Source organism: Bacillus cereus group sp. BfR-BA-01310 (assembly GCF_022664325.1).
GTDB lineage: Bacteria > Bacillota > Bacilli > Bacillales > Bacillaceae_G > Bacillus_A > Bacillus_A paramycoides.
Genome location: NZ_JAKUHD010000005.1, coordinates 1 through 56,997 on the forward strand (window position 1 = coordinate 1; position 56,997 = coordinate 56,997).

Genomic DNA, 56,997 nt, shown 5'->3' on the forward strand with positions numbered 1-56,997 from the left:
AACTAAAAGGCATGAGCCCGGTACAATACCGGACCCATGCCCAAAAGGTTGCCTAATGAAATAATCTGTCTAACTTTATGGGGTCACTTCATTGCAGTAAAAAATGTTTTTTCGGCTTTTGTCGTTCAATGAATAGAAAAGACTGGAATTGATATCATAAAAGAGTTATAGTGTATTATTCGAAGGGAACATTGTAAAGTAAGGAGAATGAAATATGTCATATGAATTTTTATTCAAATTAGGTTTAGCACTCTTTTTAGGATTATTCATCGGAATAGATAGACAGCTAAAGAATAAACCGCTTGGAGTGAAAACAAGTATGGTTATTTCTGTAGCGAGTTGTTTAATTACGATGGTTTCAATTGAATCAGTGAATGTATATTCTGTTCCAGGACATACGAATATGGATCCAATGCGATTAGCTGCTCAAATTGTAAGTGGTATCGGTTTTCTTGGGGCAGGTGTAATTTTAAGACGAAGTAACGATGTTATTTCGGGATTAACGACAGCTTCTATGGTATGGGCCGCTTCAGCGCTAGGTATTGCGATTGGGGCCGGTTTCTATATACAGGCGATAGTTGCCATGATTTTAATTATATTAGCAATCAATGTACTACCACAGCTTGTGAAAATTGCAGGCCCGTATTCATTGAGACAAAAGGACTTGTCTATAAAAATTACCGTAAATAAGCATCGAGAGTTAGATGGGATTTTTAAGCAAATTAAAAATTTAAATATGCAAGTGAAGCGAGTGAAAATTAAAGATATTGATAATGGAGCATCTCAGCAATTAGAAATGGTAATTTTAGCTCCGGAAGATTTATATACAACTGAGTTATATAGTTCTCTAAAAGAAATCGATCATGTTGTATCTGTTGAAGTGGAAAGTAGATAAAAAAGATTGAAAAGGGTGATGAAAATTCACTCTTTTTTTTTATACATCAAAAAGCATTTTGCTATAATTATTTACATAGGGGGATGCAAATGTTGGAGATACATATTCGAAGGGCAACGAAAAATGATATTGCAAGTATAGCAAAAGTGCATGTGGAAAGCTGGAAAACAACGTATAAAGGGATATTTGCTAACGAAATTTTAGAAAATATAACGTATGAACAACGAGAAAAGCTATGGGAAAGTATCTTTCAAAAAGAAGACGGGCATCAATATAGGTTTGTGGCAGAGACGTTAAATGGGAAAATTATCGGATTTATCGATGGTGGAGCTGAAAGAACGGGTACATATAATTGTGATGGGGAGTTATATGCAATATACATTTTACAAGAGTATCAAGGGATGAAGATAGGACAGCGTTTATTTCAAGCTTTACTATCAGATTGTAAAAAAAATAATATACAATCTCTTTTAGTTTGGGTTGTCTCTAATAATCCTTCTAAAAAATTTTATGAAAAATATAATCCTGAAAAAATTGATACAAAATTTTTAGCAAGACTAAATATAGAAGAAATAGCATATGTGTGGCGAGATATGGATTGTTTATATAAAACATTATCAATTTAGGTTTAAATAATTATATTATGTAAACTAAACTTACGGCTATTAAAAAATACGGATTTAATGTTGTAAAAAGACGAAAAGTTTAGTAATGAAGGTATTAACAAATAGAAAATTAGAAGTAGTAACTTCATAATGTGAAATGATGTAAGAGTCTCATTGCGGAGACTCTTTTTTTAAAAAATGAATAACCAAAAATTACCAGGTATTTAATATCGGTTTTGATACAATTTAATATATATAAGGAGGTGATCGGTAATGGCTAGAAATCGTAACACTAATCAATTAGCATCAAATGGAGCACAAGCAGCTCTAGATCAAATGAAATATGAAATTGCACAAGAGTTTGGTGTACAACTTGGAGCTGATACTTCTTCACGTGCAAACGGTTCTGTAGGCGGTGAAATTACAAAACGCCTTGTAGCGATGGCAGAACAACAGCTTGGTGGCGGATATACTCGCTAAATGTAGAAGGTTATAGGAGAAAGGAAGGATTCTTCCTTTCTTTTTTATTTTCAATTAATTGGTATGGATATATTGTGAACTGGATTCAAAGAATAGAAGTAACGCTATGTTTTACCCAATTTCTTTTGTTGTGAATGGAAAGTAGTAAAGATGTAATAGCCCTGGTGGAATGTAAAATTAAGTTCCAGCAGGGCTATTATATGGTAAGAAATATATGATGAAAGGTTCCGAAATCAACATGTTAAAAAAAGAAAACTGTTGTTTAATTGCGCTTGCATCAGTTCCACTCGTTATGACATTAGGTAATTCAATGCTTATTCCAATTCTGCCAACCATTGAAAAAAAATTACATATTTCATCTTTCCAAGTATCCATGATTATTACAATTTATTCTATCATTGCGATTTTGCTTATACCAATTGCTGGTTATTTATCAGATAGATGGGGACGAAAGATAGTAATGGTTCCAAGTTTAGTAATTGCAGCTATTGGAGGAGCGATTACGGGCTGGGTATCATGGAAAGTTGATAATCCCTATGTTTGGATTCTTATCGGAAGGGCAATTCAAGGGATAGGAGCTGCCGGAGCTATGCCAGTTGTTATACCATGCGTTGGTGATTTGTACAAAGATGAAAAACAGGTTAGTGCCGGCTTAGGTATTATTGAGACGTCAAATACATTTGGAAAAGTATTGAGTCCTATTTTAGGATCTGCTCTTGCGGCCATTGTATGGTTCTTACCATTTTGGGCGATTCCAGTTTTATGTGTAATATCGATTGTTTTATTATTGGTGTTAGTAAAGGCGAAGAAACAAGAAGAACAAGCGCCTCCACTGAAAGAATTTGTTAAATCTATTATCTCTACGTTTCGAGAAAAGGGAAGATGGTTAATTGCCATTTTTATACTAGGTGCAATTATTATGCTTATTTTATTCGGAATCCTTTTTTATCTGTCGACTATACTGGAGTCGAAGTACGACATTCATGGTATATGGAAAGGGTGTGTACTTGCTATTCCTTTACTTGTACTATCACTTAGCTCATATATGGCTGGTAAGAAAATTGGAGATAAACAGGATGTTATGAAAAAGTGTATTTATATTGGGTTTTTATTGGCTGCTGCCTCTGTCGTATTACCTTTATTTATAAAAGGGATCTATTTGCTACTTCTTTGTCTTGTTATTATGGGGGTAGGTATTGGTATTGCGTTACCATGTTTAGATGCTCTTATTACTCAAGGAATTGAAAAAGAGCAGAGGGGCACAGTTACTTCATTTTATAGTTCAATGCGATTTATCGGTGTAGCAGCTGGACCACCCCTTTATTCTTTTTTTATGAAAGGGGCGGACCATGAAGTGTTTTATTTAACAAGTATCTTCGCTGCTATTGGTGCTGTCATAGCAATTATTTGGATTAAACCAGCAAAAGATAACATGGTGCAAAAACAAAAACCGGAACCAACTTCATAATTGGAAAGAGAATTGCATGATTTGTAATTAGCATGCAATTCTCTTTATCAGGCTATTTTCGGGCTGTCCATAAAGCCAGATTGGTGTGAGCTAATAATCAGTAGGACTGAGAAAAAACCCACTGAATAAAGTTTCACTTTATTCAGTTAGGAAAAAGCACTTGTTTTAACATATAAAGTGCGACGCCCCAGATGATTAGCCCTGAAAATTTATTTAATACTATAATCGTTTTTCCTGTTGAGTCTAGTCTTTTTAGAAATTTTCCAGCCATAGCTAAGCTTATAAACCAAATCCAAGAAACGATAATTGTTGCAAAAGTGAAAGCCCATTTCTCACTTCCTATGTACTGGATAGAGTTTGTTCCGATTACACCAATTGTATCTAAAATTGCGTGTGGATTTAGTAATGAAACCGATGCGGCGAAAAGCACTTGATTTTTTAAAGGCATGCTTTTTTCTTGTTGTACATCATTTGAAGGATTACTTTTCCAAATAACCCAGCCCATATACATAAGAAAGAAAAATCCAATCATATACAAGGTAGTTGTTAACCAAGAAAAAGTAAGGAGTACAAGGGATACACCCTGTACAGCAATTAAAATTAATAATGTATCACATATAGATGCAGTCAAGACTACAGGAGCAGCGCGCCAAATATTTGGTTGACTGGCGCCTTGGTTAAAGACGAAAACATTTTGGACACCTAATGGGATGATAAGACCAAATGCAAGGATGATACCGTGAATAATTGCTTCACTCATTATATTACCTCCTACTTAGTGTAATTAATTATGATAGTGTATATTGTATAGAGGAACTGAGAAATTGTATCCATCCATATGGTTGGATAGTCGACCAACCAAAATGAATGTGGGGTGATAGGATGGAAAGATTAGAATGGAAACCTAATATGTCTTCGTCTATTCCACTATATAAACAAATAGAAACATACATAAAGGGAAGAATTGTTAATGGGGAATGGACAATTGGAACGAAATTACCTTCACAAAGAGCTTTGGCACAAACATTTGAAGTGAATCGAAGTACAATTGTAATGGCGTTCGATGAATTAGTAGCAAAAGGCTATATTGAGGGGAACGGCCGGAAGGGAACAATTGTTGTAAATAATAGCGAGAATACTTCAACATATGCCCCGCCACCTAACTGGCAGTCTTATGTAGAAACAGGACTTCATTATCCGAATCTTCCTGCTATACAAGAGATTAATCAAGCTGAATTTTATCCCAATGTGATTCGATTAGGAACTGGCGAGCTTTCACCGAGTCTTTTACCTGAGGAAAAAATGAAGAGAATTATTAATAAGTTTATAAAGACAAATGTTCCACTTGGGTATGAAGAACCGAAAGGAAATCGCCATCTAAGAGAAAAAATTGCGGAATATTTAAAAGGGCATGGTGTTTATGTATCCCCTAACTCTATTTTAATTGTTTCAGGGGCAATTCAAGCACTGCAGCTTATTTCCATGGGGCTACTTCCAAAAGGAGCATCAATTCTATTAGAAAAACCATCATATTTATATTCTATTAATGTTTTTCAATCAGCAGGGATGCGCTTGATAGGAATGCCAATGAATGAGAATGGTATAAACACTTCATATATTACACAATATAAGAAACAATTTAATGCATCAATTTTATATACAATTCCGTCTTTTCATAATCCGACGAACTTTAGTATGAATGCTAAAAAGAGGAAAGAAGTGATGGGTATATGTAATGAAATTGGATTACCTATTATTGAGGATGCAGTCTATCAAGATTTATGGTTCGATGCACCAGTTCCAAAGCCTTTAAAGGCATATGATAAAAACGGGATAGTATTACATATCGGGAGCATGTCCAAAGTTATAAGTCCTGGTTTAAGAATTGGCTGGATTGTTGGGGCTGAACCAGTTATTCAAAGATTAGCAGATATAAAAATGCAAACAGATTATGGTTCAAGTTCTATATCCCAGCAAATTGCAGCAGAGTGGTTTACAGATGGTTTGTATGATGAACATTTACAGTTAATCAGAAGTGAATTAAAAAAACGTAGAGATTTTATGATAAGTATGTTAGAAAAGTATTGCAGTGAAATTGCAACTTGGCATGAGCCAGCAGGGAGCTTTTATATTTGGTTACATATGAATCTACCTTTTTCGAATCGTAGTGTATTTGAAAAAGCTTTGCAAGAAAAGGTGTTATTAAACCCAGGTACTTTGTATGATAGAAGTGCGAACCAATTTTTACGACTTTCGTATTCTTATGCAACTTTAGAAGAAATTGAAATTGGAATAAAAAAGGTAGCGCAATTAATAAAGTGAAACTTTAATCAGTATGATTTTTGATCATCCACATTGGTTATTAGCCCGCAAATAGCGGGATAAAAAGGTAAAAGGAGAATAGAATGAAACAATATGTGATTTGTCAAATTATTGACGGAGATAAATATTTAGCAGCTTATGCAGAGACGAAGCAGGACGCGATTGAAAAAGCTGAATTGTTAGGATTAAGAACGGGAAATCGTTACGTAGTAATTACCGCGGAAGAAGCAAAAGGGTTAACTTATCCTTAAACGATGTGTGGAAGTATGCAGAAAGTAAATAAGCCTAATAACATACTAAATTATTAGGCTTATTTATATTTAGAGTATCGATCTCTCTTTAATGAAAAAAATAATACTATGAGTCGAGCTGACGGAAAAATCGATTTGTTTTTCGATCCTGATTTCCGTTTCTATATTTATCAACATATTGCCTGAAATTCCAAGATTGTAAAAAATTATTAGCGGCGTTATAACCAGAGTTATAGAGCCATTCTTTCTCTTCTTTAGTTAATTGAAAATTAGTACTTGTAATGGTTCCTGTTGGAATTGTAATAGTTCTTGCCTTTGCTTCTTTATCTAAATGACGTAAATCATGAGCTTGCATCATCGTTTTAAATAATCCTTTGAACATGGAGATAGGATCTTCATAGTGGGCGGGATCAGCTTGAATTTCATCTTTCACGAAATGAAATCCAAAGGTAGGCCAGCGAGGCGAGGAAGGTGAATCGAAAATCCAAATTGGATAATTACTTAAAATACCTCCGTCAACCATATAACAAGGCTGTTTCCATTTTGGTGTTCGCCATTTCACTGGTTCGAAGAGGAACGGAATAGTTCCACTCATTCGTACTGCTTTAGCGATAGAGAAGCGATAATTCGAAAATCCGTAGCTTGGTAAATCATCAGGGAAGACAACCATTTTACCATTGCTTATATCTGAAGCGATAATTTTGAGTTTATTCAAATCAGGTAAGTCTGTAAATAGATGAATTCCTTTTTTTTTAAGCAGGTCTTCGAGCCATTCTTCGAGAAATGCATTTGAATAAATACCTAGAGTAGACCATGCATTTAATCCTTTACCGATAAAGGGAATTCTATCAAGAAAAGTCTTCTTAGTAAATTTGTTATAATCAATGTCAGTTATAATCGTTTTTAATTCGGAACAGGAGTATCCTGCTGCTAGAAGTGCTGCGATAATAGCACCAGCTGATGTCCCTGCTAAACGTTCCCACTCATAACCTTTTTCGGCTAACGCACAAATTGCTCCTACATGTGCAATTCCGCGTACACCGCCTCCTTCGAAAACACCATCAATCTTCATAAACATACTCCCTTTCGGATAATAAAGTGAAACTTTAATCAGTGGGGGTATTCCACGCTGATTATTAGCCCTCACCAATCGAGCTTTTATGGGCAGCCCGACTCCCACCTAACTTCTTTTTTTACAGCCGAATTTTGAGGTGGGAGTCTTACTGCCCGCAAATAGCGGGATAAATTCTGAAATGGCAAAAAAGCACGTATTGTACGTGCTTTTTTACAATAGTTTTTAAGTTTACTAGCAGCCTACAAAGCCGCCCCAACAGCTAGCTCCGATGATGATTAGAAGGATAAATAAAACGATTAATAAAGCGAAACCTCCATAACCACATCCACCGCAACTACCGCCGTAACCGCCGCCGTAACCGCCACAACTACCGCCGTAACCGTAACCACCGTAACCCATGTGGAATTCCTCCTTATATTAAAAGTGAAAATGAACGAGGGAAAGTATACTGTAAGAAATTATGAGATATCATGTTTGTAGGAACAATGTATACTATGCTCTTTTAAACTTGTTCGCGTACGAGGGATGAGCCCGTTTTTTTGAGAGCTTGTTGAATTTACAATGAATGGATTATAATCTTTGTGCTATGATACAAATAAGTATGTAAATGTAAGGAGAATTTATGAAGCAGAAAATTGAAGTATTAATTGATAAATATGAACTAGCGCATTTGAAACAGGAGCTTGTAAATACTATATTTCCTTGTATAAAAGTTGTGCCAAATCAGCAGGAAACAATTGCGATAGGTAGTTCGAAGCTGGGCGGAGTTCCTGATTTGCCGGATGCATTTGAATATCCAACATACAAAGGGAATCCATTACGCTTTATCGCACAATTTAATTTAAGTGATTTACAAAACGTTGGCATGGATCATAATCTTCCTAAGACAGGGATGTTATATTTCTTTAGTATTGAAAATTATTTTGAAGAAGCTGTGAATCCAAGTGAAGCTGGGCGTGTACTTTATTATGATATTCCCGCAGAGCAATTACGAAGAGCAGATGAAGATCAGGTGCAATTTACTCAATGTACAATTTCATTTGAACTTACGTATAAATTACCGGAGCTTTTCATTGAAGATGAGGCGGATTCAGATCGTTTCTTGCAATTACTTGAAGAGCTAATCCCAGACAACTATGATAATCATCAAATGTTTGGAGAACCATTCTCCGTACAAGAAGAAGTATTGTACGAGACCGGACAATATATGGGGATAGATCCGCAGCATATGACGCTTTTATTCCAAATTGATTCTGATTATAAAAATTGTAATATGGTTTGGGGAGAATTAGGAATGCTTTATTTCTGTATTGGAAATGAAGATTTGAAGAATCGACGTTTTGAAAATACATGTTGTGTGTTACAAACTTGCTAAAGAAGGGGTTGTTCTTTTTCTAAAAGAACAACTTTTTTCATAATGTTTATTAATAAATATGCATAATCTCATATGACCTTTTCTGAAAAGTATTGTATACTCTGAAAATATACGATGCTTTTTTTCGTATATTTATAGAATGTAAGGAGTGACGAGATGAGAAAGACAAATAAGTATGTGACGGCTGTCGCACTTTGTTCAACAATTGTAATGGGTGGCTTACATGCGTCGTCTGTATCTTACGCAGCTACTACATCGACTGTAGTGACTACACAATCAGATGCTAAATTATTGGATAATTTTCGAAAAGAATTAAAAAAACACATTGATAATCGAGATGAAAATATTACAATTGCATATAAAACGAAAGATAGAAATGCTAGAGATGTTATGGATCAATTATATAAAGAGTATAGTAAAATTGTAGATGCTGATGAATATGTAAAATATAATGTAGCGTCTACTAAATATTCTATAAAAGGGATGCCAGGGAATTATACGTTCACATTACAAGTGGAGTATCGTGAATCAAAAGAGCAAACACAATATGTAAAGTCTCAGTCGAAAGCAATTGTGAATTCTATCATTAAACAAGGCATGGATGAACATGAAAAAGTGAAAGCTATTCATGATTATGTTGTGAAACATGTATCCTATGATACGTCTTATCAAGCATATACAGCATATGAAGCGTTAGCGAATCGTTCTGCAGTTTGCCAAGGATATACATTGTTAACATATCAATTACTAAAAGAAGCAGGTATTCAATCTCATATTGTAACTGGAAAAGGAAATGGACAAGCTCACGCATGGAATTTAGTAAACATTGATAACAAGTGGTACCACCTTGATACTACGTTTGATGATCCTGTGCCTGATAAAGCTGGGCGTGTAACATATTCATATTTTAATATGTCTGATGACCAATTAAGCAAAGACCATGAATGGGATCGAAGTAAATACCCAGCAGCAACTACAAGTTACTTCAACGAATTAACAAACAAAATAAAAGCCGGTAGTTCAAAAACTGCTGTATATGAACAGATGTTAAAAGAAACAAATTTAAAGTACTTGTCTGCACAATATGGAGCAGAAAATTACAATGAATTTAAGAAAAAATTACAGCAACAATTTGCTTCCAAGCCAGAAAAAGTAGAAGTGCGATATAAACAGTCAATGGATGGAACAATGCAAGATATAAAAAAAGTACTAGATGAAATAACTTGGCCAAAAGGTGCAAAGCGTGTATCTTATCAAGTGGCACCATATAGTGCAATGGCGGGTTATTCATTAGCGACAATTACATTTACGTATTAATTAATGAAGAAGAGCATCTGTAAAAGGTGCTCTTTTTATATTTATTGATTATTCTAGAAAGATTTAGAATTATGTGATAAAATCGAAAAGGAGAGGATGTGAAGGCTGAATGAACTTGTTCGAAAGTAATATATTTACATTGATATATACTTGTCTAGTAATCGGACTTATCGTTTTGTTTTTCATATCATTTACTTTGTTTATCAAAAAAATATTGCAAAATACCGCTGTAAAAAAACAGCATGTTATCAATATGAATCAGAAGCTAGATCGAATTATTGAATTGCTAGAAACAAATAAGAAATAACGATAGAAGAAGTATGAAAAGGGGAAGAGAATGGCCGATTATATAAAAGAATTACGTGAAAAAGTAGGGCATGATTATGTTTTCTTAAACTTTGCGGGTGGTTGTGTATTTAATAAAGAGGGAGAAGTATTACTGCAAAAAAGAGGAGACTTTAATGCTTGGGGCTTTCCAGGTGGCGCAATGGAGATAGGAGAGTCGGCTGCGGAAACTGCGATTCGAGAAATTAAAGAAGAAACCGGGTATGATGTAGAAATAAATGAGCTTATTGGAGTGTACACGAAATATTTTCAAACATATCCGAATGGTGATCAAGCCCAGTCAATTGTGATATTCTTTAAGTTCTCAATCGTTGGAGGGAGCAAAAAAATAGACGGAAATGAAACGTTAGATTTGAAGTTTTTCCCGTTAGACGAAATGCCGCCATTATTTAATAAGCAACATGAAGATTGCTTACAGGATTTATTAGAGAAAAGAGTAGGTGTATATCGTTAACATATAAAAAAGAAGCTAAATGAGATTAGCTTCTTTTTTATGTTCTATTTCCACCAATCATCAAACATTGACGCTGGTACTTGTCTTTTATGCTCACTCACTGTGTAACGTTTTTCAATTTTCTCTGCAACGTCAGCTGGAACTGATTTACCTTCTAAATAATCATCTAATTGATCGTAAGTAATGCCTAATTCTGTTTCATCAGCTTGACCTGGTTTTTCATCTAATAAATCAGCTGTTGGCATTTTTAAATAAAGTCGCTCGTCTGCACCTAATTCTTGTAGTAAAGCACGTCCTTGGCGTTTCGTTAATCCCGTTAATGGTAATAAGTCTGCACCACCATCTCCGAATTTTGTAAAGAATCCTGTTACAGCTTCTGCAGCGTGATCAGTTCCGATAACAAGTAATCCTTGTTGTCCGCCGATAGCATATTGTGTAACCATGCGAATACGTGCTTTTACATTACCTTTATTGAAATCTGTTAATGAATCTCCTAATAAGTTTTCGTACTGATTTGAAAAAGCATCAACAGTTGAAGCGATATCAAAAGCAACAGATTGATCAGCTTGAATAAATTGTAATGCTAATTGTGCGTCATCTTCATCCTTTTGTACTTTGTACGGAAGACGTACGGAGCTAAACGTTGCGTTTCCACCTTCCTTACGAATTTCTTCAACTGCAAGCTGAGCTAAACGTCCTGCTAATGTAGAGTCTTGTCCGCCGCTAATTCCAAGTACAAATCCTTTTGCACCTGTTTTTCTTACATAATCTTTTAAGAAATCAATTCGTTTACGAATTTCTACTTTCGGATCAATTACAGGCTGAACGTGTAATGCTTTCATAATTTGTTCTTGTAATGTCATTATGTTTTCCTCCTATTCATATTAAAACGGTTAATAAGTTTATATGTATATTGGTACATACTTCTATCCTTTATTATTTCGCAAAACTAACGAATATACAATAGGATGCGTGTATGAATATGAATGTAGTAATTATAAGTAAACTTTTTTGTATAAGCAATTTTTTTAAACCTTTCAATAATGTAAGGTTTTTGTCATTTGAATCGATGGAAGATATTTCCGAACCTTACTAATATAAAAACATAGTTAGTAGAAGGGCGGAGAAGTAGTATGAATATTAGAGAACTCGCATTTCGAAATGTGACACGAAATAGACGGACATACTCGGCTTATTTTTTGAGTAGTGCATTTGCAATTATGGCTTTTTTTGTTTATTCATTTTTTGCATTTCATCCAGCATTAAGTGCAGGGACATTAGGACAATATGTATTTGTAAGTATGTCTTTTGCACAGTCTATTATTTACTTATTTACATTTTTCTTTATTTTATATTCTATGGGAATGTTTTTAAAAACGAGAAAGCGTGAGCTAGGGATATTAATGATGCTTGGAATGACGAAATATCAATTAAAGCGACTTATCTTTTTTGAAAATATCATGATTGGCATCGGGGCAATTATTATAGGTATTCTTTCAGGTATGTTGTTTTCAGGTATATTAATTTTTGTAGCTCCATTGTTATTAAAATTAGATATTTCTTTATCTTATTACATACCGAAATCAGCGATTGCTGTAACGAGTGTTATGTTTTTCGTATTATTTATTATCATTTCATTGTTTAGTGCAGGAATGGTTCGTAAAAATAAAATTATGCAATTGTTTAGAGGATCAGCAGAGGCGAAGCCAGAACCGAAAGCATCTATTATTTCTTCTATATTAGCGGTAGTACTACTGGGCGCAGGGTATGTAGGAGCTCTTATGTCACATGGTGCAATGGTATTTATTATGATGATACCTGTCACAACGGTAGTCATTATTGGTACGTATTTACTGTATAAGCAGTTAAGCGTTTTTATTATTCGATTATGTAAAAAAAGTAAACGTTTCTACTGGACAAGAACAAATATTATTACTTTATCAGATTTAGCATACCGTATGAGAGATAACGCGAGAATGTTCTTTATTGTAACGATTATTTCAACTGTAGCATTTTCAGCAATTGGTACATTGGTTGGATTTGCTTCAATGACGAAAGAAATTATGAACAGACCAATTTCGTTTCACTATCATTCTAAGCAAGGAAATAGTAATGAATCACAGCATCTGAAAATCATTGACGAAGGATTAAAGAAACATAATATAGCAGCTTCAAAAATAAATATTTCATCGAAGAAAACTGAGGAGCAGTCGTTAAGAAGCGCCATTTTTATAAAAGAAGCTGATTATAAGGAATATGCGAAGTTAACTGGAGAACCTTTCAATACATTATCAGGTAAAGAAGCTTTATTTTTATCAACAGAAATACCAGGACCACCGATAAAAGAAAGAAAAGAAATTTCTTTATCAAATATTAATGAGACTTTAAAAGTGAAAAAAATTAATACTTCTTCACTAAGTAAAATACTTATGGGTAATGTGTATGTGATTTCTAACAATCAATATGATTTATTACAAGATGGATTTACAGAAGTAAAAGATTATATGTATAAAACGAAAGGAACGAAAGATGAAATTGAGATTGGTAAAGAGCTTACGCATCAGCTTAAGCCTTATCAAGAATATTCAACGTTTAGTGCAGAAGAGTACGATCAAAATCAAAGTTTACAAATTGCGGGGCCAATTTTATTTGTAGGTTTCTTTATTGGTATTGTATTTTTCGTTTGTGCGGGAAGTTTTCTATACTTCCGATTATTTTCTGATTTAGAAGATGATGCTCGTTTATTTGAAATGATTCGAAAAGTTGGATTAACAAGAGGAGAATTATCGAAAGTGGTCACAATCCGCTTAGCGCTTTTATTCTTCGTTCCAATTGGGGTTGCAACATTACATGGGGCAGTAGCATTAACGGCATTAGGACAAATGTTTGAGTACTCACTTTTTAAAGAGAATATGGTTGTATTAAGTATTTTCATAGGTATCCAAGCTCTATACTTCATACTTATACGATCTCGTTATTTAAAACAATTGAAAGAAAGATTGAATATTCGTTGAATGTGTTTTTTTAACTTTCGTACTATATTTTCTAAAAAGAGGCAACCATTACCAAATATATAGTGATAAAATGAAAATAGCGAGGTGAAAAAATTAATAGAGAGTAAGGGGGGAGTAACATGAAAGCAACAGGAATTATTCGAAAAGTAGATGAATTGGGACGGATAGTTATTCCTAAAGAATTACGAGATGTATTAGGAATACAAATTAAATCACCACTTGAAATTTTCGTAGAAGAAGACAAAGTCATCTTACAAAAATATCAACCTTACAATGCTTGTCAAATAACAGGTGATGTTTCAGAACAAAATATTTCATTAGCAAATGGAAACATTACTGTTAGTATAGAAGGAGCAAAACATGTAATAAAAGAAATTGAGCAGTTTTTGAACAAGAGTGAGATTTAGTTTTAATTTATATTATTCTTTTGAAAAACTGAAAAATAAAAGGACCATTTAATAGGTCCTTTTATTTTGTTTATTGAGAAATATTTGAAAGGAAGGAAAATGGAGCGAATAAAACGAATCTTAAATCTAAAGTAGTGGTCTGAAATGAAAATAATACATTTTCAGGAGGGATTACGATGAACAGTAGTACAGCAAATAAACAAAAAGGTATTAAATTAATTCCGTTTACCGTAAATAAAGTGGTTGAACAAGTAAACGAAATTCCACCAGGCGTACAACTGATTCACGCTCCGGAAGTATGGGAAAAGAGTGCAAAAGGGAAAGACATTGTCGTTGCCGTTTTAGATACAGGTTGTGATATAAATCATATAGATTTAAAGGATCGTATTATTGGTGGAAGAAATTTCACAAAAGATTATGAAGGGGATCAAAATACTTATCTTGATAATAATGGGCATGGTACTCATGTAGCGGGTACAATTGCAGCCACTGAAAATGGAGTAGGTGTTTTAGGTGTAGCACCACTTGCTAAATTGTTAGTATTAAAAGTATTAGCAGGAGACGGTTCTGGAAGTTATGAGCAAATTATTGAGGCAATTCATTATGCAGTGAATTGGAGGGGACCGAATAAAGAGAAAGTGAGAATTATTTCAATGTCCCTTGGTGGTCCACAAGATGTACCAGAGTTACATGAAGCTATTCAAAATGCAGTAAAGCAGGACGTACTTGTCGTATGCGCTGCAGGAAATGATGGAGATTGTAATGATGATACTGAAGAATTAGATTTTCCAGGTGCTTATTCTGAAGTAATTGAAGTAGGTGCTGTTAATTTAGAGCGGAAAATTTCATGCTTTAGTAATTCAAATCAAGAAATTGATTTAGTAGCGCCAGGTGATGAAATACTATCTACGTATCCAGAGGGGAAATATGCGGTATTAAGTGGTACTTCAATGGCGACACCGCATGTCGCTGGGGCATTAGCACTTCTTATTAAGCAGTGCGAGAGAGAATATGGTAGAAAGCTATCAGAGCCGGAAATATATGCGCAACTTATTAAAAGAACCGTACCTTTAGGATATGAGCGTACATCTGAAGGAAATGGATTAATAGATTTGTCCCGCATTAACGGGTAGTAAGACTCCTACCTCAGAATGTGGCTGTAAAGCAAAGAAGTTAGTTGGGAGATCAACTGCCCGTAAAAGCCCGATTGGTTCAACTAATAATCAGTGGGGGATGAATAAAACCCCCCACTGATTAAAGTTTCACTTTATTAAAAGAATAGGAATTACTAAAAAACATCTCATACGCATATGAGATGTTTTTTAGTATGGTTCTGTCGCGTTTAATACGACATTTAATAAGCCCGGAAATCTAGCATTCAAGTCTTCTTCTCGAATTGAAATAAAACGCTGTGGAGAATAGTTTAAGAAGATTACAGACAGAGTATATTGATTTATATTATTTACATTTTACAAACTCTGAAACAAGTTACATAGATTCAATTGGAGAGCTTATCCGTTTAAAAGAAGAGGGGAAAATTCGTTCAATTGGGATATCAAATGTAAATGTAGAACAATTAAAAGAAGCGAATCGATATGGAGATATAGATGTTAATCGCCTTACAATATGCTAGATCGTAATGCAGAGGAAGAACTTTTACCGTATTGTATTGAAGCGGGTATTTCATTTATTCCATATGGGCCACTTGCTTTTGGAATATTAGGCGGTAAATATACAGAAGATTTTAAAGTGAATGAAAAAGATTGGCGCAATGGCGTAAATCTTTTTGAGGAAAATACATATAAGAAAAACTTTAAGAGAGTTGAAAAGTTAAAAGGTTTAGCCAAAGAAAATAATATAGCAGTGTCTCACTTAGCGTTAGCATGGCTATTAAATAAACCAGGAATCGATGCTGTTATTCCTGGTGGAAAGCGTGCAGAACAAATAAGAGAAAGTGTAAAAACAGTGGACGTTTCATTGAATGAGAAGGATATGAAAAAATTGAATCTATATTAGAGGATTGATAGGAAAGAGGGATATCACCCTTTTTCCATATATAAGGAGATGGCATAAATGAAAAGAGTAGTAGGATTAGGGAATTTAACAGGTAATATTTTGGGGCCTAGAATCTTGAATAAAATCGGCTTTAGCATGTCTTTCTATGGTGGAATTGTATTTACAGCACTTCTATATGTATTACTGCCATACTTAAATAACATAATTTTTGTTGAATTATTCTTTTTCATTTTATTTTTTGTAGCAGGTATATTATTTGTATTAATGATGGGACGTTTACAAAACTTGTCGAGTACAGCAAGGGGAACAGGTGCAGCACTTGCCAATGCCTCTATGTATATTGGACAAATGATTGGAGCGGTAGTAGCTGGTGGATTATTTACTGTTTCCCATAATTTTATGTTTATAGGATGTTTTACGGCACTATTATATATAATCTCTTTACTTTTGTTTAGGAAAAGTGAAAAACTTTCTGTAAAAAATGAGAAGGGAATTGCATCATAGAAGCGTTATAAAGAAAAAGCACTGTTTTAGTTATGTACTAAAACAGTGCTTTTCGTTTAGATTGAATAGTTGCTGCATTTTCATCATGTATTCCTGCTTCTTCAATAATTCGCTTTTTTACTTTATTTAATAGATGGTCTACTGCTTCACCAAAATAGTTAGCTTCGCTTTTTGTGCGGGCTTCTCGTAAACATTTATAGTTTTCTAGCAGTTCCTCTTTTTCGGTGTTTGTTAAGAAATCTTCTATTTTCTTTTTTGTCATACGAAACACCCTTTCTTCTGACAAACGACGCAATAGAAAATATTTATTTTTTATTATAACAATAATTTTTAAAGAAAGTATAGATTAACGTCGTAATAGTTTGTCAATTTCTTGAATTTTCTCATCAGCTTTCCCAATTTGCGTGTTTTTAGCCTGTTCACCACCTAAAGCTTGATGAAGTAAAAATGTTTGACCTGAAATGGCAGTTACAATAGATACTTTTATAATTTCTTTTATTGTGGTGACATCGAATAAAACGAGTCCAAGAAGTGCAGCTAGGCAACCGGTCAATATATCGGTTAAAAACCCAAAGTGGAAAAACGTTTTTAAACGGCGTGGAAGCAATAACTTGCCTTGGTTATTGATCAGATGGGAAACGAAGCCAGTAATGCCACCAACTAGAACAGCAGTTAGCCATTGATACATTTCCATCGAATCCACTCCTTTTAGTGAATAAGATTCGATTTTTTCATATTGATTCCTTTTAATATTTCATATAAGCATATTGAGAAAGTTTGTTTGGGTATATTCCTTATTCAATTTAATTATAACAGAAAATTTCGATATATTTCAGTCTATTATATGAACAACTTTTACAATAATATGAATGCAGAAAGGGGTGCGTGATATGAATATAGATTATCGAATAAGAGGTGTAGATGGTTATACAAAAAATATAGGGGAACTAGTAAGTATGATGGAGCACACGCGGGCAGTAACATTACAGGAAATAAATGATTTAGCAGTGGAGCGATTGGATTTAATAATGCCAAGTGGTGAGAATTCAATTGGTGCTTTACTAAAGCATATAGCGGCTATAGAAAAAGTCCATCAGCTTATTTCTTTTCAAAATCGTGATTTTACAAAAGAAGAATTAGAAATATGGGAAGATGCACTGTATTTAGGGGAAGCGGGGAGAACTATTCGTGGTTATGAAATACAGTATTATGTACAACTTTTACAGAAAGTCCGAGAGGAAACATTAGAGTGTTTGAGACAACAGGATGATGAATGGCTAATTTCAGAAAGAAAGTGGCCTAATGGTGTAGCGTATAATCAGCACTACCTTTGGTTTCACGTGCTAGAAGATGAAATTAGTCATCGTGGACAAATTAGAATGCTAAAAAATAAGTTATTTGAAAATTACGTTAAATAAGGTAGCTTTTTAAAGAGATATTCCATATAATGAGAGTAATTAAAATGAGAACGGGGTGATGTATTATGGCAAAATTAACTTATATGAATAATAAACCAAATACAAAGGTGGATGGAAAGGGCGATACTATATAAGTGAGCGCACTATCCTTCCACTTAGCTTAAACTAGGGAGGATATCAATTTGAATCAAAATATTTTAGAATCGTTCGGCTGGGATTCTTTTTTTGAAGAACAAGCTGTGGAGAACTATGAAGTAGGGCGTATTTTACTTGAGCATAAGCATATATATCGGATTATTTGTAATGATGGTGAATATGTAGCGGAACTGTCTGGAAAATTTCGTCATGAAGCGTTAACGAAGGGCGATTATCCGGCAGTTGGTGATTGGGTGTATATAAAGAAAATAGAAGGAGAGAGAAAGGCGATTATTCATCGCGTTTTTCCAAGGAGAAGCTCTTTTTCTAGACAAGAGGCTGGCTACCGAACTGAGGAACAAATTATAGCTACGAATGTGGATTATCTATTTTTAGTAAATGCTCTTAACCATGATTTCAACGTAAGAAGGATGGAACGTTATTTGCTATTGGCTTATGAAAGTGGTGCAATGCCTGTTATTGTTTTAACGAAGAGCAGCTTATGTGAAGATGTGGAACAGAAAATTACAGAAACTGAAGCAGTAGCAATCGGTGTTCCAATCTTCGTTGTTGATAGCTTAGCGTACGTTGGAATCGAATCATTACAACAATTTGTAGCTCCAGGTAAAACAATTGCTTTAGTTGGATCTTCAGGGGTAGGGAAATCCACTTTGTTAAATGCATTAATAGGAACAGATGTAGCTAAGACCGGAGATATACGTGAAGAAGATAGTAAAGGGAGACATACGACAACTCATCGTGAGTTGTTCCAACTACCGAGTGGCGGTTTAGTAATTGATACTCCTGGTATGAGGGAACTTCAACTTTGGGAAGGAAGTGCGGCAATTCAAACCACATTTTCTGATATTGAAGATCTTGCAAAAACATGCCGCTTTCGAGATTGTAAACATGAAGGTGAACCAGGATGTGGAGTACGCAGTGCTATAGATAATGGACTTATAGCGGTAGAGCGCTTGCTAAGCTATAAAAAGCTGCAAAGAGAACTGGCATATGTTATGAGAAAACAAAACATTACTCTAGCAAGAGCAGAACGAGATAGATGGAAAAAGATTTCTAAACAACATAAAAAAATGTAAAAAACCAAAGGGTATATTCCTTTGGTTTTTTATATTTGTAAATTTTATAATAATATTATTCATATATATAGACAAAAAGAATTTATTTGTTTAAACTTTACAAAGTGTTCATCAAACAAAATTGTAAAAATAGAACTAGGGAATGGAATATATTCATAACTAACTCTATATTATCTTTAAAACTTAATATTGAAATGCAGGAGGTTTATAATGAGTAAACTATTAAGTTGGTTTCGAGATATGAAAGTAGCAAAGAAGTTATTAACTTCATTTTTTGTTATTTTAATTGCGGCTGTCTCTGTTATTGGGGGCATGTCTTATCAAACAGCTAAAAAGAATTTTGAGTCACAAATTATGAGTAGCGCTCAGGATAATATAAAAATATTGGATAATTTAATTAATCAAATGATTGAAGCGAAATTCAACGATGTAAATAATTTTGCACGATTGATTCATAGTGATATGTATCAAGGCGATAATCAAGATGAATTAAGGAAAATGTTATCTCAATATATCAACTTAAATAAAGATGTTGAACAAGTATATGTTGCAGGAAATGATAAGAAATTTATGCAAGAACCAAATATACAAATGGCAGCAGATTACGATCCAACGACACGTTCTTGGTATAAAGATGCAGTGAATAAGCAAGGTGGAATTGTTGTCACTGAACCATATAAGGCACAAGGAAATGGACATATTGTCGTAACAATTGCAAAACAAACAGAAGATAAAAATGGTGTTGTTGCAGTAGATTTAAGCTTAGATAATTTATTAAAAACAACAAAGTTAATCAATATTGGTAAAAAAGGCTATGCTTTCATTTTAGATGGGAAGCATAAAGTAATTGCCCACCCTCAAGAGAAATCGGGTGACAAAGCAGATGATGCTTGGGCTAAGAAAATTTATGAAGATAATCATGGGACTTTTTCATACTCTTATGGTGGTAGTGAGAAGAAAATGGTATTCGCTACAAATTTAAAAACAGGTTGGAAAATCGGTGGGACGATGTACTCAAATGAAGTAGTTGAAGCTGCTCAACCTGTTTTTTATAATATGTTAATTGTTATGCTGATTTCATTAGTTGTAGGAGGAGCGCTTATTTATTTCGTGACACTTTCAATTACGAAACCGTTAAAGAAATTAGTTGTCACTTCTAAAGAAATAAGTGAAGGGGACTTAACTCAAACGATTCAAATACATTCAAATGATGAAATTGGTCAACTTGCTAAAGGGTTTAATGAGATGACCCATTCATTACGTACATTAATTGGAAGGATTAATACTTCAGCAGGGCATGTTGCTGCTGCATCTGAAGAGTTAACAGCAAGCGTCAGACAAGCAAGTGAAGCGACTGAACAAATTACAATGGCAATGGATGAAATATCAAGTGGGGCAACGACGCAAACATCAAGTGTTGAAAATGGTGCCATGTTACTGTTTGATGTAACAGAAGGGATTCAGCATGTAGCAAATAGTTCATTATCTATTAATGCTGCTTCTGCTCATACTCGTGAAAAAGCAGAAGATGGCGGAAAACTAGTCGGAAAAACAGTAAATCAAATGCAGTCTATTGCGGAATCTGTTTCACAATCAGATGCTGTTATTCAGTTGTTGAATAACAAATCAAAGCAAATTGGTGATATTTTAGAAGTAATTCAAAATATTGCAGATCAAACCAATCTTCTAGCTTTAAATGCAGCAATTGAGGCTGCAAGAGCTGGTGAGCATGGAAGAGGCTTTGCAATTGTTGCTGATGAAGTACGAAAGTTAGCAGAACAATCTAGCGTATCATCAAGTGAAATTAGTAAATTAATTTGTGAAATACAAGATGATATGAGTAAGACAGTAAAATCTATGAATAATGTAAATGAAGAAGTTCAATCTGGACTTGTTATCGCAAATGAAACGAAACAAAATTTCGCTGAGATTTTACAATCTACAAATGAAATTGCTGATCAAATAAAAACGATGGTTGAAACGGCTAATGGAATGTCAAAAGGTGCAAATGAAGTATCTATTTCAGTTGGTCAAATTGCAATGACAGCACAAAATAACTCGACGAGTACACAAAGTGTTGCTGCGTCAGCTGAGGAGCAACTGGCTTCCATGGAGGAAATTGGTTCTGCAGCTGGTACATTATCTCAAATGGCTGAAGAGTTACAAGTGTTAATTGAAAGGTTTAAAGTGTAAAAGAGGAGGCTGTCTCAAAATAGCATTTGTGCTATTAGAGACAGCCTTTTTAGCTAATAGGTAAAGGGAAACAGGGGGATATAAATGATTAGAGGTTCACTTTATTTAATGTTTGTCGAAAAATAGAGGAATTTGTTTAGTGGGTGTATAATTAATATAATATAGACTACGTTTAAAGGAGATCATTATGGGAGTGTATTGGGGGACGAAAAGACATTCATGGCTTAGTTATGTCTCATTTTGGTTAAGTATTTTATTCTTTGTTGTTTTTTTAATTGAAGTGTTTGTATTTAAAACACTTTCAAATAGCTCATTACAAATCGTTAAATACTTTTATTTTATATTTGTACCATTAAACATCATTCTTAGTTTAAGGTTATTATCTAGGAAGAATGAAAAGAAAGTATTACCGATTTTTAGTTTAATTGTATCGCTATTATTTGCAAGCTTAATTATAGTTTTAGCATTAGTAGCGACGGGGAAATTTTTTTGAGGGAAGAGTGATACAAGTCACTCTTCTTTTTTATATAAAATCCAAAATATTTATCCCGCTATTTTCGGGCTGCCCGTAAAAGCCTGATTGGTGTGGGCTAATAAAACAGTAGGAGATTAGTTGTCAACAAAAAGCTATACTAGTGAGCAGAGAATGAAATAAGAATACTATATGTTTTATATGTGTTTATGAAGCAAATGAATGGGGTAAGATTCTTGATATATGGTACAATAAACATGGATAGTGATAGAGATAAAGGGTATATAAAATACTCATCGTTTTTTAGTAAGAGAGGGGTTATCTTATGCTATACGAGGATTTGGTGACATTATTTCAAGTTGCTCCACTAGAAGCGGGAAGAGACGGCTGGAAATATATAATCCAGGAACAAAATGATAAATATGAAATTGTTGATGAAATGTTAAAAAAACAAATGAGTGTTGAATTGTATTTTAATGAATATGATGAGGTGAAAATCACTTTATATAAAGATGGAAGCCCCATTACTACTATGCAAAGAATTGCTATTTCGAAAGTTGAGTTAGACGAAGAGGAAGATGGCATTCAATTCGTTTTAGAACGCATGCCAAGTCGAATGATTCGATTGCAATTAAAGCCATACCTTGCAGTGGAGATGGGGCCATACTGGGAAGTATGTGAAGACTGTGAATGAACATGAAAAAGCATCCGTATACACGGATGCTTTTTCATGTTTTTTGAAGTTGTTTACAAGCAATAATCGGTAGTAGAATGATGCTCACCCAACCGATAATAGGATATAAAATATGAAGAAGCTCACTATAACCGATGTAACTAAAGCAATAACTAATTAGTAATATGAAGTAAATAATATGGTTACTTTTCCATCCGGTAATGGATTGCATTTGTTTTGTCATTCCGAATATATTCCCAACTAATGTTGTGAACACTTCACCAAAAATGATAAGAACAAAGAAAAAGTGGAAAGTTGCATTAAACCTTCTTACAACTTCAGCCATTGGGATGTTGTATTGATAAAATTGTTCAACTGATAATATTGCTAAGTGGCTACATAATAAAATAAAGCAAAGCCCTGCGCCTCCTAAAATACCACCCCATAAAATAGCTTTTCGATCTTTTACTTCACTGGCCAATGGAACGAGAACACTTTGGGCGAGAGAAAGATTTAATGCGACATATGTAATTGGGCTAGTAATCCATTTCATATTCCAACTTTCTGTAGGAACGGTGTTACTAATAGGAGTTGAATCATGAATAAAAGTTGTAATGGCGAGTCCGATAATAAAGATCATCATAATAGGTACAACGAGCGTATTTACTTCAAAAACACCTTGTAATCCTCGGCTCCCAATAATGAGACAGGCGATGACTGTGATGAAAATGCCAAGTTGTCTTGGAAGGCGGAGTTGTTCTTCAAATACTGCTCCGGCTCCTGATAACATAACGCTCGTTACACCAAATAATACGAGTAATAATAATGTGTTTACGACATTTCCAAATACATCCCCAAATAAGTATTTGTTGAATTCTTGAGCTGAAAATGCCCCGATTTGTGATGAGAGTAACATCATCTTAGTGCCGAGCCAAATAAAAAAAAATCCACTTATACATATGCCAATTGTCCCGTACAATCCGTTAACTGTAAAGAATTCAACAATTTCTCGCCCAGTAGCAAATCCAGCTCCAACGACAGTTCCGATATAAGTAGCAGCGACTTTCTTTGCTACTTGCCATTGTTGATTGTCCATGTTATCCCTCTTTCTTCTATGATGAGCTTGACTTACTACTATGCATATGTGTAAGCTTGGACGATTAGACATATGAAGTAGTTGAAAGAATACATGAATTATATGATATTAGGGAAATATTAAAGATGTTAAAACTTTGTTACATATAAGCTGTTCATTCGAGAGAATAGGAAATGTATGGTAGAATGTAATTGAATTATTAAAAGATAATAATTATAAAATGATAAGAGGAGTGGATTGTATGAGTACGAAAACAAATGTTGTTGAAGTATTAAACAAGCAGGTAGCAAACTGGAATGTGTTATATGTGAAATTGCATAATTATCATTGGTATGTGACAGGACCACACTTCTTTACATTACATGAGAAATTTGAAGAATTTTATAATGAGGCTGGAACATATATTGATGAGTTAGCAGAACGTATTTTAGCGTTAGAAGGAAAACCGTTAGCGACAATGAAAGAGTATCTAGCAACTTCAACTGTGAGCGAAGGAACAAGCAAGGAGTCTGCAGAAGAAATGGTACAAGCTTTAGTAAACGATTTTTCTGCACTCATTCAAGAGTTAAAAGAAGGTATGGAAGTAGCTGATGAAGCTGGTGATGAAACATCGGCTGATATGTTATTAGCAATTCATACGACATTAGAACAACATGTATGGATGTTAAGTGCATTCTTAAAATAAAAAATGGATTAAAAAACTCTATTGAAAAATTCTTTCAATAGAGTTTTTTATAATTTTTCAGTTTTCTTTTATGCTATAATATAGTGAAAAGGAGGCGATGCGATGTTTCGCTTTTTCAGAACTGGAAAAGAAGAGAGGGAAATTACGAAAGACGAATTAGAGCAAGCGATGGCTAAGTTTCTAGAAACGAATGCTAATATCGTTTATACGGTCTTAGTAAATGATGATTACACTGTAAATTATGATTTGTTAAAGCCCTATTTACCTGCATTTCCAACAAATCTTTTTCTTATTACGAAGGAAACGCTTGAAGTATTTGAACATACAGAAGAAAATTTAAAACTAGTTAAAGAAATTGATGTCGTACAAAAGGCAGTAGATCAATATGTAACTGAAAAAGAAATGTTCCCAATTGTTGAAAATAGCGAAGATCGCCTCGTATGCGGAATGAAGCTAGGACCTTACTTAAATCGTATATTAAAAAGAAACTTATATATTTCAGAAAAACATTATTTAGTTTCAAGTAAACCAGATAAGAAAAAAAAGAATAGTAGGTAGATGTGATGCAAACAACAATAAATATATTGTTGTCTTTTTTTTGGTTATTAAAATATTGATTTTTCAGTCTATTTAATTTTATACTAAAACTAGTAGATAGAAAGAAGCGATGTATTATGCGTATACATACATTAGTTAGTAAATATCATTCTGAGAATCGGCTATTGTTAAGTTATAGAATACACCGTGACCACAGAATGGTTTAATAGTTCGAGAAATAAGTAAAAAGGTTACGGGGGAACTACAATATGAAAAATAACATGACGTATATTAAGTTGTTAAATGAAACGTTAGATTGTTATGCAAATAAAGGAAGTTTTGAAGCGTACACTTATATAATGGAACATGCTAAAGGTGTAGTGGGGAATGAGGCACAAATATATAATTTTAAATATGCGCTTGCAAGTGCAGCAGGACTTGAAGAAGAAGCGTTACATTTAATGAAGGAAGCTATTATGGACAATGGATTTTGGTATGGAAATGAGTATTTAATCTCCGACGACGATTTAAAACCACTACATAAATTTGAAGAGTTTCATAAAATGGTTCAATTATGTAAAGAAAGAGAAGAATTAGCAAAGAAAACAGTACGAGCAGACGTGAAATATATTTACAGCAAGAAAAAGGGAAATCTACTACTTACAATGCATGGTGATCAAGAAAATATACAAATAATAGAACCATATTGGAAATCAGTTTTGACACAAGATTATACGTTAGCTTTACCACAGTCTTCGCAAATTCAGTTTTCAGATGGGTTTGTTTGGGATGATATAGATAGAGGGAAAGAAGAATTAAAAGAGCATTACGATAAGTTTATAGAAAATCATACAGTACAAAATGTAGTAATTGGTGGTTTTTCTGCTGGAGCAAGAATAGCTTTATATACTATTTTACAAAAAGATATAAATGTGGATGGTTTTATTTTTATGGCACCGTGGCTTCCAGAGATTGAAGAATGGAATGAGTTGCTGGGGATGTTACAGGATAAAGGTATAAAGGGATATATAATATGTGGCGATCAAGATGAAGATTGTTATGAAGTCACGCAGCAATTTGTACAGTTATTAAAGGATAAAGATATAGAACATAAGTATAAAGTTGTGCCTAACTTAAAACATGATTATCCTAATAATTTTGATGAGTTATTAAAAGAAGCTATTGAATATATAGGAAGCAAAAACAATATGTAGTAAGAAAGGGAGATACATCATATGTGATGTATCTCCCTTTTGAAATTATAAATTAAAAGCGTCAGCCAATAAGCGATAAGAGTTTAATTTGTCTTCAAATTGATGTGTGATTGTGACAATCATAAATTCTTCGGTATTGTATGCTTTGCTTAAGTTTAATATTTTTTCTTTCACAGATGATGGGTCACCGACGATCATACGTTGGCGATTTTCTTTAATGCGGAATAGGTCATAAGCACTATACGAATAATTTTGAGCAGTTTCGATAGACGGAGTACCAGTAGTCCGTTTTCCTTGTTCTAGTAATAAGATTGATAAATCTAAACTAGAAGCAATTTTTTCTGCTTCTTCGTTTGTTTCGGCACATATTACAAAAATAGCGACGATTGATTTTGGTTTATCCCCTAAAAATGAAGGCTGGAATTGTTCCTGGTAAGCCCTCATAACTTCTGGACCTCCGAAGCCATTAATAAATTGTGCAAATGCAAAAGAAGCTCCATTGTGCGCCGCAATTTTAGCACTCTCTCCACTAGAACCGAGCATCCACATTTCAGCTGATGTTTGGATTATAGGAGTAGCTTTTAAGTTTGCATAGTGATGGTTTTCAGGTACTTTATCATGTAAGTACATTGCAACATCTGCAATTTGTTCCGGGTATTGATCAAGTGAGACCATTTTTCCTTCTTGTAATGCACGAGTTGCTATCGGCATACCACCAGGTGCTCTACCAATACCAAGGTCGATGCGGTTTGGATAAAGTGCTTCTAAAACACGGAAATTCTCGGCGACTTTATATGAACTATAATGTGGCAACATAACACCGCCAGAACCAACTCTAATACGATTCGTTTTCGCTGCAATATGAGAAATGAGTATTTCTGGACTTGAACCAGCTAAGCTTACAGAATTATGGTGCTCGGATACCCAAAAACGTGTAAATCCGAGTTTTTCAACTTCTTGTGCAAGCGTAACTGTATGTGAAAAAGCTTCAACCGCTGTGCTACCATCTGAAATAGGTGATTGGTCTAATACACTTAATTTGATCATAGAATATACCTCTCAATCTTAATGTACATCCTATTATATATTTACTTACGAAAAATGCGTAATGAAATGCTCAAAAGGAAAAGCGGATAATATTTTATCCGCTTTTAACGAGAAAACCCTCGTTCATAATGATTCATTTCGACTAAGTTTAAAATATATTCGTAGTTATCAATTTCTAGATATATTTGCTTGCGTTCTTCTTCAGTAAGTTTAACGCTAGTAAGTTTTTTACAAAGCTGCTCTTTCTTTAATTCTAAATGTTTTTTTGTTGCGTGATAGTCGTAAGTACGTTTCATGTGTATTCACCCTTTCCCTACAGTTACTATATATATTTATTGTATGAAGCACGTAGAAGGGGGAGAGCTACACCATATGTATTTTTAGTGAATCTTCAAATTGATATGGTGTTATGTTTAAGGGGGTTTATGAATAAAATGCACTAAACCACTAATGCACATTTTATGAAGTAAGGGGTGGGATTGTGCAAAAAGATATAATGTTTGATACACAGGCAGATGTAAAGATAATAGAGAAGGGATTGCAAAAGACAACACGTCCGAAACAAATTATTATAGTTGGGGCCGGTATGGCTGGATTAGTTTCGGCATCTTTACTGAAGGACGCAGGTCATCAAGTAAAGATTTTTGAAGCGAATAATCGTGTAGGAGGCCGAATTGAGACAGTCAGAATGGAAGATACCGGATTATACTTAGATGTTGGGGCGATGAGAATTCCGTATTCGCATACATTAACGATGGCATATATAAGAAAGTTTGGGCTACAGGTGAGCCCTTTTATTAATAGAAATGAAACAGATATTATTTATGTCAATGGCCGGAAAACGACATTGAAACAATACGAAAAAGACCCGAGTATTTTAAGGTATCCTGTTGAGATGAATGAAGAAGGGAAAACTTCTGAGGAATTATTATTGTTAGCAGTTCAACCAATTATAAATTTTATTAAAAGAAACCCAGAGAAAAATTGGGACGTTGTAGAAAAGGATTTTGGGAAGTACTCTACAGGGCAGTTTTTAAAGTATCATCCTTATCAATATAATACGTATTTTTCACCGGTAACGATTGAAATGATAGGAGTTCTACTAGACTTAGAAGGTTTTTTGGAAAGGTCATTCATTGAGACATTACGTTTTTTATACATTATGCAAGAGGAAAGCGGATTTTGCGAAATAATAGATGGGAACGATAGATTACCAAAGTCATTTTTACCACAATTAGAAGAAAATATTATATATAACCAAAAATTAATGAAACTACATCAACAAGCTAATGGTGTGACAGCTTACTATAGGAATGAGGAAACTTTTGAATATAGTAGCATAACAGGTGATATAGTTATTGTTACAATCCCTTTTTCAACAATGCGATTTGTGGAAGTAGATCCATTTGATTCTATATCTCATGCGAAATGGAAAGCAATTCGTGAATTGCATTATATGCCAGCTACAAAAATAGGAATTCAGTTTAAAAGTCGTTTTTGGGAGGACCAAGGGCAATTAGGGGGGAGAATTATAACAGATCTTCCTATTCGTTATGCCTATTACCCAAGTCACGGCATCGGTTCAAAAGGACCAGCCATAATGCTTGGGAGTTATACGTGGTCATACGATGCATTGCTATGGGATGGTTTATCAAGAGGTGATCGCATCTATTACACACTACAAAATTTAGCAACAATATTAGGTGAGCAAGTATATGATGAGTTCATGTCTGGAATATCAAAAAGTTGGACATTAGATCCATATGCACTGGGAGGGTTTGCACTTTTTCAAGCTGGTCAAGAATCTGAATTACAACCAGCCATTGTAAAACCTGAGGGGAGAATATATTTCGCTGGAGACCATACAACACTATATCACGGATGGATTCAAGGTGCGATTGAATCTGGAATTCGTGTGGCGGCTGATGTGAATGAGGAAAATGTATAAAATTCAGAAATTTCTTTACTGTATAACTTGAGATGGATATTATTATATATAAAAGAATTATAAGGAGTGGTTATATTGAATCCGTTATTATTCGATTTTCCTACTGAATTTAATACTGAAAGGCTTTTTATTCGAATGCCAAAACCAGGTGATGGTAAGGTTGTATATGAAGCGATTCAAGCTTCAATGAAAGAATTAAAGCCTTGGATGGTTTTTGCACAAAAAGAGCAAACAGAGGAAGAAATAGAAGAGAGTATTAGAAAATCGCATATTCAATTTTTGCAGCGTGAGGATTTGAGATTACTAGTGTTTTCGAAAGAAACAGGTGAATTTATTGCATCTGCCGGATTACATCGTATTAATTGGGATATACCTCAATTTGAAATCGGGTATTGGATTGATTCAAGGTTTAGTGGAAAGGGCTATATGGTAGAGGCTGCAACAGGTATAACGGATTACGCTTTTGCTGAACTGAAAGCAAATCGCGTAGAAATTCGATGCGATTCTCTAAATAAGAAGAGTAGAGCGATACCTGAGAAATTAGGCTTTAAATTAGAGGGTATTTTAGAAAGTGCGAGTGTTGCGGTAGAGGGAAATGGATTAAGGGATATGTGTGTGTTCGCTATGACGAGAAATACATATGAAAAAGAAGAGCTGTAAAGTAACAGCTCTTCTTTTGTATGCATTAGGGTACAGGATGTCCATTAGAGCTTTCGAAAATTGTAAACCATTGTTGGCGATCTAAATTAACTTTTGTTGCCATTGCAGCTGTTTTTACTCGATCTAATTTGCCAGAGCCAACAATTGGCATCATTTTTGCTGGATGAGCAAGTAACCATGCATACATAACAGTATCAATGCTATCAACGCCTAGTTCAGTAGCGATTTTTTGTAAAGTTTCACGTAAACGTACAGCACGTTCAGTTTGGCCAGTAAAGATTTCACCACCAGCAAGAGGTGACCAAATCATTGGATTGATTCGTTTTTCTTGGCATAAATCAATAGTACCTTTTTCAAAATGCTCAAGCTGCATCGCAGATACTTCGATTTGATTTGTAATAAGCGGGAAGTCTAAATACGAACTTAACATATTAAATTGAGAAGGTAAAAAGTTAGAAACACCGAAGTGACGAACTTTTCCTTCTTGTTTTAAGCGTAAGAACGCTTCTGCCACTTCATTTGGATCCATGAATGGATCGGGACGATGAATGAGCAGTACATCAATATAATCTGTATGTAAGTTTTTTAATGAATCCTCCGCGCTTTTTATAATATGTTCTGCACTCGTATTGTAGTGAGCGACATATCGTTCTGGAAATTTCGGTGATGGGGGAGCGATTCCACATTTTGTGATGATTTGCATGTTTTCGCGTAAGGAAGGCTTTAGTTGTAACGCTTCTCCAAACAATCCTTCACATGTATATCCACCATAAATATCAGCGTGATCAAAAGTAGTAATCCCCATATCCATACAAGCTTCAATAAAAGAAAGTAATTCTTGTTTCGTCATATTCCATTCTGCTAAACGCCAAAATCCTTGAATAATACGAGAAAATTCTAGTGTTTCGGTCATTTGAACTCGTTCCATTATAAGTACCTCCTTGATGAATAATAATATTTTTGAAAAGGCTTTCTTGCTAAATACTATTATATAGTTACCCGGTTGTACATACAATAAATATGTTTTGCTACAAAAACGATTTTCTCTATATGCTATAATGTAGAAACATAGAGCAATAAGGAGATGTAAGGGATGATTCCAGTAACAATATTAACGGGTTTTCTTGGATCAGGGAAAACGACATTATTAAACCGAATTTTATCAGAGGATCACGGTAAGAAATTAGCAGTGATTGTAAATGAAATAGGGCAAATTGGTATAGATAATCAATTAATTATGAATGTTGAAGAAGAAATTATGGAAATGACAAACGGTTGTCTATGCTGTACTGTACGTGAAGATTTACTCGTTGCCTTAAAACAATTACTGGATGTAAAAGCAGAGGGGAAAATGGATTTTGATGGCTTAGTAATTGAAACGACGGGTCTTGCAAATCCGGGTCCGATTATTCAAACGTTCTTTTTAGATCCAGTTATTCAATCTGCATACCAAATTAACGGCGTTGTAACAGTGGTAGATAGTTACCATATACATAAACATTTTGAAAAGGGACTAGAAGCAAAAGAACAAATTGCATTTGCTGATGTAGTTTTAGTTAATAAATTAGATTTAATTGAAGAAAATGAGAAGGAAGACCTTCTACATGAACTTCAAGGAATAAATCCAACTGCGAAATTAATTCCGACGACTAACTGTGAGGTGGATATTCCATCATTACTACAAATACAAACGTTTAAAACGAGAGATACGTTACAAATTTACCCACATAAAGAACATAATCATCTAGAAGGCGTAAAATCATTTGTATTACGTGAAGAACGTCCGTTAGATTTACAAAAACTTAATGAGTGGATGTCAGCTGTCGTTCAAGAACTAGGAGAGCATTTATATCGTTACAAAGGAATTTTATCAATTGATGGAGTAGATAAACGTATTGTTTTCCAAGGTGTACATACATTGTTTGCTGCTTCGTATGATAGAGAGTGGCAAGAGGGCGAAGAGCGAGTAAGTGAAGTAGTTTTCATCGGAAAAGATATTAATAAAGAGTGGTTCCAAGAACATTTCCAAGAGTGTGTGAAGTAAGCCTGCGTAAATTGCAGGTTTATTTTTATTCAATCGAATGAGCACTTCGTTGAGATAGTATTAGATTGTAAAAATGAAGTATATAAGGGGAAGAAGCTAGAAATAGAAAATGTTACATTGCTAAATGTATAATAAAAAGCCTGTTTTCACAGGCTTGTATTTTTATCTATAAGCAATTCCATTACAACACCTACAACTGGGCCCTCATCATCAATATCCCCATTTAAGCGGAAACCGAATGATTCGTATAATCCCATTGCTAGTTTGTTGTCTGGATGTAAACTTAAATAAATTATTTTACATTCAAATTTTTGTTGTAAGAACTGAATTAAAAGGCGAAGGAAACGCTTTGCATATCCTTTTCCTTGAAATTGTTGGTCAATCATAAAACGATCTAACCATACGCTTTCATTCTTTTTCCAATACCATCCATACAGTGCATATCCAACAAGTGTTTCTTCATCATATAAGCCTACTGACGTTCCATTTTCTTCATATAATGATTCCGCTAAAGAAAACGCATTACTTTCAATAAATTGCTGCTGTTCTTTTGTTACGCTTAAAGCAGCTACTGAACGCCAATTATTTGCTGTTACTTCACAAATGTGAAGGTTCATAGTTCCAACTCACCTTCTAAATTATTATAGCTTAAAAGCTAATATGGATAATTTTACTTGTTATTTCGGTCAAGTCAAGGGGAAATACATAAAAAGGCAGCTGAATGAAATATTCAGCTGCCTAGAAAATATAGTTGATTAGTTTGTTGCTTCTTTTAAAGTATTTACGTTTTCTTCCATTAATGTGAAGTAATCTTTATTGTTCTTCGCATCATCCTCAGAAATAGTAGCAAGGTGATTTAAGCGTAAAACTTTTGTACCTGTTTCTTTTTGAATAACTGATGCTACTTTTGGAGTAGAGAATGTCTCAAATAAAATATATTTTAGACCGTGATCTTTTACTGTTTTTGTAATGTCAGCAAGCTGTTTTTGAGATGGTTCATCAGATGCTGAAATTCCAGCGATTGGAATTTGCTTTAGACCGTATCGTTGTTCCCAGTAGCCATAAGCTGCATGTGAAACTAATATTTCTTTCGTTTTTGCATTTGCAACAACGGCTTTAAATTGATCGTCTAAATCAGTAAATTTTGTTTGTAGTGCTGCGAAGTTTTTTTCGAACTCTTTTTTATGTTCAGGTTGTAATTCTACAAGTGCATTTTTAATTTTTTCTGCTTGTTTCATCGCAAGAGTAGGATCTAACCAAACGTGTGGATCTTTATCATGGTGATGTTCATCTTCTTTATGACCGTCTCCATGATCGTGCTGCTCTTCTTCAGTTGAAGTACGAAGTTCGATATCTTTAGATGCATTTACAACTTTTACGTTTTCATTTTTTAATGATTTTTCCATTTTTTCGGCAAATGGTTCTAATTCTGCGCCGTTATAAACGAATAAATCGGCTTTTGCAACTTGTACAGTCTGTTTTTGACTCGGTTCAAATGTATGAGAATCCGCACCAGGTGGGTAAATTGCTTCTACATTTACATAATCACCACCGATTTTTTTTGCAAAGTCAGCAAGTGGGAAAATGGTTGTATAAACAGAAAGTTTCCCATCTTTTTTCGCTGCACCATCTTTGTTGTTGGAACATCCAGTAAAGATGAGTGTGAAAATAAGTATAAATGAAAATATAGCTAATTTTTTCGGCATATAATTCTCCTCTTTTCTTTTTTACAATTATATTTTCTCCAAATGTAAGAAGAAAATATCGATTCAACACAAAACGGAATAATTACGTTTTAGTTTGCGAACCTAGTATAATACATCTTTATGAAAGTTGCAATAAATAATAATCATTACGATTTGATTTTGTTATAAATCTGTCAAAAAGAAAGGTATTAATTTTTATGATTGGTGCATATGTGACAATGTTACTTTCATATATTGGGAGGGAGCAGAAAAAAGGGGATGAGCGCTTGGGATACATTATGGAGGCTATCTTTTTAATACTTGCGGTTGTTTTGCCGTTAACTTTTGTTTTAATCTTTTTAAGAAGACTAATAAGTAATTTAGGGGATGCTACAACAATTACGAAATTGCCAGTGGAAGAAAAAGAAAAGAAAAAAGAGTAAGTAAAGTACTATGCTTACGCATAGTGCTTTACTTATGATAAAATAATAAAACGGAAACTCCTATTAGCGATTATCAGCAAAAGGAGAGAAAAGTAAATAAAGAGGTATGCATATATATGAATGAACGAACAGCGTTAGTACTTGGTGCAAGTGGATTAGTTGGACAAGAAATAACGCGTCTATTACTTGACTCAGATTACTACGATTCGGTTACTATTTTTGTAAGGGAACCATTGAAATGGCAACATGAGAAATTACAGCAGAAACAGGTGGATTTTTCGGTATTAGAGGAATATAAAGAGTTTTTTGCAGTAGATGATGTATTTAGTTGTTTAGGAACAACGATTAAAAAAGCGAAATCGAAGGCGAATTTTAAAAAAGTAGATTATGAATATACGTTACGAGCTGCTTGTTTAGCTGAAAAACAAGGTGTGCAAAATTTCCTTGTTATTTCATCAATGGGAGCAAATCCTAAATCATTTTTCTTTTACTCGCAAGTAAAGGGGAAGATGGAAGAGGAGTTGCAAAAGCTAGTTATTGGTGGTATTCATATTTTTAGGCCTTCATTATTAGTAGGAAATCGACAAGAATTTCGTTTTGGAGAAAGAATGGCTGAGAAATTATCTCGTATTATTCCGTTTATATTTAAAGGTGCTTTTAAAAAGTATAAACCAATCTCAGCGAAAGACGTAGCGAAGGGAATGTATATAACAGCGTTACGTGAAGAGTCGGGTATCCATATTTATAATTCAAATGAAATTACAACGATAGAATAAATAAAACCGGGAAGAATGACTTTTACTGAAAGACCAAAGAAATAAAGGTTGAGGCTTGAATTAACAGTAAATGCATGTTGTTTAACAATTATCACGACAATTTATAATTTAAATTCAAAAAAGAAGGATAGAAAGGCAGAAGAGATATCTGCTATTTCTATCCTATTTTTGTACTACAAGTGACCTCATTTACTACAACAACATTTTTAGAATCTTATTAAACTATCGCATGCTTTAGGTTAATAAGAATTTTTTATTTCATTTAATTCTCGGTTTTATTTATTCGTATGGATTTTCCCAGGTGCTCGCTTGTATTGATACGGTTCTTGTAATTCAAAGCCAAGTTCATTGGCGGCTATTCTTGGGAAATACGGATTGCGAAGTAACTCACGTCCGATAAAGATTAAATCTGCTTCGTTATTATTTAAAATTTGCTCCGCTTGTGACCCAGTCGTAATCAATCCAACTGCACCAGTTGCAATCTTAGTATGTTCTTTAATATGTTTGGCATATTGTACTTGATACCCAGGATAAACATCAATGTGTGCTGGGACAACTGCACCTGAACTACAGTCAATTAAATCAACACCTTGTTCTTGCATCCATTTTGTATACTGAACATAATCTTGAACAGTTAAACCTTCAGGATGATAATCATTAGCAGAAATACGAACAAACAATGGCCCGGTCCAAACTTCATTTACTGCATCAATGATTTCACGTAAGAAGCGATAGCGATTTTCTTGTGTACCTCCATATTCATCGGTTCGCTTATTGGAAAGTGGAGAAAGAAATTCATTAATAAGATAACCGTGGGCACCGTGTAATTCAATAACGTCAAAGCCAGCTTCTTTAGATCGTAAAGCAGCTCTTTGAAAAGCTAAAACAGTTTCTTTAATTTGCTGTTTACTCATTTCTACTGGGATTTTCATTCTATCGTTAAACGGAATTGCTGAAGGAGCTAAAGCATCCGTTTCTAATTCAGCCTTTCTTCCGGCGTGAGCGAGTTGAATGGCAGCTCTTGCACCGTTATCACGGATGAATGTTACGGTTTTGTGTAAACCTTCAACAAGACTATCATCCCAAATACCGAGGTCCTTATTAGAAATACGTCCTTCAGGTACAACTGCCGTTGCCTCAATCATAACGAGACCGACTTGCCCAGCTGCTCGAGTCCCATAATGAACAAGGTGAAAATTGGTTACCTGTCCATCTTCATTTTCTGATGAATACATACACATAGGTGACATAACAATACGGTTTTTTAGCGTAACACCTTTAATTGTATAAGGTGAAAAAAGCATTGGAATCCCCCTTTGTTTGAATTTTCTTTCATTGTATCATTCTGTTTGTAGTTTCCCTAATGAAACGCTTATACGCAAAATTTTGTCAATTCGTGTTACAATGACAAATATGAAAAGAATTGGAGGATGACGTATGTATCGGGCTTATTATGAAAATGAATTAGGCTTGCTGGAAATTACAGCGAATACGAAAGGAATTACGTCTGTTATATTTGTTGAAGAAAGAAAAGAAGAACTTAAAAATGAAATTGTTGAACAATGTATAGATGAATTAGATGAATACTTTAAAGGTAAAAGAAAAGAGTTTACAGTTCCATTGTCTGCTGAAGGAACAACATTTCAAAAGAATGTATGGGATGCACTTTATACTGTTCCATATGGCGTAAGTGCTTCATATTTAGATATTGCGGAGAAGGTTGGGAATACGAAAGCTGTACGAGCGATAGGAGGAGCAAATAGTCGGAATCCAATTTCAATTATCGTTCCATGTCATCGTGTGATTGGAAAGAGTGGAAAGCTTGTTGGGTATGCGGGTGGTTTATGGAGGAAAGAGTGGTTATTGAAGCATGAAGGTATTATAAAATGAAGTATGGATGGAAAGAGGGATCGTTTTGAAATGTATAAATTGTGGGCGACCTTGTACTAATGGTCAGTTAAATTGTGCAAATTGTCAGCGAAACTTGCATAATGAACAAGGTGAAGGAAGCTCGCTAATAGACAAAGAGTTAGAAGTATATGTAGGAAGAAATTATCCACATTATAAAAAAAAATGGGAGTTAGAAAATAAAAGAATTGCTAGGTGGAGCTGGAATGGATGGGCAGCTATTTTTAATGTAGGATGGCTTGGTTATCGGAAGTATTATTTACCTGCTGCTTTATTTGTATTGTTATTAGTAACATGTGATGCATTTTCTTATTATATGGGATTCAATGTAGCGTTGCCAGTTATTAATATGGTTCCCCTTACATTTCTATTACTCGTTTTTATTATATTTGGCATGGGGATTTTTGCGAATGGATTATATTATCAATTTGCAGAAAGGCGTATATATCGTATTAAGGCACGGGGAATTGAAAATGAATCGGTTGAAGAATATCTTATTCGTGATAGTGGTGGAACGAGTAAAATGGGGGCGACAATCGTTACTATTTTGACCATTGCAACTATTTTTTTCAGTCATTTCTTTTTTCCGACGGATCGAGACATTATACAAAAAGTACGTACAAGCTCGCTTTATGAATACCCGTTCTTTTCGATTGGTGAATCGTTTGAAAGTTATTTCCAAAATTCAGGGTGGGTATATTATCGCGGGTCGGAAGGACTGGAACTAGTAGAATTTCAAGGATACAGCCCAGGGATGCCAAGACAAAAAGTTACGATTCAATTTATTGTTGATTATAAATTGAGTGAAATTGAGCCATACTCACTTACGATTAACGGTGAATCTAAAAGTGAAGAAGAGTTTTTGAAGATGATGGAAGAAATATTTAAGGTTCAAAATCCATTTGACTTAGAGGATGGATTACAAGTAAAAGCAGTGCAAAAAGAAGCGGATGGAAAGCGATTTCTAACTGCTTCTTTTCTGTTTATAAAAATAAATATTTAAAATAATCAGAATCTTTTGTATAATGGTATATATTATACAGGCTTTCATTTATACATATAGATTGGGGGAAGGAAGAATGAAGAGAAAGGTAACAACGATTGCTGCAGTTGCATTATCGACTAGTGTGTTAGTTGCAGGTTGCGGAAATGGGGAGAAGGCATCTACAACGAAGAAAGAAGCAAGTAAGGGAGTAGCAGATAAGCAAGTTTTAAACTTACTGGAAACAGCAGAAATTCCTTCAATGGATACGTCAAAATCAACGGATTCCGTATCTTTCCGCGCCTTTGTAAATGCAATGGAAGGATTATATCGTTTAGATAAGGATAATAAGCCAACGCCAGGTATGGCAAAAGATGTGAAGATTAGTGAGGATAAAACAACATATACATTTGAATTACGAGATGCAAAGTGGTCTAATGGCGAGCCAGTTCGAGCGCAAGACTTTGTATATGCTTGGCAACGTGCATTAGATAAAGCAACAGCTGCTGAGTATGCATTTATTTTATTTGATGTGAAAAATGCACAGAAAGTAAATAAGGGGGAATTACCTTTAGATCAATTAGGAGTTAAAGCAAAGGATGATAAAACGTTAGTGGTGGAATTAGAACAACCAGCGCCGTATTTCCTTGAACTTACTTCGTTCCCAACATTTTTCCCTTTAAATGAAAAGTATGTAAAGGAACAAGGGGATAAATATGCATTAGAAGCAGATAAACTATTGTACAATGGACCATTTACAATGAGTGAATGGAAACATGAACAAAGTTATCAGTTAAAGAAAAACCCTAATTATTGGGATAAAGATACTGTAAAGTTAGAAGAAATAAATGTAAGTGTTGTAAAGGAAACAAGCACAGGAGTAAATTTATATGATAGTAATCAAGCAGATCGAGTTATTCTAAGTTCTGAATTTGTTGATAAATATAAAAAGAGTAAGCCAGATGAATTTAAAACGAAGCTAGACCCACGTATGTATTTCTTACGCTTTAATCAACAAAATGCAACATTTAAAAATCAAAAAGTTCGTGAAGCAATTGATTTAGCATATGATAAAAAAGGAATTGCAGATGTTATTCTAAATGACGGGTCATTGCCAGCATACTTCTTAGTACCTGAAAAATTTACGACAGGACCAGATGGAAAAGACTTCCGTTCTGTAAATAAAAATTTCCGTGATAATAAAGATAATGCAGCAAAAGCAAAAAAATTGTGGGAAGAAGCGAAAAAAGAACTTGGTCAAGATACAATTACAGTAGAATTACTAAATGATGATAACGGTAGTCGTAAAAAAGTGAGCGATTTTATTAAAGAAGAGTTAGAGAAAAATTTACCGGGCATTAAAGTGAATTTGAAACAACAACCATATAAACAAAAACTAGATTTAGAGAAGAAGCTACAATATGAATTCTCGTTATCTGCATGGGGCCCAGACTATCCAGATCCAATGACGTACATTGATATGTTCGTTACAGGAAGCACATTCAATGAAATGGCTTATTCTAATCCGAAATATGATGATTTAGTAGCGAAATCAAAAGGGGAACTATTAAAGGATGACGCAGCACGCTGGAAAGCACTTGCAGAAGCTGAAAAAATCTTAATTGGTCAAGATGCTGCAATCTCTCCTACGTATCAACAAAGTACAGCTTATTTAGAGAAGCCGTATGTAAAAGGTATTGTTAACCATACGTTCGGTGGGGACTTTAGTTATAAATGGGCATATATTACAAAAAAATAGTATAATAAAAGATGAGTGAATTTTCGCTCATCTTTTATTTGTATAGGGAGGAACCTTACGTGTTGAAAGGAATCAATCATCTATGTTTTTCAGTTTCAAATTTGGGAAAATCTATTATGTTTTATGAGAAAGTATTAGAAGGAGAATTGTTAGTTAAAGGGAGAAAACTTGCGTATTTTAATATATGCGGAGTTTGGGTAGCGCTTAATGAGGAAGTAGATATTCCAAGAAATGAGATTCATCAATCTTATACACATATTTCATTTACTGTTGAACAGGAAGATTTTAATTGTTTGTTAAAGCGATTAGAAGAAAACGAAGTTCATATTTTAAAAGGCCGAGAACGTGATGTGAGAGATTACGAATCTATATATTTTCTTGATCCAGATGGTCATAAATTTGAGTTCCATTCAGGGACGTTACAAGACCGTCTAAATTATTATAGGGAAGCAAAGCCTCATATGATGTTCTACTGAGGGGAGGGAAGGAATTTGCATGCACTTGTAATTGGTGGAACAGGAATGTTAAAGAAGGTTTCTATGTGGCTTTGTAAGCAAGGGTTTCATGTTTCTATTATTGGACGAGATAATGCGAAATTAGAAAATGTTAAGCAAGCATGTAGTGAACGAGAAAAAATTACGAGTCTTTCTTTAGATTATCATAACGAAGAAGATGTAAAGAAATCTATTAAAGAGTCAATTGAACACAATGGCCCAATCACACTAGTTATTGCATGGATACATTCGACTGCTGAACGTGCACTTCCGATAATTTGCGAAGAGATTGAATTGTCGTCTAAGGAATATAGTGTATTTCATATATTAGGTAGTAGTGCATCACGTGCGAAGTTACAAAAAATAGGCGGGGCATTATGTAGTTATTATAGAATTATATTAGGGTTTATTTTAGAAGATACATATGCAAGGTGGCTTACTCATGAAGAGATAGCTGACGGGGTTATAAAAGGAATTGAAGGGAAATACGCGGAATGGGTTGTAGGGAGAGTTGAGCCGTGGGAATTGCGGCCAAAATGGTAAGGGGGAATAGGAAATGAAGACAACGGTATATGTAACACGACACGGTGAGACGGAATGGAATGTAGCAGGGCGGATGCAAGGACGAAAAAACTCAGCATTAACTGAGAATGGTATGATACAAGCACAACAATTAGGTGATCATATGAAGGATTTACCGCTTCATGCCATCTATAGTAGTCCAAGTGAAAGAACGCTTCATACTGCAGAACTGATTAAAGGAGAACGCAATATACCAATTATTGCAGATGAACATTTCTTTGAAATTAATATGGGGGCATGGGAAGGGCAAACAATTAATGACTTGGAAATGCAGTATCCAGAAGAAGTACATTTATTTTGGAATGAGCCACATCTTTTTCAGTCAACATCAGGGGAAAACTTTGCGGCCGTTCATAAGAGGGTAATAGAAGGGCTACATATACTTTTAGAAAAGCATAAAGGTGAGAGTATATTGATTGTCTCTCATGCTGCGGCAGCGAAATTACTTGTAGGGCATTTCGCGGGTATTGAAATTGAAAATGTGTGGGATGATCCATTTATGTATAGCGCGAGTCTCAGTGTGATTGAATTTGATGAAGATCGTGGTAAAGTAAAACAATTTGCAGATGTAAGTCATTTTCAGTGAACGTAAAAAAGGCCGCAACGCGGCTTTTTTTTGTTGACATAAAAAAACTACCACTTACGTTTTTTATACCAGAAGTGATCGAATTTCTTATGTTTGCAGGAAGGGAACTTATGCCCGCCGTCTTTGCAACCATGCCATTTGTTTCCGTCATGATTACATGAATCATCGCAAGAGCAACCATTACTATGAGGGAAGAATACACTTTTTTTACAAAAACTTCGTTTTGTCCAGAAAAATTTCTTTTCAAAGCGCACACACTTTGTAACAAAAGTACATTTTTTTACACGAGTACGTTTTGTAACTAAAACACATTCTTTTCTACGTGTAACTTTCGTAACGAATGTCCATTTTTGAACGCGTACACGAGTACATTTTGTAACAAATGTCCATTTTTTTACATGAGTACATTTTGTAACGAAAGTACAATGTTTCACGCGAGTACATCTTGTTCTTGGACATTTACGCCCTGTTGTACATTTACGCCCTGTTGTACATTTACATCCTGTTGTACATTTATGATGAGAGAATTTATCATCATCGCATTCAAAAGTACTTGGATCTTGATGCAAGAAATCTTTCATCCCTGCACTTTTGATTTCTTCAACAGCTTTTCTAATATCACGTTTCATAGAAATCCTCCTTATCATGTATTAAATTGAAAAGGTATTCTTTTTCCTTAACATGATATGAATTTAGGCATCTTTCTGAACAGGACAAGAGTGTAATTTTATATAAATAGATGATTGCAGATGTATGGACAAGACAAGGCGCATACATTGAATGAAGAGAACTGGGAAGGGATGAGAAAATATGCTACCTTTATATGATTTTTTTATTCATCCAATGTACTTAGTGGAATTGAAAAAAGATATTTGGTCAGATAGTCCAGTGCCAGCAAAGTTAACATTTGGAAAAAAGAAGTATGATATTGATATCGTTTATCGAGGTGCTCATATTCGCGAGTTTGAGAAAAAGTCTTATCATGTTAAATTTTATAAACCGAAAAAATTTCAAGGGATAAAGGAATTTCATTTAAACTCTGAATTTATGGATCCATCGCTTATTCGTAACAAATTATCACTCGATTTTTTTAATGATATTGGGGTACTTTCACCGAAGTCGCAGCATGTATTTATAAAAAAAAATGGCCAAATCCAAGGCGTATATTTACAGTTAGAATCGGTTGATGAAAACTTTTTAAAAAGTAGAGGGTTACCGAATGGTTCTATTTATTATGCAATAGATGATGATGCGAATTTTTCTTTAATGAGCGAGAGAGACAAAGATGTTAAAAGCGAGCTTTTTGCAGGATATGAATTTAAATGTTCGAATGAAAATAGTGAAGAGCAACTAAGTGAATTTGTTTTTCAAGCAAATACACTATCAAGGGAAGAGTATGAAAAAGAAATTGGAAAATACCTTCATGTTGATAAATATTTACGATGGTTAGCTGGAGTGATTTTGACTCAAAACTTTGATGGTTTTGTTCATAACTATGCGTTATATCATAACGATGAGACAAATTTATTTGAAGTCATACCGTGGGATTATGATGCAACTTGGGGGCGGGATGTACAAGGAAGACCACTAAATCATAAATACATTCGTATTCAAGGATATAATACGTTAAGTGCAAGGTTGTTAGATATACCCTTCTTTAGAAAGCAGTATCGAAATATTTTAGAAGAAATATTAGTAGAACAATTTACAGTATCGTTTATAAAACCAAAAGTAGAAGGAATGTGTGAACTAATTCGTCCATATTTACTTCAGGATCCATATATGAAAGAAAAAATAGAAACATTTGACCAAGAGGCTGATATGATTTTTCAATATATAAATAAAAGAAGAAATTATATAGAAGAGCATCTTCATGAATTGGATTAATTTTGAAGGAGATTGAAACATTATCAATCTCTTTTTTTGTATAATAAAGATGTACCAAAAAAGTAACATAGTATTTATTTGATAGAGAATGGAGTTGTGTAGAGATGACGGTTAAATGGATTGATTGGGTAAAACAAATACAGTCGATAGCACAAGCTGGTTTAACGTACTCCAAAGATGTGTATGATATAGAGCGTTTCCAACAATTACGAGACATTTCAATTTCAATGATGTCACATTACACAAAAACAGATTGGGAAGTAGTAGAGAAATTATTTGCAAGTGAGACAGGCTATCAAACTCCTAAAGTTGATATACGAGCGGTAGTGTTTCAAAATGATAAATTATTATTTGTGAAAGAAAAAAGTGATGGGAGATGGGCATTACCAGGTGGATGGGCTGATGTTGGTTATACTCCAACAGAAGTCGCTACTAAAGAAGTTTTAGAAGAGACAGGCTATGAGGTAGATCATTTTAGGCTACTAGCTATATTCGATAAAGAAAAACATCAACCATCTCTATCAGCTACACATGTATATAAAATTTTTATAGGTTGTGAGATTGTTGGTGGAGAAAAGAAATTAAGCATTGAAACAGAAGATATAGATTTCTTTAGTGAAAACGAAATACCTGATTTATCAAATGCTAGAAATACAGAATGGCAAATTAAAGAAATGTTTGCGTATATGAAAGATAGAAATAAAGAAAGGCTACTGGACTAATAATTAATCAGTCTCGTTTGTTATATTTACGTTGATTATTAGTCGACAAGCCCGTAAATAGAGGGATAGTAAAGTTAATTTTGTATCATGCCAAGGTTATATTGAAAAAAGGTTGTACATATTCTTTTAACAAAAAATAAGAAGGCGTATTCCTCTTCAAAATCTATGATTCAGATGAAGAGGTTCACATGATTATATTGGCAGATGGCAGTCTTTATGTGATAATGAAGGGTATGTGAAGAAAAAAGGAGATAGAAAAGAATATGTTAGCGAATATAATAGATCAGTTATTACAATTCTTTGCAAGTCTAGGATACTTCGGGGTAGCACTAGGTTTAATGATTGAAATAATTCCAAGTGAAATTGTTCTTTCGTATGCAGGGTTTTTAGTTGCGCAAGAAAAAATTAGTTTTGTCGGGGCTGTTATCGCGGGAACAATCGGTGGTACTTTAGCACAAATCTTTTTATACTGGCTTGGATATTACGGAGGGCGTCCGGTTGTTGAGAAATATGGAAAATATCTGCTTATTAATAAACATCATTTAGACATAGCAGAAAATTGGTTTAAGCGTTATGGAGCTGGAGTAATATTTTCGGCACGTTTTATCCCAGTTGTACGTCATGCAATATCTATTCCGGCAGGATTAGCAAAGATGCCTTTAAAACTCTTTACACTTTATACAGTAGTAGCGATTATCCCATGGTCAATTCTATTTATATACTTAGGAGAAAAGCTTGGTGGAAATTGGCGTCATATTAAAGAGTATGCATCTGATTATACACATTACATAATTATAGGAGCAGTCCTATTTATAGCTCTTTACTTCGGTTTAAAGTATTTGAAAAAGAGAAAAACAACTCGTTAAAGTCAATGATTTTTCATTGGCTTTTTTTATTTGTTCCAGTTCTAAAAAAAAGAAGTTGTCCATAATGTGTAATAATAAAGCGTAGCGGGGGAATGTGATGAAAGGATCACCGTTTTTACGTGGAACGATATTTTTAACGATGGCAACGATGATATCTAAAATGTTAGGGTTTATATATGTTATACCATTTACAGCAATGGTGGGTACGAGTGGCTACGTATTATACACGTATGCATACCGTCCTTATACAATAATGTTAAGTATTGCAACGATGGGATTACCACTTGCCGTTTCAAAGATGGTTTCAAAGTATGATCAACTCAATGATTATCATACTGTTAAGAGAGTGCTAAAGAGTGGTATCGTTTTTATGGTCATTATGGGCGTTATTTCTTGTTTAGCATTATATATGTTAGCACCACATTTAGCTAAACTTGTGATTGATGGAAATGATCAGTCGGGGAATAGTGTGGTAGCTGTCACGCACAATATTCAAATTGTAAGTTTTGCGTTAATACTTGTACCAGTAATGAGTTTATTGAGGGGATTCTTTCAAGGATTCCAATCGATGGGACCGTCGGCACTGAGTGTTGTTGTCGAACAGTTTTTTCGTGTTTTAACGATTTTGATAGGAAGTTTTGTTGTTTTATATGTTTTAAAAGAATCAGTGTCGTTAGCGGTTGGTATTTCGACTTTTGGAGCATTTATGGGTGCAGTAGGTGGATTAATTATTTTGAGTGCTTATTATATGAAAAGGCGAAAATACTTGAAACAAAAGGAGATAGCAAGTATTCCCCAGACAACGAAATCTTTTTTTTCATTATATAAAGAGTTATTTACATATTCCATCCCATTTGTTGTAGTTGGTTTGGCAATTCCGTTGTATCAAACAATTGATACATTTACAATTAATAAACTATTAATACAAGTAGGGTATATGCAAGGAGAAGCAGAAAAGATTAATGCGATAATTGGCCTTGTTCAGATGGTTGTGCTAATCCCAGTTTCTGTTGCTACGGCTTTTAGTATGTCTCTCGTACCCGAGATGACGAAAGCTTATACAGCGGGAAATGAGAAGCTACTGTATAAACACTTTACGAGGACGAATTTATTGGTGGTGGGGATCACGGTACCGGCGGCAATAGGAATGATGGTATTAGCAAAGCCAGTATATACTTTATTATTTGGCGCTGGAAATGATCCGGAGATGGGGAGTATCATTTTGCAATATTATGCCCCTGCTTGTATACTATTTTCACTATTTACGGTAACTGCTGCGATGTTACAAGGAATTAATCAACAACAGAAAACAGTGCTAGGATTAGTAATCGGAATTATTGTAAAGATAGTATTAAATATTGTATTGCTACCTTATTTTGATTTTGTAAGTTTTATCATTTCAACATACGCTGGCTATACGATTTCAGTCGGTTTTAACTTGTGGATGCTTTCTAAATATGTTATAAAGGCAACATAAGCTTTTTTAAAGGCAGAGAACACTCTGCCTTTTTCTATGTTTACAAGATTTTTCTTAAAAAAACGTTTTCAAAATAATTTTTCTATTGAAATTTAATCGTTTGTTTCATATGCTGAAAATGGCGGTTTAAAAACTGTTGTTTAAGTGAGGTAGATTCCTACATGTAAAAAGAATCGGGGTGATAGTATGTTAAATATTTATTTAACAGACCGAAACGGAAAACTACAAGAGATTGAGGAAATGCAAAAGGGTTGCTGGATTAATGTACTTCATCCAACTGAAGAAGAAATTCAGTATCTAGTACAAACTTTAAATGTAGACTTAGATTTCATTAAAGACCCTTTGGATGATGAAGAACGCTCTCGTATTGAAAAGGAAGACAATAATACTTTAATTATCGTGGATATTCCGACAGTTAGACATGATGAAGAAGGAAATTCGATATATGACACGATTCCAATAGGTATGATTGTAATGCCAGATTGTTTTGTTACAATTTGTTTAGAAGAAAATCCAATTTTTGAACGCTTTATTAATCAACGTATTAAGGAATTTTATACGTTTAAAAAGACGCGATTCGCACTTCAGCTCTTATATACAATTTCTACTTATTATTTAAGATACTTAAAGCAAATTAATCGAAAAACTATCGATTTAGAGCACCAATTAAATCAGTCGATGAAAAATAAAGAAATTTTTACGTTGCTAGGCCTTGAAAAAAGTTTAGTTTACTTTACAACATCATTAAAGGCTAACAAAATTGTTATTCAAAAATTAATGCGTAACAGTACATTTTTAAAAATGTATGAAGATGATCAAGATTTATTAGAAGATGTATTAATTGAAAATAAGCAGGCAATTGAAATGGCAGAAATATATAGTCACATTTTAAGCGGAATGATGAATACATTTAGTTCGGTTATTTCTAACAATTTAAATAGTGTTATGAAACTGTTGACTTCTATTACAATTATTTTATCATTACCAACAATGGTTTCTAGTTTCTTTGGAATGAATGTAAAGGTTCCGTTTGAAGGTGAGGCTCAAGGTTTTGTAATTGTAATAATAATATGTGTAACATTATCTTTCGCTTTAGCATTTGTTTTTTGGAAGAAACGTTACTTTTAACCATAAGAAAGCTGCTCTAGCATAGTTATAAAACTGCGCTAGAACAGCTTTTTTGCTATAAAACCTCGATTTTGGAATAGAATATAACTTGTAAAATGTAATATGTATTAAGGTTATGAATTCCGTATAAGTCTTGTCCAAATAATAAAATGGGGTTAAAATTACATATTGTTAATGAAAAGTTGGAGGACATACATCATGGAATTGTTTCAATTACCGAAAGCATTCCTGCAAATGAATACAATCTTTATATCGATTTTAATCGAAGCACTTCCGTTTGTGCTAATTGGTGTATTTATTTCAGGATTCATTCAAATGTTTGTGACAGAAGATATGGTGGCAAAGTGGATGCCTAAGAATCGATTTCTGTCTGTTCTATTAGCTACTTTTTTAGGAATGATGTTTCCTGGGTGTGAATGTGGAATTGTTCCGATTGTAAGAAGATTAATTGGAAAAGGCGTTCCGCCATATGCTGGAATTGCATTTATGCTAACTGGACCAATTATTAATCCAGTTGTATTATTTGCAACATATGTTGCCTTTGGGAGTAGTATGCACATGGTATGGTATCGCTCTATTGTAGCGATTGTCGTAGCAATTATTGTTGGAGTTATATTATCATTTATGTTTAAAGAGCATCAATTAAGAGATGACCACTTCCCAGAAGTGAACCATAAACGTCCATTACGTAAAAAAATGTGGGATGTATGTACACATGCTGTTGAGGAATTTTTCTCAATGGGTAAATATTTAGTGTTAGGAGCGTTAATTGCTGCCGCAGTTCAAACGTTTGTACAAACTTCAACGTTGCTTGCTATTGGACAAGGTCCGTTTTCTTCATCAGCTGTAATGATGGGACTTGCTTATATATTATCACTTTGTTCAGAGGCAGATGCATTTATTGCTTCTTCGTTCCAAAGTACATTTTCAACAGCGTCACTTGTCGCGTTCCTCGTTTATGGACCGATGGTGGATATTAAAAATATGTTTATGATGCTTGCGACATTTAAAACAAGATTTGTAATTGTTGTGATAGTTACAGTTACACTTGTTGTTTATGCAAGCTCACTACTCATTTATGCGATGGGGTGGTAGGTTATGTTTCGGGTATATATATTACTAGGTTTCACAATTTTAATTGGGCAGCTTCATATTTCCGGTAACATTACGAAATATATAAATATGAAGTATGCTTATTTATCAAAAACTGCAGCTATTATTTTAGGTTTCTTAACGCTTGTACAAATTATTATCGTTTTCCAGAAAGAGCATCAAAAGGAAAAAGAGAAACAAGATTGTAGTTGTGATCATAGCCATTGTGGGCACGATCATTCGAAAGATGAAAATACATGGTGGAAAAAAGCATTTTCGTACACATTGTTCTGTTTCCCGATTATTTCAGGATTATTTTTCCCAATTGCAACATTAGATTCGGACATTGTTAAAGCGAAGGGGTTTCATTTTCCAGTTGCACAAGCGGAAAGTAAAGATCCATTTATGACAAGACAATTCTTAAGACCAGATACGAGTATTTATTACGGAAAAGAAGGATATCGTGGTGTAATGGAAAAAGGGAAGAAAGAGTTTGTTACAAAAGACAATATTGCATTAAAAGATGAGGATTTCCTCAAGGGTATGGAGACAATTTATAATTATCCTGGTGAGTTTACTGGTAAAACTTTATCATTTAAAGGGTTTGTTTTTCGCGATGACTCTTCTAAGAAAGAACAATATTTCTTATTCCGTTTCGGTATTATACATTGCGTAGCGGATTCTGGTGTATATGGTATGTTAGTAAAAAAACCAGAAGGTGTAGAGTGGAATAATGATGACTGGATTCAGGTAGAAGGAGAAATAACAACTGAATTTTACCAGCCGTTTCATGCGAACATTCCTGTGTTAGAAGTAACGAAATGGAATAAAGTTGAACAGCCGAAAGAACAATATGTATTTAGAGGAGCCGATTGATAAAATCGGTTCTTTTTTATGGACTAAAAGTTCTAAAGATTGTTAATATTAAACATGTAATTCACTTAGTGTAGTAATTATTGAAATATTAGGGATAAATAATTAAAGGGGCGATAACAATGACAGAAGTAAAGGGGAAAACTGCAAATGAATCAAGAGTGTTTAAAACGAGTCGAGTATTTCCAACGGATTTAAATGATCATAATACGCTATTTGGTGGGAAAATATTAGCGGAGATGGATATGGTTGCTTCGATTTCAGCAACGAGACACTCAAGAATGGAATGTGTCACAGCGTCTATGGATTGGGTAGACTTCTTACATCCAGTTCGTTCAACAGATTGTGTAAGTTATGAATCTTTCGTAATTTGGACGGGAAGAACATCTATGGAGATATTTGTTAAAGTGGTAGCGGAAAATTTAATTTCAGGTGAAAAACGTGTAGCGGCAACTTCATTCGTTACTTTTGTTGCACTGAGTAAGGAGAATAATCCAGTTCCTGTACCGCGTGTTATCCCAGAAACAGAAGAGGAGAAAGAATTACATCGAATTGCTGTATTACGTGCAGAACAGCGCCATATTCGTAAGGCAGAGAGTAAGAAAGTAGCTAAACTGCTAACTTTTTGATGATAAATACTTTTTCTTTTCGTTTAATATTTCAATAATAGGCGAAAAAAGTTTTGAAATGAAAAGCGGACACCTAAAAATAGGTGTCCGCTTTTATAGTTTTTTCATCCGCATATCGTCTTACAATAACTGCTTAGCAGAAGCAAGCAGCACCGACGATAATTAAGAGGATAAATAATACAACTAGTAGCGCAAATCCATTACCATGTGCGAAGCCCATTGTTATTTCCTCCTTTTATTTTAAGATACAACATACAATATGCAGATGAGCTCTTGTTTGATATGGACGTATATCATGTAATGACATATTTTTTGTATGATAATGTTTTAAAAAAGGAAAGATATAGGAATAACAGTATGTGGAGAAAGGAATCTATCCATGAAGCACTTTATCATTGTAATACTTTGTTTTATAGGTGTATTCACTTGGATGAACATCGATGTGGAAATGGGGAAAAAAATGGCTAGTGGTTATGAATTAGAAAAAATTCGATCAGGGGATTTTCAACTATATACGAACGGTGATGAGTTATATAGGAATTTATTTGATGATATAAATCGCGCAGAAAAGTACATATATATTCATTTTTATATTGTAGGTAAAGATGAAGCCAGTCAAGAGTTCTTACGGTTATTAGAGAAAAAAGCATCTAGTGGTGTAGATGTGAAATTGTCAGTAGACCGGATAGGTGGATATAAGCTTAAGAAAAAGATAATTAGTCAATTAAAAGAAAAAGGCGTGAGGTTTACATTCAGTAAAACCCCTAAATTTAAAAATTTATTTTTTTCTTTGCATCAACGTAATCACAGACGCATTGTTACTATAGATGGGAAAGTATCGTACATCGGTGGTTTTAATATCGGCAAGGAGTATCTTGGACAGGATCCTAAATTTGGTCCGTGGCGTGATTATCATGTACGCATCGAAGGGGATGGAGCTGCTGATATGGAACGGAAATTTGCGGAAGATTGGCAGGAAGATACGGGAGAAAAGCTCCCTATACATCATGGTTTACCTGTACAAGGAAATGTAAAATATCAATACGTATTTTCGAATGGAAAAGGTTTATGGCAGGAATATGGGGCACTATTAAAGAAGGCGAAACATTCCTTAATAATCGCCACACCATATTTTGTACCGAGTAAAGAAATGATGCAGGGGCTAAAAGATGCATTAAATCGAGGTGTTCGTGTAAAAATTCTCGTCCCGTTTAAGAGTGATGCTGTAATGCTGAAACAAGCAGCTTACCCATATTTAAAAGAAATGCTTATGGCAGGGGCAGAAATCTATCAATATCGAAATGGATTTTTTCACGGGAAAGTAACAATTATTGATGATGAAATTGTTGATGTCGGTACAGCAAACTTTGATAATAGAAGTTTTTATTTAAATACTGAATCTAACTGCTTTATTTATGATAAGAAAGTAGTAGCAGAAGTATGGAGCCGACTTGAGGAAGACTTTCATAAATCTAAAAGATATTCTGAAGCAGATTTTGAGAAAATTAGTAGCTGGGATTGGTTTCTAGCAAGAATAGCGAATGTTATCGCATCATATTTATAGTATATAGATGAAATAGGAAGGGAGTACTTTAATGGATTGTATGAAAGAATTGATGAGATATAGTTACACGCTTATATATAAAGTTGGAGAGTATACGAGCATGGTTCGAGATGAAGAATTAAAGGATATATTACAGCATCATTTACCGTATATGTTGCAGGCATATAATGAACAAGTGAATTTTCAAGAAGGAGAAAATGTACAGCATATAACTTGCGAACAAATGTGGCCTGATTTTACTGAAATAGCTATGGAAACAGATAATGAATATACAGGGGATATTGGGATTGCTATTTGCTATATTTCACATTTGAAACGATTGGCATTAAAGTTTGCTCAAGTGGCAGTGGAAGTTGCGAACCCAGAGTTTCGTTCTTTTTTGGAAAATTGTTTTGTAAAAATGAATCGTTATGCTTATAGTGTTTGGCAATATGTTATGAAGAAGGATTATAAGATTAAACATGTATATGAAAATGAGAAGTTTGCATGAAAAACTAAGGCGGAATGAAAGGTGCCTTAGTTTTTTTTCGTTCAATGAAAGGGTTAGTTAGAAGAATTGAGAAAACCGGTTTTGTTATCGGTAAATTTACAAAAGTTTACCATATCTTTACTATTTTTAAATCTTCCCTTTAAAAATGAAGAGTAATATAGGGTTGTACATATTCTATCAAAAGGAGGAAACGCAAATGAACAAATGGGTTAAGTCATTAACTGCTATGGCACTTGCAAGTTCTTTATTAATGGTAGGTTGTAGTAAAGGTGAGGATAAAAAGAAAGAGGATGAAACGACAACACAGCAAGATGAAAAAAAAGATAAAGAAACAAGCGGAACAGAGAAGTCTTCTGATTCAAAAGAAAAGAAATAAATGGATAACAGAGCTTCCTCACATATACGAGGGAGCTTTTTTGTTGTATATTTGTAAGTTTTGCGGAAAAATAGAGAGAAAGAATTGAAGAGGGGATAGTATATGAAAGTATGTATATTAGGAGCGACAGGTAGAGTAGGTTCACACATTATGAAGTTAGCATTACATGATTCATATGAAGTGACGGTATTAGTTCGTGATTTGAGTAAAGTGGAAATAGAGCATGAAAGGTTACGTATTATTGAGGGAAATGTATTAAACGGAAATGATATAAAGGAAGCATTGAAAGGATGTGATATTGTAATTAGTGCTCTTGGAACGGATCAGAATGGGACGTTAGCAAAGAGTTTACCAAATATTATAAAGTGTATGGAAGAAGAAGGTATAAAGAAAATAGTTACAATAGGAACGGCTGGTATTTTACAGGCGCGAACAAATCCAAGTATATATCGTTTCCGGTCAAAGGAATCGAAAAGAAAAACGACCACAGCTGCGGAAGATCATTTAGCTGCGTATATAGCGTTGAAAAATAGTAAACTAAGTTGGACTGTTGTTTGTCCAACGTATTTAATAGATGGTGAAGTAACAGGTGTATATCGAACTGAAAAAGATATGTTGCCAGCTGATGGCTCTGAAATAACAGTTGGTGATACAGCTTATTTTACATGGAGCTTACGCTATAAAAACTTATACGAGAGAAGTCGAGTAGGTATTTCATATTAAAAAACCATCCCCAAATAGGGATGGTTAAAAAATGATATAGCATACAAAGATGATAATCATAATGATTTGGAGAATTGCTTTGGCTACTGTGCTGCTCAAAAAACCAACTACAGTTGCAATTCCGACTAAAAAGGCGTCTTTTGGCGTCTTTTTATGCATTAGTTCTGTTATAAATACTGATAAGAACGGTATGATAATAAGACCAAATGGTGGAAAGAAGAACGATCCGACAATAATAGATACCATGCCGACTCGTTCGCCCCACTTAGAACTTCCATATTTTTTTAGGAAGTATCCATTTGCTATAAAGTCAGCAACAAAAATGAAGAGTGTAAAAATGACTTGAATAACCCAAAAAGATATCGTTAACTCTCCACCATTTATTCCAAAATGATAAATGAAATAGCCAGCCCATACGGCAAGGATGCCAGGAATAATGGGGTAAATAAAGGCAAGAAATGAAACAATGAAACAAGCAATGATACAAATTGTTAGTAAAACAGTCACTTTATAACTCCTTTATAGTATCTAATTTATGTACAGCAATTTTTTTAATCTGATGCCCATCAAGTTCCAATGCTTTAAATTGAAAACCAGCATATTCAACCGAATAGCCAACCTCAATATTTAAATCGATTGCTTGAGAGAGAAGCCAACCACCAATTGTATCTAAATCACTATCATCGATATGAAGACCAAACATATCATTTACTTCAGAAATGAGTACTTTTCCATCTAAAACAGTTAGTTTTGGAGTACGCTTTTCAATCATTGGTGATTCGTCTGTATCAAATTCATCTTGAATTTCTCCTATAATTTCTTCAAGAATATCCTCCATCGTTAAAAGTCCAGCTGTTCCACCGTATTCATCCATAACAATTGCCATTTGTACGCGGTTCTTTTGAAGGTGGATTAACGTTTTACGAATGGGAACTGTTTCAAATACAGTTAAAACAGGATGTATGTACGCGTCAAGTGGTTTGTAAATGCCTTTTGTTTGATTGTGAAAAATCTCTTTCGTATTTATCATACCGATAATATCATCTTTATCCTTTTCAATAATAGGATAGCGTGTATATTTTTCAGTTGCGGCGATTTCCATATTCTCTTCTAACGTATTTTCAGTAGATAAGCAAACCATTTCAGTTCTAGGTACCATAATTTCTTTAGCAACACGATCATCAAATTCAAAAATATTATTTACATATTTATATTCGGTTTGATTAATTTCGCCGCTTTTATAACTTTCACCTAAAATAAGTCGCAGTTCTTCTTCAGAATGGGCAAGTTCGTTTTCTTTTGCAGGCTCTAAACCGAATAATTTGGTGAAAAATACTGCCGAACTATTTAATAGCCAGATGAATGGATACATAATTTTATCAAATAAAATAAGCGGTCTTGCAAATTTTAAAGTGATTGCTTCTGCTTTTTGGATTGCGAAAGACTTAGGAACTAACTCTCCTAATACAACATGGAAAAAAGTAATAATACTAAAAGCAATAATAAAGGATAACGTGTTAGCCATTGCTCCAGTAATGTTGATTCTTTCAAATAGTGGTCGTAGTAAATGTTCCACAGTTGGTTCACCAAGCCAACCAAGTCCTAAAGAAGTGATAGTAATACCGAGCTGACAAGCAGATAAATAAACATCTAAGTTAGATACGACGCTTCTTGCAGCTAATGCCTGCTTATTACCTTCATTTGCAAGCTGATCGATTCGACTTTTTCGTACTTTTACAACAGCGAATTCTGATGCAACGAAAAAGCCAGAAATAAGGATAAGTATAAAGATGAGAAAAATATTTAATATGTCCAAGTGTGTTCTCTACTCCTAAGTTGGAATAAAGATGTCACCTCCTGCAATTATGTTATACTTTTATAATAAATCCAAATGAAAAGATTAGTCAAAGGAAATGGGTAAATATTGGTAGGTTTCTAAAGTGTTTTTTAAATTTGCTGTTATTTTGTCCTCTATATAAAAGGAATAACCGTCTACTTTTAATTTAAAGTAGACGGTTATTCTACATTATGGTTTTGAAATACTTCTTGCTAAAGTATATGTTTGCTGTTTGGAGTAGTTTGTTGTCCATAGAGTTTGGAGAAAAGATAAGACGCTGTATGGGATGTAAAGAAGTAATAGACCAATTGCGACAACTATAGGTGCATTTCCGCCAAATTGAACGATAAATTGTAAGAGTCCATTTGCGTGAAAAACACACTCCATAAAAACGAATGAAAGAATAATGGAACTTAAAATAGATTTATGATTGGAAGTAAGCGCCATAAATAACGTATCAACAAGGAAAGCTGAATTTTTTATTTCGTATTCATTTGTATTATTTAAGAAAGGTAGCCATTTTTTTATTGCTTGCATAACGATAATCATGGAAGTGCTACATACGATGATAAAAGATGAGAAGAAAGGAAGATTTATGAATTTTGCGATGTAGAGAAGTAATAATAGGACTGAACATTGTAATAATACAGCGCTAAAAGAATATGGTATCCAACGCAATAAAGAAGTGTACTTTCTTACTGAGTCCGGTGCTTTTAAAAATAGATGGCCGATTCCTAAACTTATAAAGAAACCGATTGCAAGAGTGAAAGTGAAACGAACAATCGATAAAAAATATATTTCCCATATGTAGGGGAATAGAGGAGTCGAATGACTAGAAGTATGTATCATATTTTGTGTATGTACCATCGGAATTGCTGAGAAAAAGATAGGCTCATGCATCCAATCGATTCTTGGAATCGAAATGGAAGAAAGTTGTGTGAAGTTATGAAAAATGCTTATAAAGCCAGTTAAGTAAGAGAAATTATGTGTAATGAATAAAGCTGGAATAGGACTTATGACGAAAATAATAAAAACACCAACGATAAATTTACATATATGTGAGCGCAATAAGGACATACAATCACCTACTCTTTGAATATTCAGAAAATTCTTATTCTTATTTTAGCTTTTTTCTAAGGAAGTTACAATATATTTTTCTAAAAGTAACTGTGAGAGAATGTTCCATATTGAAGAGTTACCGGATTGGTATGAGCTAATTAACCAGTGGGCGTGGACAAAATCCCTACTGATTAAAATTTCACTTAATAAAAGTGTATGATTCATGAATAAATTATGACGAAAAAACGAAAAATTTTCAGAAAAATAAAATAAATTATTTATTTTTTTCTGAAAATATAATATAGTTATGGCACAGAAAGTATTTTAACATAAGGAGGCTTTTTATGAGGATTAAAGGGAATTATGTGCCGAAAAGGGAAGTTTTATTTTGCTCAAGTTCAATTACGGTAGGGGAAGCGCTGGAGCATTTAAATAAAACAGGGTATCGTTGTGTACCAGTATTAGATGAAAAAAAAGAGAAATTTTTAGGGAATGTATACAAAGTAGATATTTTAGAATATAAAGGTTCACTTGAAGATAATTTATTACAATTATTGAACGATAAAGATGGATACGTAAGAGAAGACTCTTCGTTCTTTAAAATATTTTTTACAATAAAAAAACTACCGTATTTATCAGTAGTCGATGAAAAAGGGATTTTCCTTGGAATCCTAACTCATAAAAAAGTTTTTGAATTATTAGAAGATGCATGGGGCGTTCATTCTAGTAAATATTCTGTCATGATTGGAACACAAGATTATAATGGAGCAATTCAAAAATTATCGACAGTGTTAAAGAAATACACTGGTATTCAAAGTTTGATGACTTTTGATAATGACGCGTTATTAGTACGTAGAATTATGTTTACATTAGGAGAAGAATTTAAAGATGCTGAATTAGAAACATTGTTAAAGGATTTAGAAGATCATGGATTTAGAGTTGTGTATGTTGAAGAGATGAATAATCCACGTGAAGTGGAGACTATAGATTAACGTTTATTGGCCATCTTATTTTTGGGATGGCTTTTGCTATAGTCCTTACATAAAGTTATTCAAAGATAACAAAACATACAAATACATAGATTTTAAAAAATATTTGTGTAATAGAATAAAATAGAGGAGATAAGTGTGGATAATTTTGATTTTCGAAAAATTCCATTAAAAATTATGTTTTTATTTTTCAACTAAATATGTTACTATATGTGTGATAAAAGCAAAGAGGTCTGACAACTAAACTCCGCGTTATAACACTCTAATGATTTCAATTTTCAAAAAAATCAAAATTCGATATTAGAGTAATTAAAAGGGGAATG

63 protein-coding genes and 3 pseudogenes are annotated in these 56,997 nt (G+C 34.0%); 47 read left to right on the forward strand and 19 right to left on the reverse strand.

The window, feature by feature from the left end:
* The first annotated feature begins 214 nt into the window (after positions 1-214).
* The 4 genes from MR109_RS12440 to MR109_RS12455 all read left to right on the forward strand — a co-directional run bounded on the left by MR109_RS12440 (position 215) and on the right by MR109_RS12455 (position 3,448).
* On the forward strand, positions 215-895 hold the full coding sequence (locus tag MR109_RS12440) for an MgtC/SapB family protein (RefSeq protein WP_071720394.1): 681 nt from the start codon (positions 215-217) through the stop codon (positions 893-895).
* 89 nt (positions 896-984) lie between these two features.
* Complete coding sequence (locus MR109_RS12445) at positions 985-1,521, forward strand: GNAT family N-acetyltransferase (protein ID WP_242272257.1); 537 nt, start codon at positions 985-987, stop codon at positions 1,519-1,521.
* 252 nt (positions 1,522-1,773) lie between these two features.
* Positions 1,774-1,980, forward strand: coding sequence for an alpha/beta-type small acid-soluble spore protein (locus tag MR109_RS12450; protein ID WP_002171477.1), 207 nt, complete (start codon positions 1,774-1,776; stop codon positions 1,978-1,980).
* Positions 1,981-2,194: 214 nt separating this feature from the next.
* A complete protein-coding gene (locus tag MR109_RS12455) occupies positions 2,195-3,448 on the forward strand; it encodes a bacillibactin exporter BcbE (RefSeq protein WP_098305290.1) in 1,254 nt (417 codons plus the stop codon).
* A 142-nt stretch (positions 3,449-3,590) separates the two neighbouring features.
* Here the strand turns inward: MR109_RS12455 and MR109_RS12460 are convergent, their stop codons facing one another.
* Positions 3,591-4,208 carry a LysE/ArgO family amino acid transporter gene (locus MR109_RS12460; protein ID WP_242272259.1) on the reverse strand — a complete coding sequence of 206 codons (618 nt, stop codon included), beginning with the start codon at positions 4,206-4,208 and terminating at the stop codon, positions 3,591-3,593.
* A gap of 122 nt (positions 4,209-4,330) precedes the next feature.
* On the opposite strand from MR109_RS12460, the gene MR109_RS12465 reads away from it, so the two are divergent.
* Both MR109_RS12465 and MR109_RS12470 read left to right on the forward strand, forming a co-directional pair.
* Positions 4,331-5,770, forward strand: coding sequence for an aminotransferase-like domain-containing protein (locus tag MR109_RS12465; RefSeq protein WP_242272260.1), 1,440 nt, complete (start codon positions 4,331-4,333; stop codon positions 5,768-5,770).
* A gap of 83 nt (positions 5,771-5,853) precedes the next feature.
* Positions 5,854-6,021 (forward strand): DUF3933 family protein, encoded by a 168-nt coding sequence (locus MR109_RS12470; RefSeq protein ID WP_002171481.1) that lies wholly within the window; start codon positions 5,854-5,856, stop codon positions 6,019-6,021.
* Between the two features lie 106 nt (positions 6,022-6,127).
* On the opposite strand, the gene MR109_RS12475 is transcribed toward MR109_RS12470, so the two are convergent.
* Together MR109_RS12475 and MR109_RS12480 are read right to left on the reverse strand one after the other, a co-directional pair.
* Entirely contained in the window at positions 6,128-7,093 is a 966-nt protein-coding gene (locus MR109_RS12475; RefSeq protein ID WP_242272262.1) for a patatin-like phospholipase family protein, read from the reverse strand.
* 234 nt (positions 7,094-7,327) lie between these two features.
* A complete protein-coding gene (locus tag MR109_RS12480; protein WP_002171483.1) occupies positions 7,328-7,495 on the reverse strand; it encodes a YjcZ family sporulation protein in 168 nt (55 codons plus the stop codon).
* Between the two features lie 223 nt (positions 7,496-7,718).
* On the opposite strand from MR109_RS12480, the gene MR109_RS12485 reads away from it, so the two are divergent.
* The 4 genes from MR109_RS12485 (at position 7,719) to MR109_RS12500 (ending at position 10,587) form a co-directional block, all read left to right on the forward strand.
* Positions 7,719-8,471: a YwqG family protein gene (locus tag MR109_RS12485; RefSeq protein ID WP_242272263.1), complete on the forward strand. Its 753-nt coding sequence runs from the start codon at positions 7,719-7,721 to the stop codon at positions 8,469-8,471.
* A gap of 156 nt (positions 8,472-8,627) precedes the next feature.
* Entirely contained in the window at positions 8,628-9,788 is a 1,161-nt protein-coding gene (locus MR109_RS12490) for a transglutaminase domain-containing protein (protein ID WP_242272264.1), read from the forward strand.
* Positions 9,789-9,897: 109 nt separating this feature from the next.
* The gene (locus tag MR109_RS12495) at positions 9,898-10,095 is read left to right on the forward strand and encodes a DUF4083 domain-containing protein (protein ID WP_002171486.1); all 198 of its coding nucleotides are present in this window, start codon (positions 9,898-9,900) and stop codon (positions 10,093-10,095) included.
* Positions 10,096-10,125: 30 nt separating this feature from the next.
* Positions 10,126-10,587, forward strand: a complete 462-nt coding sequence (locus tag MR109_RS12500; protein WP_002171487.1) for an NUDIX hydrolase — start codon at positions 10,126-10,128, stop codon at positions 10,585-10,587.
* Positions 10,588-10,631: 44 nt separating this feature from the next.
* On the opposite strand, the gene nadE is transcribed toward MR109_RS12500, so the two are convergent.
* Entirely contained in the window at positions 10,632-11,450 is an 819-nt protein-coding gene (gene nadE / locus MR109_RS12505) for an ammonia-dependent NAD(+) synthetase (RefSeq protein WP_242272266.1), read from the reverse strand.
* Positions 11,451-11,720: 270 nt separating this feature from the next.
* Here nadE and MR109_RS12510 point away from each other — a divergent pair, with 270 nt between their 5' ends.
* The 3 genes from MR109_RS12510 (at position 11,721) to MR109_RS12520 (ending at position 15,141) form a co-directional block, all read left to right on the forward strand.
* On the forward strand, positions 11,721-13,601 hold the full coding sequence (locus MR109_RS12510) for an FtsX-like permease family protein (RefSeq protein ID WP_242272267.1): 1,881 nt from the start codon (positions 11,721-11,723) through the stop codon (positions 13,599-13,601).
* A 119-nt stretch (positions 13,602-13,720) separates the two neighbouring features.
* On the forward strand, positions 13,721-14,008 hold the full coding sequence (locus MR109_RS12515) for an AbrB/MazE/SpoVT family DNA-binding domain-containing protein (protein ID WP_002171490.1): 288 nt from the start codon (positions 13,721-13,723) through the stop codon (positions 14,006-14,008).
* A gap of 176 nt (positions 14,009-14,184) precedes the next feature.
* Positions 14,185-15,141 (forward strand): serine protease, encoded by a 957-nt coding sequence (locus tag MR109_RS12520; RefSeq protein WP_242272269.1) that lies wholly within the window; start codon positions 14,185-14,187, stop codon positions 15,139-15,141.
* 189 nt (positions 15,142-15,330) lie between these two features.
* Here the strand turns inward: MR109_RS12520 and MR109_RS12525 are convergent.
* Positions 15,331-15,420, reverse strand: a pseudogene (locus tag MR109_RS12525) (transcriptional regulator); the annotation flags it as partial.
* Between MR109_RS12525 and MR109_RS12530 the strand changes: the two are divergent.
* Both MR109_RS12530 and MR109_RS12535 read left to right on the forward strand, forming a co-directional pair.
* A pseudogene (locus MR109_RS12530) lies at positions 15,414-16,032 on the forward strand (aldo/keto reductase); the annotation flags it as partial. The pseudogenes MR109_RS12525 and MR109_RS12530 sit on opposite strands and share 7 nt — an antisense overlap.
* A 58-nt stretch (positions 16,033-16,090) precedes the next feature.
* A pseudogene (locus MR109_RS12535) lies at positions 16,091-16,528 on the forward strand (MFS transporter); the annotation flags it as partial.
* 37 nt (positions 16,529-16,565) lie between these two features.
* Here the strand turns inward: MR109_RS12535 and MR109_RS12540 are convergent.
* Together MR109_RS12540 and MR109_RS12545 are read right to left on the reverse strand one after the other, a co-directional pair.
* Positions 16,566-16,790, reverse strand: a complete 225-nt coding sequence (locus MR109_RS12540; RefSeq protein ID WP_142343174.1) for a hypothetical protein — start codon at positions 16,788-16,790, stop codon at positions 16,566-16,568.
* 84 nt (positions 16,791-16,874) lie between these two features.
* Positions 16,875-17,222, reverse strand: coding sequence for a DUF4257 domain-containing protein (locus tag MR109_RS12545; RefSeq protein WP_070141977.1), 348 nt, complete (start codon positions 17,220-17,222; stop codon positions 16,875-16,877).
* A 196-nt stretch (positions 17,223-17,418) separates the two neighbouring features.
* Between MR109_RS12545 and MR109_RS12550 the strand changes: the two genes are divergently transcribed.
* The 5 genes from MR109_RS12550 to MR109_RS12570 all read left to right on the forward strand — a co-directional run bounded on the left by MR109_RS12550 (position 17,419) and on the right by MR109_RS12570 (position 22,537).
* Complete coding sequence (locus MR109_RS12550) at positions 17,419-17,946, forward strand: DinB family protein (protein WP_242272271.1); 528 nt, start codon at positions 17,419-17,421, stop codon at positions 17,944-17,946.
* Positions 17,947-18,128: 182 nt separating this feature from the next.
* A complete protein-coding gene (rsgA, locus tag MR109_RS12555) occupies positions 18,129-19,178 on the forward strand; it encodes a ribosome small subunit-dependent GTPase A (RefSeq protein WP_025149963.1) in 1,050 nt (349 codons plus the stop codon).
* Positions 19,179-19,388: 210 nt separating this feature from the next.
* A complete protein-coding gene (locus MR109_RS12560; RefSeq protein WP_242272272.1) occupies positions 19,389-21,371 on the forward strand; it encodes a HAMP domain-containing methyl-accepting chemotaxis protein in 1,983 nt (660 codons plus the stop codon).
* A 187-nt stretch (positions 21,372-21,558) separates the two neighbouring features.
* Positions 21,559-21,864, forward strand: coding sequence for a hypothetical protein (locus MR109_RS12565; RefSeq protein WP_098475216.1), 306 nt, complete (start codon positions 21,559-21,561; stop codon positions 21,862-21,864).
* Positions 21,865-22,168: 304 nt separating this feature from the next.
* The gene (locus tag MR109_RS12570) at positions 22,169-22,537 is read left to right on the forward strand and encodes a DUF3979 family protein (RefSeq protein ID WP_002171500.1); all 369 of its coding nucleotides are present in this window, start codon (positions 22,169-22,171) and stop codon (positions 22,535-22,537) included.
* A 34-nt stretch (positions 22,538-22,571) separates the two neighbouring features.
* On the opposite strand, the gene MR109_RS12575 is transcribed toward MR109_RS12570, so the two are convergent.
* A complete protein-coding gene (locus tag MR109_RS12575; RefSeq protein ID WP_071720364.1) occupies positions 22,572-23,612 on the reverse strand; it encodes a YkvI family membrane protein in 1,041 nt (346 codons plus the stop codon).
* Positions 23,613-23,853: 241 nt separating this feature from the next.
* Here MR109_RS12575 and MR109_RS12580 point away from each other — a divergent pair, with 241 nt between their 5' ends.
* The 3 genes from MR109_RS12580 (at position 23,854) to MR109_RS12590 (ending at position 26,048) form a co-directional block, all read left to right on the forward strand.
* Positions 23,854-24,297, forward strand: a complete 444-nt coding sequence (locus tag MR109_RS12580; protein ID WP_002171502.1) for a Dps family protein — start codon at positions 23,854-23,856, stop codon at positions 24,295-24,297.
* Between the two features lie 102 nt (positions 24,298-24,399).
* Entirely contained in the window at positions 24,400-24,855 is a 456-nt protein-coding gene (locus tag MR109_RS12585) for a DUF3939 domain-containing protein (RefSeq protein WP_048372666.1), read from the forward strand.
* Between the two features lie 248 nt (positions 24,856-25,103).
* Positions 25,104-26,048, forward strand: coding sequence for an alpha/beta hydrolase (locus MR109_RS12590; protein ID WP_242272273.1), 945 nt, complete (start codon positions 25,104-25,106; stop codon positions 26,046-26,048).
* A gap of 45 nt (positions 26,049-26,093) precedes the next feature.
* Here the strand turns inward: MR109_RS12590 and MR109_RS12595 are convergent, their stop codons facing one another.
* A complete protein-coding gene (locus MR109_RS12595; RefSeq protein WP_098307210.1) occupies positions 26,094-27,095 on the reverse strand; it encodes an LLM class flavin-dependent oxidoreductase in 1,002 nt (333 codons plus the stop codon).
* 104 nt (positions 27,096-27,199) lie between these two features.
* Complete coding sequence (locus MR109_RS12600) at positions 27,200-27,391, reverse strand: DUF3896 family protein (RefSeq protein WP_002148588.1); 192 nt, start codon at positions 27,389-27,391, stop codon at positions 27,200-27,202.
* 185 nt (positions 27,392-27,576) lie between these two features.
* Here MR109_RS12600 and MR109_RS12605 point away from each other — a divergent pair, with 185 nt between their 5' ends.
* On the forward strand, positions 27,577-29,043 hold the full coding sequence (locus tag MR109_RS12605) for a flavin monoamine oxidase family protein (RefSeq protein WP_242272274.1): 1,467 nt from the start codon (positions 27,577-27,579) through the stop codon (positions 29,041-29,043).
* A 75-nt stretch (positions 29,044-29,118) separates the two neighbouring features.
* A complete protein-coding gene (locus tag MR109_RS12610; RefSeq protein WP_071720354.1) occupies positions 29,119-29,703 on the forward strand; it encodes a GNAT family N-acetyltransferase in 585 nt (194 codons plus the stop codon).
* Positions 29,704-29,728: 25 nt separating this feature from the next.
* Here the strand turns inward: MR109_RS12610 and MR109_RS12615 are convergent, their stop codons facing one another.
* The gene (locus MR109_RS12615; RefSeq protein WP_048372655.1) at positions 29,729-30,631 is read right to left on the reverse strand and encodes an aldo/keto reductase; all 903 of its coding nucleotides are present in this window, start codon (positions 30,629-30,631) and stop codon (positions 29,729-29,731) included.
* A 165-nt stretch (positions 30,632-30,796) separates the two neighbouring features.
* On the opposite strand from MR109_RS12615, the gene MR109_RS12620 reads away from it, so the two are divergent.
* Positions 30,797-31,747 carry a CobW family GTP-binding protein gene (locus tag MR109_RS12620; RefSeq protein WP_048372652.1) on the forward strand — a complete coding sequence of 317 codons (951 nt, stop codon included), beginning with the start codon at positions 30,797-30,799 and terminating at the stop codon, positions 31,745-31,747.
* A 146-nt stretch (positions 31,748-31,893) separates the two neighbouring features.
* Here the strand turns inward: MR109_RS12620 and MR109_RS12625 are convergent, their stop codons facing one another.
* Positions 31,894-32,364, reverse strand: coding sequence for a GNAT family N-acetyltransferase (locus MR109_RS12625; RefSeq protein ID WP_048372651.1), 471 nt, complete (start codon positions 32,362-32,364; stop codon positions 31,894-31,896).
* Between the two features lie 138 nt (positions 32,365-32,502).
* Positions 32,503-33,453: a metal ABC transporter substrate-binding protein gene (locus MR109_RS12630; protein ID WP_242272275.1), complete on the reverse strand. Its 951-nt coding sequence runs from the start codon at positions 33,451-33,453 to the stop codon at positions 32,503-32,505.
* 197 nt (positions 33,454-33,650) lie between these two features.
* Between MR109_RS12630 and MR109_RS12635 the strand changes: the two genes are divergently transcribed.
* The gene (locus MR109_RS12635; protein WP_002171515.1) at positions 33,651-33,875 is read left to right on the forward strand and encodes a hypothetical protein; all 225 of its coding nucleotides are present in this window, start codon (positions 33,651-33,653) and stop codon (positions 33,873-33,875) included.
* Between the two features lie 116 nt (positions 33,876-33,991).
* Positions 33,992-34,651: an oxidoreductase gene (locus MR109_RS12640; RefSeq protein ID WP_002171516.1), complete on the forward strand. Its 660-nt coding sequence runs from the start codon at positions 33,992-33,994 to the stop codon at positions 34,649-34,651.
* Positions 34,652-34,926: 275 nt separating this feature from the next.
* On the opposite strand, the gene namA is transcribed toward MR109_RS12640, so the two are convergent.
* A complete protein-coding gene (gene namA, locus MR109_RS12645) occupies positions 34,927-35,955 on the reverse strand; it encodes an NADPH dehydrogenase NamA (RefSeq protein ID WP_242272276.1) in 1,029 nt (342 codons plus the stop codon).
* 133 nt (positions 35,956-36,088) lie between these two features.
* Between namA and MR109_RS12650 the strand changes: the two genes are divergently transcribed.
* The 6 genes from MR109_RS12650 (at position 36,089) to MR109_RS12675 (ending at position 40,962) form a co-directional block, all read left to right on the forward strand.
* Positions 36,089-36,541 carry a methylated-DNA--[protein]-cysteine S-methyltransferase gene (locus MR109_RS12650; RefSeq protein WP_002171519.1) on the forward strand — a complete coding sequence of 151 codons (453 nt, stop codon included), beginning with the start codon at positions 36,089-36,091 and terminating at the stop codon, positions 36,539-36,541.
* A 25-nt stretch (positions 36,542-36,566) separates the two neighbouring features.
* A complete protein-coding gene (locus MR109_RS12655; protein WP_242272277.1) occupies positions 36,567-37,562 on the forward strand; it encodes a DUF2628 domain-containing protein in 996 nt (331 codons plus the stop codon).
* 76 nt (positions 37,563-37,638) lie between these two features.
* A complete protein-coding gene (locus tag MR109_RS12660) occupies positions 37,639-39,300 on the forward strand; it encodes a peptide ABC transporter substrate-binding protein (protein WP_242272278.1) in 1,662 nt (553 codons plus the stop codon).
* Between the two features lie 59 nt (positions 39,301-39,359).
* Positions 39,360-39,776, forward strand: coding sequence for a FosBx1 family fosfomycin resistance bacillithiol transferase (gene fosB, locus MR109_RS12665; RefSeq protein WP_178940193.1), 417 nt, complete (start codon positions 39,360-39,362; stop codon positions 39,774-39,776).
* Positions 39,777-39,791: 15 nt separating this feature from the next.
* Positions 39,792-40,337 carry a short-chain dehydrogenase gene (locus MR109_RS12670; protein ID WP_002171523.1) on the forward strand — a complete coding sequence of 182 codons (546 nt, stop codon included), beginning with the start codon at positions 39,792-39,794 and terminating at the stop codon, positions 40,335-40,337.
* A gap of 13 nt (positions 40,338-40,350) precedes the next feature.
* Positions 40,351-40,962: a phosphoserine phosphatase 1 gene (locus MR109_RS12675; protein WP_242272279.1), complete on the forward strand. Its 612-nt coding sequence runs from the start codon at positions 40,351-40,353 to the stop codon at positions 40,960-40,962.
* Positions 40,963-41,009: 47 nt separating this feature from the next.
* On the opposite strand, the gene exsB is transcribed toward MR109_RS12675, so the two are convergent.
* Positions 41,010-41,591 carry an exosporium protein ExsB gene (exsB, locus tag MR109_RS12680; protein ID WP_048372632.1) on the reverse strand — a complete coding sequence of 194 codons (582 nt, stop codon included), beginning with the start codon at positions 41,589-41,591 and terminating at the stop codon, positions 41,010-41,012.
* Between the two features lie 181 nt (positions 41,592-41,772).
* On the opposite strand from exsB, the gene cotH reads away from it, so the two are divergent.
* The 8 genes from cotH to MR109_RS12720 all read left to right on the forward strand — a co-directional run bounded on the left by cotH (position 41,773) and on the right by MR109_RS12720 (position 49,636).
* Positions 41,773-42,849, forward strand: coding sequence for a spore coat protein CotH (gene cotH, locus MR109_RS12685; RefSeq protein WP_242272280.1), 1,077 nt, complete (start codon positions 41,773-41,775; stop codon positions 42,847-42,849).
* A gap of 104 nt (positions 42,850-42,953) precedes the next feature.
* Entirely contained in the window at positions 42,954-43,571 is a 618-nt protein-coding gene (locus MR109_RS12690) for an NUDIX hydrolase N-terminal domain-containing protein (protein ID WP_002171528.1), read from the forward strand.
* A 263-nt stretch (positions 43,572-43,834) separates the two neighbouring features.
* Positions 43,835-44,437: an undecaprenyl phosphate transporter UptA gene (gene uptA, locus MR109_RS12695; protein WP_025149941.1), complete on the forward strand. Its 603-nt coding sequence runs from the start codon at positions 43,835-43,837 to the stop codon at positions 44,435-44,437.
* A 97-nt stretch (positions 44,438-44,534) separates the two neighbouring features.
* Positions 44,535-45,914 (forward strand): putative polysaccharide biosynthesis protein, encoded by a 1,380-nt coding sequence (locus MR109_RS12700; protein ID WP_002171530.1) that lies wholly within the window; start codon positions 44,535-44,537, stop codon positions 45,912-45,914.
* Positions 45,915-46,100: 186 nt separating this feature from the next.
* Positions 46,101-47,042 carry a magnesium transporter CorA family protein gene (locus MR109_RS12705; RefSeq protein ID WP_002171531.1) on the forward strand — a complete coding sequence of 314 codons (942 nt, stop codon included), beginning with the start codon at positions 46,101-46,103 and terminating at the stop codon, positions 47,040-47,042.
* A gap of 198 nt (positions 47,043-47,240) precedes the next feature.
* Positions 47,241-48,137, forward strand: a complete 897-nt coding sequence (locus MR109_RS12710) for a permease (protein ID WP_002171532.1) — start codon at positions 47,241-47,243, stop codon at positions 48,135-48,137.
* Between the two features lie 3 nt (positions 48,138-48,140).
* Positions 48,141-49,010: a TIGR03943 family putative permease subunit gene (locus tag MR109_RS12715; protein ID WP_002171533.1), complete on the forward strand. Its 870-nt coding sequence runs from the start codon at positions 48,141-48,143 to the stop codon at positions 49,008-49,010.
* A 119-nt stretch (positions 49,011-49,129) separates the two neighbouring features.
* Positions 49,130-49,636: an acyl-CoA thioesterase gene (locus tag MR109_RS12720; protein WP_002171534.1), complete on the forward strand. Its 507-nt coding sequence runs from the start codon at positions 49,130-49,132 to the stop codon at positions 49,634-49,636.
* A gap of 133 nt (positions 49,637-49,769) precedes the next feature.
* Here MR109_RS12720 and MR109_RS12725 read toward each other — a convergent pair whose 3' ends face one another.
* A complete protein-coding gene (locus MR109_RS12725; protein ID WP_000505094.1) occupies positions 49,770-49,856 on the reverse strand; it encodes a YjcZ family sporulation protein in 87 nt (28 codons plus the stop codon).
* 159 nt (positions 49,857-50,015) lie between these two features.
* Between MR109_RS12725 and cls the strand changes: the two genes are divergently transcribed.
* The 4 genes from cls to MR109_RS12745 all read left to right on the forward strand — a co-directional run bounded on the left by cls (position 50,016) and on the right by MR109_RS12745 (position 52,789).
* On the forward strand, positions 50,016-51,200 hold the full coding sequence (cls, locus tag MR109_RS12730; protein WP_242272281.1) for a cardiolipin synthase: 1,185 nt from the start codon (positions 50,016-50,018) through the stop codon (positions 51,198-51,200).
* Between the two features lie 31 nt (positions 51,201-51,231).
* Positions 51,232-51,690, forward strand: a complete 459-nt coding sequence (locus MR109_RS12735; RefSeq protein ID WP_071720325.1) for a spore coat protein — start codon at positions 51,232-51,234, stop codon at positions 51,688-51,690.
* A gap of 196 nt (positions 51,691-51,886) precedes the next feature.
* The gene (locus tag MR109_RS12740) at positions 51,887-52,066 is read left to right on the forward strand and encodes a hypothetical protein (protein ID WP_071720323.1); all 180 of its coding nucleotides are present in this window, start codon (positions 51,887-51,889) and stop codon (positions 52,064-52,066) included.
* A gap of 102 nt (positions 52,067-52,168) precedes the next feature.
* Positions 52,169-52,789, forward strand: a complete 621-nt coding sequence (locus MR109_RS12745) for an NAD(P)-dependent oxidoreductase (RefSeq protein WP_002171538.1) — start codon at positions 52,169-52,171, stop codon at positions 52,787-52,789.
* Positions 52,790-52,813: 24 nt separating this feature from the next.
* On the opposite strand, the gene MR109_RS12750 is transcribed toward MR109_RS12745, so the two are convergent.
* From MR109_RS12750 to MR109_RS12760, 3 genes are all read right to left on the reverse strand, one after another.
* Entirely contained in the window at positions 52,814-53,296 is a 483-nt protein-coding gene (locus MR109_RS12750) for a DUF456 domain-containing protein (protein WP_002171539.1), read from the reverse strand.
* Between the two features lies 1 nt (position 53,297).
* Positions 53,298-54,605, reverse strand: coding sequence for a hemolysin family protein (locus MR109_RS12755; RefSeq protein ID WP_242272282.1), 1,308 nt, complete (start codon positions 54,603-54,605; stop codon positions 53,298-53,300).
* A gap of 210 nt (positions 54,606-54,815) precedes the next feature.
* Positions 54,816-55,703, reverse strand: coding sequence for a hypothetical protein (locus MR109_RS12760; protein ID WP_071720317.1), 888 nt, complete (start codon positions 55,701-55,703; stop codon positions 54,816-54,818).
* A gap of 326 nt (positions 55,704-56,029) precedes the next feature.
* Between MR109_RS12760 and cbpA the strand changes: the two genes are divergently transcribed.
* Positions 56,030-56,677 carry a cyclic di-AMP binding protein CbpA gene (gene cbpA, locus MR109_RS12765; RefSeq protein WP_025149932.1) on the forward strand — a complete coding sequence of 216 codons (648 nt, stop codon included), beginning with the start codon at positions 56,030-56,032 and terminating at the stop codon, positions 56,675-56,677.
* Positions 56,678-56,997: the final 320 nt, after the last annotated feature.

What these genes read in the sequence shown, in the direction of transcription:
- MR109_RS12740 (WP_071720323.1), top strand. Translation starts at nt 51,887, where the DNA reads ATGAACAAATGGGTTAAGTCATTAACTGCTATGGCACTTGCAAGTTCT.
- MR109_RS12490 (WP_242272264.1), top strand. Translation starts at nt 8,628, where the DNA reads ATGAGAAAGACAAATAAGTATGTGACGGCTGTCGCACTTTGTTCAACA.
- MR109_RS12720 (WP_002171534.1), top strand. Translation starts at nt 49,130, where the DNA reads ATGACAGAAGTAAAGGGGAAAACTGCAAATGAATCAAGAGTGTTTAAA.
- MR109_RS12590 (WP_242272273.1), top strand. Translation starts at nt 25,104, where the DNA reads ATGAAAAATAACATGACGTATATTAAGTTGTTAAATGAAACGTTAGAT.
- MR109_RS12520 (WP_242272269.1), top strand. Translation starts at nt 14,185, where the DNA reads ATGAACAGTAGTACAGCAAATAAACAAAAAGGTATTAAATTAATTCCG.
- MR109_RS12635 (WP_002171515.1), top strand. Translation starts at nt 33,651, where the DNA reads ATGATTGGTGCATATGTGACAATGTTACTTTCATATATTGGGAGGGAG.
- MR109_RS12650 (WP_002171519.1), top strand. Translation starts at nt 36,089, where the DNA reads ATGTATCGGGCTTATTATGAAAATGAATTAGGCTTGCTGGAAATTACA.
- MR109_RS12620 (WP_048372652.1), top strand. Translation starts at nt 30,797, where the DNA reads ATGATTCCAGTAACAATATTAACGGGTTTTCTTGGATCAGGGAAAACG.
- MR109_RS12660 (WP_242272278.1), top strand. Translation starts at nt 37,639, where the DNA reads ATGAAGAGAAAGGTAACAACGATTGCTGCAGTTGCATTATCGACTAGT.
- MR109_RS12585 (WP_048372666.1), top strand. Translation starts at nt 24,400, where the DNA reads ATGTTTCGCTTTTTCAGAACTGGAAAAGAAGAGAGGGAAATTACGAAA.
- MR109_RS12450 (WP_002171477.1), top strand. Translation starts at nt 1,774, where the DNA reads ATGGCTAGAAATCGTAACACTAATCAATTAGCATCAAATGGAGCACAA.
- MR109_RS12700 (WP_002171530.1), top strand. Translation starts at nt 44,535, where the DNA reads ATGAAAGGATCACCGTTTTTACGTGGAACGATATTTTTAACGATGGCA.
- MR109_RS12570 (WP_002171500.1), top strand. Translation starts at nt 22,169, where the DNA reads ATGCTATACGAGGATTTGGTGACATTATTTCAAGTTGCTCCACTAGAA.
- MR109_RS12690 (WP_002171528.1), top strand. Translation starts at nt 42,954, where the DNA reads ATGACGGTTAAATGGATTGATTGGGTAAAACAAATACAGTCGATAGCA.
- MR109_RS12735 (WP_071720325.1), top strand. Translation starts at nt 51,232, where the DNA reads ATGGATTGTATGAAAGAATTGATGAGATATAGTTACACGCTTATATAT.
- MR109_RS12565 (WP_098475216.1), top strand. Translation starts at nt 21,559, where the DNA reads ATGGGAGTGTATTGGGGGACGAAAAGACATTCATGGCTTAGTTATGTC.
- MR109_RS12675 (WP_242272279.1), top strand. Translation starts at nt 40,351, where the DNA reads ATGAAGACAACGGTATATGTAACACGACACGGTGAGACGGAATGGAAT.
- MR109_RS12495 (WP_002171486.1), top strand. Translation starts at nt 9,898, where the DNA reads ATGAACTTGTTCGAAAGTAATATATTTACATTGATATATACTTGTCTA.
- MR109_RS12705 (WP_002171531.1), top strand. Translation starts at nt 46,101, where the DNA reads ATGTTAAATATTTATTTAACAGACCGAAACGGAAAACTACAAGAGATT.
- MR109_RS12510 (WP_242272267.1), top strand. Translation starts at nt 11,721, where the DNA reads ATGAATATTAGAGAACTCGCATTTCGAAATGTGACACGAAATAGACGG.
- MR109_RS12460 (WP_242272259.1), bottom strand. Translation starts at nt 4,208, where the DNA reads ATGAGTGAAGCAATTATTCACGGTATCATCCTTGCATTTGGTCTTATC.
- MR109_RS12515 (WP_002171490.1), top strand. Translation starts at nt 13,721, where the DNA reads ATGAAAGCAACAGGAATTATTCGAAAAGTAGATGAATTGGGACGGATA.
- exsB (WP_048372632.1), bottom strand. Translation starts at nt 41,591, where the DNA reads ATGAAACGTGATATTAGAAAAGCTGTTGAAGAAATCAAAAGTGCAGGG.
- MR109_RS12600 (WP_002148588.1), bottom strand. Translation starts at nt 27,391, where the DNA reads ATGAAACGTACTTACGACTATCACGCAACAAAAAAACATTTAGAATTA.
- MR109_RS12630 (WP_242272275.1), bottom strand. Translation starts at nt 33,453, where the DNA reads ATGCCGAAAAAATTAGCTATATTTTCATTTATACTTATTTTCACACTC.
- MR109_RS12500 (WP_002171487.1), top strand. Translation starts at nt 10,126, where the DNA reads ATGGCCGATTATATAAAAGAATTACGTGAAAAAGTAGGGCATGATTAT.
- MR109_RS12455 (WP_098305290.1), top strand. Translation starts at nt 2,195, where the DNA reads ATGATGAAAGGTTCCGAAATCAACATGTTAAAAAAAGAAAACTGTTGT.
- MR109_RS12440 (WP_071720394.1), top strand. Translation starts at nt 215, where the DNA reads ATGTCATATGAATTTTTATTCAAATTAGGTTTAGCACTCTTTTTAGGA.
- namA (WP_242272276.1), bottom strand. Translation starts at nt 35,955, where the DNA reads ATGCTTTTTTCACCTTATACAATTAAAGGTGTTACGCTAAAAAACCGT.
- MR109_RS12615 (WP_048372655.1), bottom strand. Translation starts at nt 30,631, where the DNA reads ATGGAACGAGTTCAAATGACCGAAACACTAGAATTTTCTCGTATTATT.
- MR109_RS12625 (WP_048372651.1), bottom strand. Translation starts at nt 32,364, where the DNA reads ATGAACCTTCACATTTGTGAAGTAACAGCAAATAATTGGCGTTCAGTA.
- MR109_RS12545 (WP_070141977.1), bottom strand. Translation starts at nt 17,222, where the DNA reads ATGGAAATGTATCAATGGCTAACTGCTGTTCTAGTTGGTGGCATTACT.
- MR109_RS12475 (WP_242272262.1), bottom strand. Translation starts at nt 7,093, where the DNA reads ATGAAGATTGATGGTGTTTTCGAAGGAGGCGGTGTACGCGGAATTGCA.
- MR109_RS12480 (WP_002171483.1), bottom strand. Translation starts at nt 7,495, where the DNA reads ATGGGTTACGGTGGTTACGGTTACGGCGGTAGTTGTGGCGGTTACGGC.
- MR109_RS12575 (WP_071720364.1), bottom strand. Translation starts at nt 23,612, where the DNA reads ATGGACAATCAACAATGGCAAGTAGCAAAGAAAGTCGCTGCTACTTAT.
- MR109_RS12760 (WP_071720317.1), bottom strand. Translation starts at nt 55,703, where the DNA reads ATGTCCTTATTGCGCTCACATATATGTAAATTTATCGTTGGTGTTTTT.
- MR109_RS12465 (WP_242272260.1), top strand. Translation starts at nt 4,331, where the DNA reads ATGGAAAGATTAGAATGGAAACCTAATATGTCTTCGTCTATTCCACTA.
- MR109_RS12550 (WP_242272271.1), top strand. Translation starts at nt 17,419, where the DNA reads ATGAATATAGATTATCGAATAAGAGGTGTAGATGGTTATACAAAAAAT.
- MR109_RS12485 (WP_242272263.1), top strand. Translation starts at nt 7,719, where the DNA reads ATGAAGCAGAAAATTGAAGTATTAATTGATAAATATGAACTAGCGCAT.
- cotH (WP_242272280.1), top strand. Translation starts at nt 41,773, where the DNA reads ATGCTACCTTTATATGATTTTTTTATTCATCCAATGTACTTAGTGGAA.
- MR109_RS12580 (WP_002171502.1), top strand. Translation starts at nt 23,854, where the DNA reads ATGAGTACGAAAACAAATGTTGTTGAAGTATTAAACAAGCAGGTAGCA.
- nadE (WP_242272266.1), bottom strand. Translation starts at nt 11,450, where the DNA reads ATGACATTACAAGAACAAATTATGAAAGCATTACACGTTCAGCCTGTA.
- MR109_RS12715 (WP_002171533.1), top strand. Translation starts at nt 48,141, where the DNA reads ATGTTTCGGGTATATATATTACTAGGTTTCACAATTTTAATTGGGCAG.
- MR109_RS12560 (WP_242272272.1), top strand. Translation starts at nt 19,389, where the DNA reads ATGAGTAAACTATTAAGTTGGTTTCGAGATATGAAAGTAGCAAAGAAG.
- MR109_RS12725 (WP_000505094.1), bottom strand. Translation starts at nt 49,856, where the DNA reads ATGGGCTTCGCACATGGTAATGGATTTGCGCTACTAGTTGTATTATTT.
- MR109_RS12470 (WP_002171481.1), top strand. Translation starts at nt 5,854, where the DNA reads ATGAAACAATATGTGATTTGTCAAATTATTGACGGAGATAAATATTTA.
- uptA (WP_025149941.1), top strand. Translation starts at nt 43,835, where the DNA reads ATGTTAGCGAATATAATAGATCAGTTATTACAATTCTTTGCAAGTCTA.
- MR109_RS12595 (WP_098307210.1), bottom strand. Translation starts at nt 27,095, where the DNA reads ATGATCAAATTAAGTGTATTAGACCAATCACCTATTTCAGATGGTAGC.
- cbpA (WP_025149932.1), top strand. Translation starts at nt 56,030, where the DNA reads ATGAGGATTAAAGGGAATTATGTGCCGAAAAGGGAAGTTTTATTTTGC.
- MR109_RS12710 (WP_002171532.1), top strand. Translation starts at nt 47,241, where the DNA reads ATGGAATTGTTTCAATTACCGAAAGCATTCCTGCAAATGAATACAATC.
- cls (WP_242272281.1), top strand. Translation starts at nt 50,016, where the DNA reads ATGAAGCACTTTATCATTGTAATACTTTGTTTTATAGGTGTATTCACT.
- MR109_RS12445 (WP_242272257.1), top strand. Translation starts at nt 985, where the DNA reads ATGTTGGAGATACATATTCGAAGGGCAACGAAAAATGATATTGCAAGT.
- MR109_RS12540 (WP_142343174.1), bottom strand. Translation starts at nt 16,790, where the DNA reads ATGACAAAAAAGAAAATAGAAGATTTCTTAACAAACACCGAAAAAGAG.
- MR109_RS12745 (WP_002171538.1), top strand. Translation starts at nt 52,169, where the DNA reads ATGAAAGTATGTATATTAGGAGCGACAGGTAGAGTAGGTTCACACATT.
- MR109_RS12640 (WP_002171516.1), top strand. Translation starts at nt 33,992, where the DNA reads ATGAATGAACGAACAGCGTTAGTACTTGGTGCAAGTGGATTAGTTGGA.